This is a genomic window from Vibrio ouci, assembly GCF_004551525.1.
In the GTDB taxonomy this organism is placed as follows: Bacteria; Pseudomonadota; Gammaproteobacteria; order Enterobacterales; family Vibrionaceae; genus Vibrio; species Vibrio ouci.
Genome location: NZ_SATR01000004.1, coordinates 173,015 through 213,391 on the forward strand (window position 1 = coordinate 173,015; position 40,377 = coordinate 213,391).

Annotated in this window: 40 protein-coding genes; 13 read left to right on the forward strand and 27 right to left on the reverse strand. The window is 45.2% G+C overall.

The genetic code is table 11. The features are described from left to right. Positions 1 to 171: 171 nt before the first annotated feature. The 4 genes from ELS82_RS04825 to ELS82_RS04840 all read left to right on the forward strand — a co-directional run bounded on the left by ELS82_RS04825 (position 172) and on the right by ELS82_RS04840 (position 4,094). Positions 172 to 840, forward strand: coding sequence for a helix-turn-helix transcriptional regulator (locus ELS82_RS04825; RefSeq protein ID WP_134834450.1), 669 nt, complete (start codon positions 172 to 174; stop codon positions 838 to 840). A 24-nt stretch (positions 841 to 864) separates the two neighbouring features. After that, entirely contained in the window at positions 865 to 1,248 is a 384-nt protein-coding gene (locus tag ELS82_RS04830) for a RidA family protein (protein ID WP_134834451.1), read from the forward strand. Positions 1,249 to 1,288: 40 nt separating this feature from the next. Then, positions 1,289 to 2,695, forward strand: coding sequence for a cation:dicarboxylate symporter family transporter (locus tag ELS82_RS04835; protein ID WP_134834452.1), 1,407 nt, complete (start codon positions 1,289 to 1,291; stop codon positions 2,693 to 2,695). Positions 2,696 to 2,771: 76 nt separating this feature from the next. Continuing rightward, positions 2,772 to 4,094: a CoA-disulfide reductase gene (locus ELS82_RS04840; protein WP_134834453.1), complete on the forward strand. Its 1,323-nt coding sequence runs from the start codon at positions 2,772 to 2,774 to the stop codon at positions 4,092 to 4,094. Positions 4,095 to 4,141: 47 nt separating this feature from the next. On the opposite strand, the gene ELS82_RS04845 is transcribed toward ELS82_RS04840, so the two are convergent. The 17 genes from ELS82_RS04845 to ELS82_RS04925 all read right to left on the reverse strand — a co-directional run bounded on the left by ELS82_RS04845 (position 4,142) and on the right by ELS82_RS04925 (position 19,685). Continuing rightward, positions 4,142 to 5,185 carry a potassium channel family protein gene (locus ELS82_RS04845; RefSeq protein ID WP_134834454.1) on the reverse strand — a complete coding sequence of 348 codons (1,044 nt, stop codon included), beginning with the start codon at positions 5,183 to 5,185 and terminating at the stop codon, positions 4,142 to 4,144. Positions 5,186 to 5,286: 101 nt separating this feature from the next. After that, positions 5,287 to 6,348 carry a quinolinate synthase NadA gene (nadA, locus tag ELS82_RS04850; RefSeq protein WP_053438524.1) on the reverse strand — a complete coding sequence of 354 codons (1,062 nt, stop codon included), beginning with the start codon at positions 6,346 to 6,348 and terminating at the stop codon, positions 5,287 to 5,289. A 139-nt stretch (positions 6,349 to 6,487) separates the two neighbouring features. Further along, positions 6,488 to 7,258 carry a tol-pal system protein YbgF gene (gene ybgF / locus ELS82_RS04855; RefSeq protein WP_134834455.1) on the reverse strand — a complete coding sequence of 257 codons (771 nt, stop codon included), beginning with the start codon at positions 7,256 to 7,258 and terminating at the stop codon, positions 6,488 to 6,490. Positions 7,259 to 7,273: 15 nt separating this feature from the next. After that, entirely contained in the window at positions 7,274 to 7,804 is a 531-nt protein-coding gene (gene pal, locus ELS82_RS04860; RefSeq protein ID WP_134834456.1) for a peptidoglycan-associated lipoprotein Pal, read from the reverse strand. A gap of 34 nt (positions 7,805 to 7,838) precedes the next feature. Then, entirely contained in the window at positions 7,839 to 9,152 is a 1,314-nt protein-coding gene (gene tolB, locus ELS82_RS04865; protein WP_370447442.1) for a Tol-Pal system beta propeller repeat protein TolB, read from the reverse strand. Positions 9,153 to 9,201: 49 nt separating this feature from the next. Further along, a complete protein-coding gene (tolA, locus tag ELS82_RS04870) occupies positions 9,202 to 10,272 on the reverse strand; it encodes a cell envelope integrity protein TolA (protein WP_134834458.1) in 1,071 nt (356 codons plus the stop codon). A 12-nt stretch (positions 10,273 to 10,284) separates the two neighbouring features. Next, positions 10,285 to 10,728 (reverse strand): ExbD/TolR family protein, encoded by a 444-nt coding sequence (locus ELS82_RS04875; protein ID WP_134834459.1) that lies wholly within the window; start codon positions 10,726 to 10,728, stop codon positions 10,285 to 10,287. A gap of 5 nt (positions 10,729 to 10,733) precedes the next feature. Further along, positions 10,734 to 11,432 carry a protein TolQ gene (gene tolQ, locus ELS82_RS04880; protein WP_134834460.1) on the reverse strand — a complete coding sequence of 233 codons (699 nt, stop codon included), beginning with the start codon at positions 11,430 to 11,432 and terminating at the stop codon, positions 10,734 to 10,736. Beyond that, positions 11,422 to 11,841: a tol-pal system-associated acyl-CoA thioesterase gene (gene ybgC / locus ELS82_RS04885; protein WP_134834461.1), complete on the reverse strand. Its 420-nt coding sequence runs from the start codon at positions 11,839 to 11,841 to the stop codon at positions 11,422 to 11,424. Before ybgC ends, tolQ begins: the two co-directional genes overlap by 11 nt. Positions 11,842 to 12,004: 163 nt before the next feature. Continuing rightward, positions 12,005 to 12,307, reverse strand: coding sequence for a cyd operon protein YbgE (gene ybgE, locus ELS82_RS04890; RefSeq protein WP_134834462.1), 303 nt, complete (start codon positions 12,305 to 12,307; stop codon positions 12,005 to 12,007). Next, positions 12,300 to 12,407, reverse strand: a complete 108-nt coding sequence (cydX, locus tag ELS82_RS04895; protein ID WP_000270284.1) for a cytochrome bd-I oxidase subunit CydX — start codon at positions 12,405 to 12,407, stop codon at positions 12,300 to 12,302. The genes ybgE and cydX overlap by 8 nt, the downstream gene beginning before the upstream one ends. A 12-nt stretch (positions 12,408 to 12,419) precedes the next feature. Then, on the reverse strand, positions 12,420 to 13,556 hold the full coding sequence (gene cydB, locus ELS82_RS04900) for a cytochrome d ubiquinol oxidase subunit II (RefSeq protein ID WP_134834463.1): 1,137 nt from the start codon (positions 13,554 to 13,556) through the stop codon (positions 12,420 to 12,422). A 13-nt stretch (positions 13,557 to 13,569) separates the two neighbouring features. Next, positions 13,570 to 15,156, reverse strand: a complete 1,587-nt coding sequence (gene cydA, locus ELS82_RS04905) for a cytochrome ubiquinol oxidase subunit I (RefSeq protein ID WP_134834464.1) — start codon at positions 15,154 to 15,156, stop codon at positions 13,570 to 13,572. A gap of 460 nt (positions 15,157 to 15,616) precedes the next feature. Then, positions 15,617 to 16,621 carry a Holliday junction branch migration DNA helicase RuvB gene (gene ruvB, locus ELS82_RS04910; protein ID WP_053438515.1) on the reverse strand — a complete coding sequence of 335 codons (1,005 nt, stop codon included), beginning with the start codon at positions 16,619 to 16,621 and terminating at the stop codon, positions 15,617 to 15,619. 12 nt (positions 16,622 to 16,633) lie between these two features. Then, a complete protein-coding gene (gene ruvA, locus ELS82_RS04915) occupies positions 16,634 to 17,251 on the reverse strand; it encodes a Holliday junction branch migration protein RuvA (RefSeq protein ID WP_134834485.1) in 618 nt (205 codons plus the stop codon). A gap of 119 nt (positions 17,252 to 17,370) precedes the next feature. Continuing rightward, a complete protein-coding gene (gene ruvC / locus ELS82_RS04920; protein WP_004413431.1) occupies positions 17,371 to 17,892 on the reverse strand; it encodes a crossover junction endodeoxyribonuclease RuvC in 522 nt (173 codons plus the stop codon). A 53-nt stretch (positions 17,893 to 17,945) separates the two neighbouring features. Further along, on the reverse strand, positions 17,946 to 19,685 hold the full coding sequence (locus ELS82_RS04925; protein ID WP_134834486.1) for a glycoside hydrolase family 36 protein: 1,740 nt from the start codon (positions 19,683 to 19,685) through the stop codon (positions 17,946 to 17,948). A 222-nt stretch (positions 19,686 to 19,907) separates the two neighbouring features. Here ELS82_RS04925 and ELS82_RS04930 point away from each other — a divergent pair, with 222 nt between their 5' ends. Continuing rightward, positions 19,908 to 20,798 (forward strand): sulfotransferase, encoded by an 891-nt coding sequence (locus tag ELS82_RS04930; RefSeq protein WP_134834465.1) that lies wholly within the window; start codon positions 19,908 to 19,910, stop codon positions 20,796 to 20,798. 120 nt (positions 20,799 to 20,918) lie between these two features. Here the strand turns inward: ELS82_RS04930 and ELS82_RS04935 are convergent, their stop codons facing one another. Beyond that, positions 20,919 to 21,911: a porin gene (locus tag ELS82_RS04935; RefSeq protein WP_134834466.1), complete on the reverse strand. Its 993-nt coding sequence runs from the start codon at positions 21,909 to 21,911 to the stop codon at positions 20,919 to 20,921. A 403-nt stretch (positions 21,912 to 22,314) separates the two neighbouring features. On the opposite strand from ELS82_RS04935, the gene ELS82_RS04940 reads away from it, so the two are divergent. Continuing rightward, positions 22,315 to 23,028 carry a substrate-binding periplasmic protein gene (locus tag ELS82_RS04940; protein ID WP_279630702.1) on the forward strand — a complete coding sequence of 238 codons (714 nt, stop codon included), beginning with the start codon at positions 22,315 to 22,317 and terminating at the stop codon, positions 23,026 to 23,028. A gap of 51 nt (positions 23,029 to 23,079) precedes the next feature. On the opposite strand, the gene torA is transcribed toward ELS82_RS04940, so the two are convergent. From torA to torE, 3 genes are read right to left on the reverse strand one after another with little or no spacing between them, the layout of a single operon-like run. Further along, positions 23,080 to 25,542, reverse strand: coding sequence for a trimethylamine-N-oxide reductase TorA (gene torA, locus ELS82_RS04945; RefSeq protein ID WP_134834468.1), 2,463 nt, complete (start codon positions 25,540 to 25,542; stop codon positions 23,080 to 23,082). A gap of 25 nt (positions 25,543 to 25,567) precedes the next feature. Continuing rightward, positions 25,568 to 26,752, reverse strand: coding sequence for a pentaheme c-type cytochrome TorC (torC, locus tag ELS82_RS04950; protein WP_004413424.1), 1,185 nt, complete (start codon positions 26,750 to 26,752; stop codon positions 25,568 to 25,570). A 49-nt stretch (positions 26,753 to 26,801) separates the two neighbouring features. Then, positions 26,802 to 26,981: a trimethylamine N-oxide reductase system protein TorE gene (torE, locus tag ELS82_RS04955; RefSeq protein ID WP_004413423.1), complete on the reverse strand. Its 180-nt coding sequence runs from the start codon at positions 26,979 to 26,981 to the stop codon at positions 26,802 to 26,804. Positions 26,982 to 27,421: 440 nt separating this feature from the next. On the opposite strand from torE, the gene ELS82_RS04960 reads away from it, so the two are divergent. Beyond that, on the forward strand, positions 27,422 to 28,207 hold the full coding sequence (locus ELS82_RS04960; RefSeq protein WP_134834469.1) for an ABC transporter permease: 786 nt from the start codon (positions 27,422 to 27,424) through the stop codon (positions 28,205 to 28,207). Between the two features lie 407 nt (positions 28,208 to 28,614). Here ELS82_RS04960 and focA read toward each other — a convergent pair whose 3' ends face one another. Beyond that, positions 28,615 to 29,457, reverse strand: coding sequence for a formate transporter FocA (gene focA, locus ELS82_RS04970; protein WP_134834487.1), 843 nt, complete (start codon positions 29,455 to 29,457; stop codon positions 28,615 to 28,617). 499 nt (positions 29,458 to 29,956) lie between these two features. Between focA and ELS82_RS04975 the strand changes: the two genes are divergently transcribed. Continuing rightward, positions 29,957 to 30,190: a TIGR02647 family protein gene (locus tag ELS82_RS04975; RefSeq protein ID WP_053438508.1), complete on the forward strand. Its 234-nt coding sequence runs from the start codon at positions 29,957 to 29,959 to the stop codon at positions 30,188 to 30,190. Between the two features lie 83 nt (positions 30,191 to 30,273). Here ELS82_RS04975 and ELS82_RS04980 read toward each other — a convergent pair whose 3' ends face one another. Continuing rightward, positions 30,274 to 30,702 carry a PACE efflux transporter gene (locus ELS82_RS04980; protein ID WP_134834471.1) on the reverse strand — a complete coding sequence of 143 codons (429 nt, stop codon included), beginning with the start codon at positions 30,700 to 30,702 and terminating at the stop codon, positions 30,274 to 30,276. Between the two features lie 90 nt (positions 30,703 to 30,792). Between ELS82_RS04980 and ELS82_RS04985 the strand changes: the two genes are divergently transcribed. The 3 genes from ELS82_RS04985 to ELS82_RS04995 are packed head-to-tail and all read left to right on the forward strand — an operon-like array spanning position 30,793 to position 33,147. Next, positions 30,793 to 31,680, forward strand: a complete 888-nt coding sequence (locus ELS82_RS04985; protein ID WP_134834472.1) for a LysR family transcriptional regulator — start codon at positions 30,793 to 30,795, stop codon at positions 31,678 to 31,680. Beyond that, positions 31,677 to 32,498, forward strand: a complete 822-nt coding sequence (locus ELS82_RS04990) for an NAD(P)H-binding protein (protein ID WP_134834473.1) — start codon at positions 31,677 to 31,679, stop codon at positions 32,496 to 32,498. The genes ELS82_RS04985 and ELS82_RS04990 overlap by 4 nt, the downstream gene beginning before the upstream one ends. Before the next feature lie 13 nt (positions 32,499 to 32,511). Continuing rightward, the gene (locus tag ELS82_RS04995) at positions 32,512 to 33,147 is read left to right on the forward strand and encodes a YdcF family protein (protein ID WP_134834474.1); all 636 of its coding nucleotides are present in this window, start codon (positions 32,512 to 32,514) and stop codon (positions 33,145 to 33,147) included. Between the two features lie 60 nt (positions 33,148 to 33,207). On the opposite strand, the gene clpA is transcribed toward ELS82_RS04995, so the two are convergent. Both clpA and clpS read right to left on the reverse strand, forming a co-directional pair. Then, complete coding sequence (clpA, locus tag ELS82_RS05000; RefSeq protein WP_134834475.1) at positions 33,208 to 35,478, reverse strand: ATP-dependent Clp protease ATP-binding subunit ClpA; 2,271 nt, start codon at positions 35,476 to 35,478, stop codon at positions 33,208 to 33,210. A 41-nt stretch (positions 35,479 to 35,519) separates the two neighbouring features. Next, entirely contained in the window at positions 35,520 to 35,840 is a 321-nt protein-coding gene (gene clpS / locus ELS82_RS05005; protein ID WP_006879492.1) for an ATP-dependent Clp protease adapter ClpS, read from the reverse strand. 462 nt (positions 35,841 to 36,302) lie between these two features. Between clpS and cspD the strand changes: the two genes are divergently transcribed. Further along, positions 36,303 to 36,524, forward strand: a complete 222-nt coding sequence (gene cspD / locus ELS82_RS05010; protein ID WP_134834476.1) for a cold shock domain-containing protein CspD — start codon at positions 36,303 to 36,305, stop codon at positions 36,522 to 36,524. A gap of 163 nt (positions 36,525 to 36,687) precedes the next feature. Here the strand turns inward: cspD and ELS82_RS05015 are convergent, their stop codons facing one another. Then, positions 36,688 to 38,913: an NADP-dependent isocitrate dehydrogenase gene (locus ELS82_RS05015; RefSeq protein ID WP_134834477.1), complete on the reverse strand. Its 2,226-nt coding sequence runs from the start codon at positions 38,911 to 38,913 to the stop codon at positions 36,688 to 36,690. A 289-nt stretch (positions 38,914 to 39,202) separates the two neighbouring features. Between ELS82_RS05015 and ELS82_RS05020 the strand changes: the two genes are divergently transcribed. Further along, complete coding sequence (locus tag ELS82_RS05020) at positions 39,203 to 39,895, forward strand: pseudouridine synthase (RefSeq protein WP_134834478.1); 693 nt, start codon at positions 39,203 to 39,205, stop codon at positions 39,893 to 39,895. A 292-nt stretch (positions 39,896 to 40,187) separates the two neighbouring features. On the opposite strand, the gene ELS82_RS26695 is transcribed toward ELS82_RS05020, so the two are convergent. Then, a partial coding sequence (locus tag ELS82_RS26695; RefSeq protein ID WP_208733140.1) for a hypothetical protein occupies positions 40,188 to 40,377 on the reverse strand: 190 nt, incomplete at its 5' end.

Consider the following 40,377-nt stretch of genomic DNA (forward strand, 5'->3'; position numbering starts at 1 on the left):
TGATATGTTTTTAGTGATCCTGTTCAAAATTCATTCGCAAATCAGATTCAAAATTCGATATTTGTTGGTGTTTCAAACACTTTTTTACGGTTTACAGAAGTTTACTGCGTATTGCTCAAATACCCCTAAAGGAGTAGCTTGCAATCATTGAGTTCAAAAATGTAAACCGAAATGATGAATGTAAAGCAAGTTCGATTCACCGACGAAGACAGAAAATGTTTAAGCAACTACTTTCGCTTAGCAGACACTATCGCTGATCTGATTGGCCCGTACTGCGAAGTCGTTATTCATTCATTTGAAAGCTTAGAAAATTCAGTCGTGAAGATCGTCAACGGCCATCATACAGGCCGCGAAATTGGTTCGCCGATTACTGATCTTGGTTTACGTATGTGGCGTACATTTGAGAAAACTGGCGAAGTGTCGCCAAAGAGTTACTTCACCAATGCTGCAGATGGTTCACTACTGAAATCGACCACGTGCATTTTGGCAGGCCCAGAGCAAAAGCCAATTGGCATGCTGTGCATCAACATGAACTTATCTTTCCCATTCCCTGAAATCGTCAAGACCTTGATGCCGCACTGTAATGTCTCACAAACCTTAGTCAGTGAGACCTTCAGCAACAACGCCAATGATGTGATTCAACAAGCGTTGAATGCAGCCATCCAAGAAGTCGATCAAGACGAAACGATTTCATCCAAAGGTCGCAACAAAGCCATCATTCGCTGCCTATTTGATAACGGCGTATTCGAGCTAAAAGAGACGACCACACAAGTATCCGAGCAACTTGGGATCAGCCGTCAGGCGGTTTACAAGTTTATCCGTGAATTTAAATCAGAATAAAATTAATAACTTAGGAGTTATATTGTGAAACAGATCATTGCTACTGAGCAAGCCCCAGCCGCTATCGGCCCTTACTCTCAAGGTACGAGTTACGGCGACATGGTTTACACGTCAGGTCAACTTCCATTGGTTCCAGAAACCATGCAGTTTGTTGAAGGCGGCATCCAAGAGCAAGCTCGTCAGTCTCTAGAGAATTTGAAAGCGGTTCTAGAAGCAAGCGGTGCTGGCCTAGACACCGTATTGAAGACAACATGCTTCCTATCGGATATGGAAAACTTCGTCGCATTTAACGAAGTGTACACAGAGGTATTTGGTACCGAAAACGCACCAGCTCGCTCTTGTGTTGAAGCTGCAAGACTACCAAAAGACGCACTGGTTGAAGTTGAAGCCATTGCATTCAAAAAATAACCGACTTTCGGACATAAATGGGTATCAATAGGAGATTCTCATGAGCGTTTCATTTATTGGATTGAGCATCCTGTTCTTTGGGTTCTACGCGTTACTCGCGAACTTCAAAAAACAAAAGAAGAGCTTTAACTTCCGCGTACTAAGCGCGCTGGCTGCTGGTTTGTTATTCGGTGGCGCAATTCAGCTGGTATTCGGCGTAGGCAACGTTGCAACGTCAGGCTTTGCTGAACTGATTTCTGTGTTCGGTAAAGGCTACATCAAGCTTCTACAAATGATCGTAATCCCACTCGTCTTTGTGGCGATGATCTCTTCGATCATGAACGTAGAAGGTGGCGGCGCGCTATCACGCATCGCACCAAAAATCATCGGTATTCTACTTTTCACTTGTGCTATCTCTGCAGCTGTGGGCATCGCAAGTATTTACCTATTCGGTATCGATGCAAACGCGCTAGTAAGCACAATTGGTACTAACAGTGCTATCGAAGCACGTGGTGACTCTCTGATTGCAACACAAGATGCGATGGCGAGCAGCGGTCTATCAGGCATGGCGCTGTCTATCATCCCAACTAACATCTTCGACATGCTAACGGGTTCTCAACGTACATCAACACTATCAACCGTATTGTTCGGTATGTTCCTTGGCTACTGTATCCTACAAGTGAAAAACCGTAAGCCTGAGAAAGTGCAAAACTTCGTTGATTTCATCAACTCTGCTAAAGAAGTTGTACTGTCTATGGTTCGTGAGATCCTCAAGCTGACGCCTTACGGTGTATTTGCTCTGATGACGACGTTCATGATGACTAACGATTTGTTCGCACTAGCAGAAATGGGGCGCTTCCTACTAGCAAGCTACGTGGCAATCGGTGTAATGTTCGCTATCCACTTCGTGATGGTGTCTATGTTCGGTCTGTCTCCTGCTCGATTCATGAAGAAAATCTGGCCAGTGCTCGTGTTCGGCTTCGGTTCTCGCTCAAGTATGGCGGCAATCCCACTCAACGTTGAAACTCAAACTCAACGTCTAGGTGTGGACGAAGAAACGGCAAACATGTCAGCGACATTCGGTACCAGTATCGGTCAGAACGGTTGTGCAGGTATCTACCCAGCAATGCTCGCTATCATGGCGGCGCAAGTGATGGGTATGCCAGTTGACTTAGGTTTCATCGTACAACTGATTGCGGTTATCGCGATTGCTTCATTCGGTATCGCAGGTGTTGGTGGCGGTGCAACGTTTGCAGCAGTAGCGGTACTGACCATCATGGGTCTAGACATTACCGTGGTAGCGATTCTGGTTTCTATCGAAGCTCTTATCGATATGGCACGTACCGCGCTTAACATCTCTGGCTCTATGTTGTCAGGCGTGCTAACCGCGAAGAAGAATGGCTCATTGAACACTGAGCAATACAACGCTGATGTGACTGCAACAGTAACAAAAGAAGCAGCAGTGTAATTTCCAAACTTAATAAAGAGCACCCAACGCGGGTGCTCTCCGTTTTTCCTGAGTTCAGGTTATTTAGGTAATAAATATGAAAGTTGTTGTCGTAGGCGGTAGCGCTGCAGGTATGAGTTTCGCAGCGAAATACAAACGTAATCAGCCATCAGATGAAGTGATTGTGCTGGATAAGCGCGATTACATCTCGTTCGGTGCGTGTGGTTTACCTTACTTTGCTGGTGGCATGTTTGATGACACCGAGCGCATGATTTCTCGCACGCCAGAACAAGCGATTAAGTCGGGCTTAGACGTTCGCATTGAAACGGAAATGGTCGCTCTAGACCGCGCTGAAAAGCAGATCACGGTTCGCCAGCAAAACGAAGAAAGCACGATTGATTACGATATGTTGGTTATTGCCACCGGTGCACGCCCAATCGTTCCTTCATTTGGCGAGTTCAACCCAGAGCACGTATACACGCTAACCAGCATGGAAGATGGCTTGGCAGTAAAAAAAGCGCTTAAGGACAGCAACAAACAACGCGTGTGCGTGATTGGCGGTGGCTTTATCGGACTTGAAGTGTTTGATGCCGCACATCTACTAGGTAAACACGTCACCATCATCGAGCGTGAACAACACGTGATGAGCCGTCAGTTCAGCCCAGAGATGATCGAGGTGGTAGAAGGCGCGATTCGTGAATCGGGTGCGGAGCTTCAAACCGGTTGTAGCGTAGCAGCGATTCGCGACGCAGAGCATGGCGGTTATATCGTAGAAACCGACAACGGCAATGTAGAAGCAGACGTGGTGATCATGTCACTTGGCTTTAAACCAAACACGGAATCATTCGAACTACCAAAGGCAGCTAACGGCGCATTGCTCGTAGACGAGTTTGGCGCAACAGAAGACGCTAATATTTACGCTGTTGGCGACTGTACGGTAGTTCACCATATGGCGCTTGGCAAATCTGTGTATGTTCCACTTGCAACTACCGCCAACAAACAAGCGCGTATGATGGCGGATAAGCTTGCAGGTAAAGACACGTACATGAGTGGCTTCTTGGGTTCGTCTTGTTTAAAAGTGCTGGACTACGAATTGGCATGTACTGGCGTATCGGAATTGCTCGCCAAAGAGCATGGGTTGGATGTGAAGGTTTCAACCATTTCTGATAAAAACCAAACCGATTACTACCCAGGCCAAGAAGACATTAAAGTGAAGCTGGTGTACCACCCAGAAACCAAGGTTCTACTTGGCGGTGAAATCGTCGGTAAGAAAGGTGCAGTCGGCCGAATCAACGCTCTCGCTGTTGCTATCACCGCGAAAATGACGACGCAGCAGCTAGGCTATATGGATTTTTGCTACGCACCACCATTTGCACGTACATGGGATGCACTCAACGTTGCAGGTAACGTGGCAAAATAGCGTTATTGACCAATATTCAAAGGGGGCTTACGAGCCCCCTATTGGTTTTAGTTGTCCTTGTTTAATACCGTCCAATCAAACGATTCAATTCGCTCATCGGCAATATAAAACAGTTTACTACCCGCTATCACTTCTCGTTCTAGCTCCGGGTTAAGTTCAATTCCATTACCAATATCAAGCGCAATCAATGTGGCTTGATACTCTTTCTTCATATAATGAAATGCGGCTTCAACCGTGATTCTATTTAAGCTTTCTGGATATATCGTCGAATACTGAGTCATACCGCGAGTCGATGCCAATAGCTCTTGGTGCAGCGCGCTTGAACCTGGGTCCACGGCTGCTTTAGCTAACATTTCAGCCCCTACCGCAGGAATACACTCGGCATTTGGGCAATGCTGGTTAAGCAGGTTACTCAGCGCTTCGTCTTTGAAATAAGCCAGCAAGTGCGCCTTAGGGTTAATGTTGGCACTGTATAACGCAGCAGAGAGCGTAATGTCATCTTCGAGGTTATCCACCACTATGCAGCTCGCTTTATCAATCGCCGCTTTTTCCATCTCTTGGGCATCGGTGTAGCTGTTGACCTTTACGAAGCCTATTTGACCAGGTAGCGGGTTTTCAATATCTGAGCGGCTACATAACACGATCGGGCGTTTGCCCTCTTCTTCGTGTTGCAGCATGCGAATCAAATGCATTGTACGTTGACCGTTCCAACCTAATAGCAATATGTGATTTTCCACACCAACTCTCCGTTTACCTAATATTCCTGCGCGCCAGTACTCGACCGCGCCTGTTGCTAAGCGACCAATTAATGCCGCAAAAAGGGTCAAACCACCCGGGATAATAAATAAGATCACCACCCACTTACCTGCCGCAGTCTCTGGAGAGTGATCCCCATAGCCAACCGTTGAGGCTGTTACCATCAAGAAGTAAACAAAAGTAGATAGGTCATGGGTAAGTGAATGCTCACCACTTAGGGTTAATAACCCCCAAGAGAGCGCAATATAGGCAAGAACCAAAAAGGCCAGATTGCGATTGCTGAGGTTAAATAAATGGGAGTTCAGCCACTTTTTAAATGATAGCCAAAGAGTCATAACACTCCTTAATGAAACACTGTGGTTGTATTTAAGCCTAACCACAAACATAAAAAACCAGCCAAGTGCGGCTGGTTTTAAGAACTGTGATAACTCTCTATTTATGCATTGCCTTTGACTTGCATATTTAGCTGTTCTGCGAAATCTAACATTCGGTTCAGCGGGATAAGAGACTTAACGCGTAATGCTTCATCAACGAAGATTTCGTGCTCTGCACCACCTTCACGAAGCGCTGCTTCAATCGCTTTCAGGCCATTCATCGCCATCCACGGACAGTGTGCACAGCTACGACAGGTTGCACCTGCACCGGCTGTCGGCGCTTCGATAAGCTCTTTCTCTGGCACTAATTGCTGCATCTTAAAGAAGATACCTTTGTCAGTCGCGACAATCATCTGCTGATGCGGTAGCTCTTTAGCAGCTTTAATTAACTGGCTTGTTGAACCCACTGCGTCTGCAAGTTCTACAACACTTGCTGGTGACTCTGGGTGAACAAGGATAGCCGCGTCTGGGTAGACAGACTTCATCTTGCGTAGAGCGTCAGCTGAGAACTCATCGTGAACGATACACTCGCCTTGCCACAGCAGCATGTCTGCGCCAGTTTTATTTGAGATGTATGAACCTAGGTGGCGGTCAGGACCCCAAATAATGGGTTTATCTTCAGCGTCTAGGTGCTCAACAATTTCAAGAGCGATACTTGATGTTACCACCCAGTCAGCACGTGCTTTAACAGCTGCTGAAGTATTGGCGTACACAACAACGGTATGGTCAGGGTGCGCGTCACAGAACTCAGAGAACTTGTCAGCTGGGCAACCTAGATCAAGCGAACACTCTGCTTCAAGCGTTGGCATTAAGATGCGTTTCTCAGGCGTTAGGATCTTGGCTGATTCACCCATAAAACGTACACCACCGATGATCAGTGTGCTTGCTGGGTGACGGTTACCAAACTTGGCCATTTCAAGAGAATCGCCAACAAAACCGCCTGTCTCTTCAGCCAGTGCTTGAATTTCAGGATCGGTATAGTAATGGGCGATCAAAACCGCGTCTTTCTCTTTCAGAAGCTTTTTAATATTGGCGGTATACGCTTGTTTTTCTTCTTCTGATAGTGGGACTGGTTTTGGTGGGAATGGGTAAACTGTCTCGATTGTATCTAATATGTGGCTCATTGCTCTTGCGCTACGCTACTTCCAGTAATCCGAGTATTGTAACCTCAACGACTGAGTAGATTCCAGTTTCGAGTCAAATTAGATATAGAACAAAAAGGAGCATCAAATGCTCCTTTTAGATTTTGCCAAAGTATCTTGGCTATAAACGCTCTTGGGCCAGTTTGGCCGATGCGCTATTTGGATACTCATCAACCACTTGTTGATAGTACTTCTTCGCTTGCTGTGCGTTGTTGTTACGCTGAGCGATGTCGCCAAGCTTAACTAGCGCATCAGCACGCTTGTTTGAATCTTTGTAAGACACTACAGCAGCGAAGCTCTTCACCGCATCTTTATCTTGCTTCTTAGCGAAATAAAGCTGACCTAACCAGTAATGAGAGTTAGGCGTGAAGGTCGAATCTGGGTAGTCCTTTTGGAACTGTTGGAATGAAGCAATCGCACCAGTGTAATCACGCTTTTTCAGAATCAAATCAACAGAATTTTGGTAAGCGGTTTGCTCATCAACATTAGAGCTGAATGTGCCACCGGTTTGCTTCTCTGGTGTTTTGGTTTCTGTTTGAGCTGCAGGCGTTGATGCTTGGCTACGTACTTTGTCCAGTTCAATGAACAATTCACGTTGGCGCTTCAACATTTGCTGCATGTCGTAAGTGCTTTTCTCTAGTTGTCCGCGTAGGTCGCTGATCTCTAGAGCCATATCGTCTAACTGCTGCTGCATTTGCAACTGTACACGATTACGGTTTTCCAATAGGCGCTCTAAGCGCTGGACATCAGACTCGTTACCACGAACTGACGATGAAGAAGTGGCAGTGTTGCTACCGCTTAGATCGGATACTGGAGCTGGTGCAGCGAGCACATTGCCCGCTGCACTTGCCAGTAACGTAAGCGTAACAACGCGCTTAAGGTTACTGAACATAGGCTAATCCCTTGATTAGTATACTAGAACTGCGCGGCGGTTCTTAGCGTATACATCTTCAGATTGACCTAGAAGAAGTGGTTTCTCTTCACCGTAGCTAACGATAGAGATTTGATCAGCTTGAACACCTAGCGCTTGTAGGTACTTAGCAACTGCGTTAGCACGACGCTCACCTAGTGCGATGTTGTACTCAGGAGTACCACGCTCGTCCGCGTGACCTTCGATAGTCACTTCAAGAGCTGGGTTTTTGCTTAGGTATGCAGCGTGTGCAGCTAGCATTGCTTCGTAGTCACCCGCGATAGTCGCGTTGTCGAAAGCGAAGTAGATAGTTTGAGTTTCGCGTAGTGCTTGCTCTTTTAGCTCTTGCTCAGTTAGTTGACCGTTTGCATCAATTGGAGATACAGCCGTGTTGTTGTCAACTACTTGAGTTTGGTTAGTTTCAGTTGAACCAGACGCGTTTGCTGCATCGTCGCTTGAACTACATGCTGTAACTGCTAGAACTGGCAGCGCAATTAGAAGCCCTTTAAGAACCTTGTTAAGTTGCATTGTTGTCTTTTCCTTTATTGTAATTGTTTACTCGTTACAAGAACGGTGACCATGCTGGTGCACGAACACGTCCATTAGTGACGGGTAATCTTGCTTTAAAGCGCCCATCAATGGACACCATTGAAAGCACGTTAGATTTATTATAAGTAGAGCTATAAATAACCATTCCGCCGTTTGGCGCAATGCTTGGTGATTCATCAAGCAGTGTCTTGGTAAGTGTCTGCATTGCACCCGTTTCGAGATCAAGCTTCGCGAGATTGAAACCAGAATTGCTGCGATTAACCATGACTAAGAAACGGCCGTCAGGTGTGATTTGACCACCTAAGTTCTGGCTACCTTGCCAAGTAAGACGGTTAGTCGCGCCATTCGCCAAATCTACTTGATAAATTTGCGGTTTTCCACCCCGATCCGACGTAAAGACTAGAGATTTGCCATCGGGATGCCAAAACGGTTCAGTATTGTTCGATCGTCCACGGGTAATTTGCGTCAGCTTACGAGTATTTAGGTCCAGAGTATAAACCTGCAGGCTACCTGTTTTAGACAGAACCAATGCAAGCTTACTGCCATCAGGCGAGAATCTTGGCGCACCATTATGACGCGGGTATGACGATATCTTTTCACGCTCACCAGTGTAGATGTTCATGATAAAGATTTCCGCCTGACCGTTTTGGAAGCTGACATAAGCCAGCTTCTTGCCGTCAGGAGACCACGCAGGTGACATCAGTGGCTGCTTAGAACGCAGCACTAGGCGCTCATTGTAACCATCGTAATCAGACACACGTAGCTGGTACGGGAACTGATCTTTGTCACTTACGACCACATAAGCGATACGAGTTAGGAATGCGCCCTTCTCGCCTGTTAACGCTTCATAAACCAAATCAGAGATACGGTGTGCGTACTCTCTTAAACGCTTGCCCGGTACGGTCGCACGCTTATTGAAGATAACGTGATCTTTCGACAGCACAAGCTGACCATCGTCGCTCAGTGCTTTACTTTGACCTTGAGTTAATTGGCCGCGAACCACATCAACCAGTTGGTAGTTGATAACATAGTCGCCTTCGGCGTTTTGACTGATAGAGCCAGTCACTAACGCATCAACACCTAAACCAGTCCAAGCACCAAAATCGACTTCTGATTCATTGTATGGCGTTTGCGGCATTTTGCTGGTTGCAACAGGGCTGAATTTACCACTGCGCTGAAGGTCTGAGGCAATCACCTTAGAGACGTCTTCAGGAAGTTTAGTGTTGCCTTCCCACTTAAATGGGACGATAGCGATCGGGCGGGCCGAATCGATACCATCTGTAATCACCAGTTCCAACGCCGCATTCGCGGTTTGGAATACACTCATCACAGTGAGCACATATCCTATTATTAGTCGCTTTAACACAAGCAATTCCTTATAAATCAGGTACTACAGTTAGGTTAATATTCTTAATCTTGCTGACCACATCTGGGTCTTTAGGCAATGGAAAGCTGTTTACTTGCGCGACGGCACGCTTAGTCGCAGCGCACAATCGGCTATCACCATCTAATACCGAAAGATTGCCGACAATCGCGTCTGCTCCGGTTGGAATAAGACGCAAGTTAACTCGGCATGACTTTCCCCTAAAGCTGTCCTCCAACAATAAGTTCTGTTGGATGAGCTGGGTATAGATCGCGCCATATCTATCTGCTTCACTGCTCACATGACTTGAGCGCGCTGATGTGTTCGCCTCAGATTCCGACTCAAGACCGGTAAAGATGTCGTTCAATGCCGCTTCTTGCTCTTTGCGTTCACGTTCAAGACGCTCTAAACGTTCTTTCTCTTTACGAGCTTTTTCAGCCGCTTCTTTGGCCGCTTTTTCTTTCGCTATGCGTTCTTTCTCGGCTTTTTCTGCCGCTTCACGTTCACGCTTGGCTTTTTCTTCCGCGGCTTTAGCAGCCTTTTCACGTTCAATGCGCTGTTGCTCAGCTTTAGCAATCGCCGCTTCTTTGGCTAGACGCTCCTGCTCCGCTTTCTTGACCGCTTGTTCTTTGGCTTTACGTTCGGCTTCTAATTTCGCTGCTCGCTCTTTTTCTTTCTTAGCGCGCTGCTCTTCAGCCTTGCGTTCTTTCTCTTTCGCTACTCGTTGCTTCTCTGCTTCACGAGCGGCTTTCGCCTCTTTCACTTGCTGTTCTTTCAGCTTGCGAATACGTTCTTCTTCCGCCTTACGATTTTTTTCTAGCTGCTCGCTTTCACGACGCAGTTTATCGAGCCTTTCTTGCTCTTTCTTGGCGGCTTGTTCGCGCTGGCTACGAATTTGCTGCGCTTGTTCGCGAACCATTGCTGGATCAATCACTACCGCTTGCACCATACGCCCGACGGGTTCAGGTTTCGACATGGTAAAGTCGGTTCCCCAAATCAAGGTGACGATCAAGAGCGCATGCAAAGAAGCAGATATCACTATCGGCTTCTTATAATCGCTTTTTCTGCTTTTTTTCTCTTTCATGAACGACGAACGCTATTCCTTTATGTCTGTCAGTAGCCCTACTTTAGGAATACCCGCACGACTAAGTTCATCCAATACCAACACCACTTCCGCATACGGAGTTGCGGCATCACCGCCCACGGCGACTGGTGAATCAGGCTTGAGCGAGAGCTCAGCTTTTACTCGAACTATGATGTCTTGGAGCGAAACGCCACGCATCATGTCTTCATCATTGACACTCAGACCTAGATTTCCATCTCTGTCGATTTCAACAATAATAAAGCTTGCGTCACTGTCACCCGCCATATCTTGTGCTGAGACTGCCGTTTCCGTAGCAGGCAACTCGACTTCAACCCCTTGCGTGACAAACGGGGATGTCACCATAAAAATGATCAACAGAACCAACATAACGTCGATATAAGGAACCACGTTGATTTCTGCAGTCATTTTGCGTTTTTTAGGTTGGTAACCTGCCATGAAAACTATTCCTTACCCGTCGCGTCACGACCGGCCATAGCTTGGCGGTGCAAAATACTATGAAACTCTTCAGAGAAAGTCGCATAGTTGTGTTCTAGTTTACCGACTTTATTACTTAGACGGTTGTAAGCCATTACAGCCGGGATTGCTGCGAAAAGGCCCATTGCCGTCGCGACAAGTGCTTCTGCGATACCAGGCGCAACCATAGCCAGTGTAGCTTGCTTAACTTCACCAAGAGCAATAAAGGCATGCATGATGCCCCAAACCGTACCAAATAGGCCGATATACGGGCTGATAGAACCAACAGTTGCTAGGAATGGAAGATTCGTTTCAAGTTCATCGACTTCACGCGCAACGGAAACACGCATCGCTCGGCCAGTGCCTTCCATAATAAAGTCAGGTGAATCAGCGTTCGACTTACGAAGACGGGCAAACTCAGTAAAGCCTGAGTAGAAAATCTCTTCTGTGCCAGCCAGGTCGTCTTTACGTTTTTTTGCATTTTGGTACAAGATAGATAGATCCGTTCCTGACCAGAATTTGTCTTCAAACGCTTCTGCATCTTTCGATGCTTGGGAAAGCACTTTGCTGCGCTTGATGATCATCGCCCAAGATACGATAGACATACCCAAAAGAATCAGCATAACCATTTTTACCAGCAGGCTTGCTTGTAAGAATAGGTCTAGCATCGAAATATCAGCGTTCACTGTTTGTAAGCTCCATAACGATTGATTGAGGCATAGCTTTTGGCCTCATTTTTATATTATCGATACATGCTACCTTAACCTTTGCCTTACACAATATCGCCCCGTCAGGATTAACGATCTCCTGACAGAATGTGAGAGAAGCTTTCTTTAGGTCAGAGATAGATGTTTTTACTACAAGATGATCGTCAAGACGCGCACCCTGCAAAAAATCAATATCCATGTGTCGGACTACAAAACCGATGTTTTGTTCCAATAGAGTTTGTTGCGAAACACCAATGGTGCGAAGTAGCTCGGTACGCGCTCGCTCAAAAAATTTAAGATAGTTTGAGTGATAGACAACGCCACCAGCATCGGTATCTTCATAATAGACAGTGACTGGCCACTCAAAAATTGCTGCTTGTTCCTGCACTTGGATATCCGAATTATTGGTTTAGGCGAATACTATAACGCAACTCCTTGCTATTTGTGCAACGCTCATTTGGATGTTTTCAAAGCTTGAAACAAAAAAAAGCGCGACTCGTGTAAGAGTCGCGCTTTTTTTATACGAAATGAGCAGAGTTTGCCCTAGCATTCTAGAAAAGGCGAAGTACCGTTAGGTAGATTAGAATCGCCAATGAGAAGTAAGGACTGAAAAGAACCTGCCAATACCAATTGCGCGGCTTAAAGCCAATGCCAAACACCATGCTTGAGCAAATTGCCCAAATCAGCAGTGGTGAAATAACCGCATTGAAGCCACCAATAGAATTAGAATAGAGCTCAGGATCCCACATCACCATAGCAACATGGTAGAAACCAAGCACTAGCGATAAGACTCTAAACAGAGCCTTATCAACAGGCACGTGTAGCTTAGCTACCTGCTCAGCGAGATTACTCACTGTCTTTGTCCATCATTTCTGAATGCTCTAACCAAAGAGCGTTGATGATGCCGAATGCACAAGCTAGCAATACACCCAGAATCCATGCGAAATACCACATATCTATTGCTCCTTAGTAAGCTGAAACGTCGTTGTCTTCGATGTGTTTCTTATCTAGACGACCGAACATTTTGTAGTATGTCCACGTCGTGTAACCAAGAATCACAGGAACCATTACCGCTGCAACTGCAGTCATTAGACCCAGTGTTAGCTCACTTGCCGTTGAATCCCACATTGTTAGGCTGTGGTTTGGCATTAGGCTAGAAGGCATAATGAATGGGAACATTGCAAAACCTGCTGTCAAGATAACACCCGCGTTAGCAAGACTTGAGAATAGGAATGCAAAGCCACCACGCTCAATGCGAGAAGCGAACGCTGCTAGAAGTGGCATTACCACACCTAATGCAGGCGCTGCCCATAGCGCTGGGTACGTTTCGAAGTTTGTCATCCAAGCGCCTGCTTGAACGGCCACTTCTTTGTTCAGTGGGTTTGAATCAGCGAATGTGTCGATTGTGCTAGTGATAACATAACCATCAATTGACTGAACCCAGAAACCACCTACTACAAACAATGCCACTGCGATCAAACCAGTGATTTGTGCAACACCGCGAGCACGAACATGTAGCGCTTCAGTTGTCTTCATTTGTAGCCAAGTTGCGCCCTGAAGAACGAACAACATTAGGCTTAGCACACCACATAGCAGAGCAAATGGGTTAAGCAGAGCGAAGAAGGTACCTTTGTACTGAGACATTAGCAGATCGTTTAGCTCAAATGGTACACCTTGAAGTAGGTTACCAAACGCCACACCAAAGATGATTGGTGGTACTGTGCCGCTAAAGCAAAGTGCGTAGTCCCAAGCTTTACGCCATTTTGGATCTTCGATCTTTGAACGGTAATCAAGAGCAAGTGGACGTAGCCAAAGTGCAGCTAGAGTCACGTACATTGCTAGGTAGAAACCAGAGAACGACGTTGCGTAGACCAATGGCCACGCCGCAAATAGCGCACCACCAGCTGTGATTAGCCAAACTTGGTTGCCATCCCAGTGAGGGGCAATCGTGTTTAGCATAATACGACGTTCAGTGTCGCTTTTACCGATAACCGGTGAAAGAGACGCGACACCCATGTCAAAACCATCTGTTACAGCGAAGCCTACCAGCAGTACACCGATTAGGACCCACCAAATAAGTCGTAAGATTTCGTAATCAAACATAATATTCCCTCACTTATACTTCGACTGAACGGCCGACTTTGTCTTCAACAGAGTTAGCTTCTTGTTCGAAGTGGTAGCGACCTGTTTTCAGGCTACTTGGACCTTTACGTGCAAACTTCAGCATTAGGTAAACTTCAGCAATTAAGAACACTGTGTACAGTGCGATAATTGCAAATAGTGAAGTCCATAACTGACCGACCGTCAGCGCAGAAGCGGCTACGTGCGTCGGTAGGATCTCACCTACTGCCCATGGTTGACGCCCGAACTCGGCTACAAACCAACCTGCTTCGATCGCAATCCAAGGTAATGGGATACTGAACAGCGCAGCTTTAAGAATCCAAGGTTTCTGTTCGATCTTCTGACGACATGTTTGAACAAATGCCGCGCCGAATACGAATAGCATGATGAAGCCACACACAACCATGATACGGAATGAGAAGAATAGCGGCCAAACTGTTGGGATTGAATCATCCGCAGCGGCTTGGATTTGCTCTTCTGTTGCATCAACAACATTCTCTGTGTAGCGCTTAAGAAGAAGGCCGTAACCTAGGTCACCTTTCACTTCATCGAAAGCAGCTTTGTTTTCTTCAGACTTGTCGCCTGCGCGAAGCTTTTCAAGTAGCTCGTACGCGTACATACCAGTACGAACACGCTCAACGTGGTCCTCACGAAGATCACGTAGACCTGTCACCTGCTCATCAAATGAACGCGTCGCAATAATACCCATTACATAAGGGATCTTAATTGCGTAGTCAGTGTTCATTGTTTCTTGGTTTGGTAGACCGAACAGGGTAAATGCAGCTGGTGCTGGTTCTGTGTGCCATTCTGCTTCAATTGCAGCAAGCTTCACTTTCTGTACTTCACCTAACTCGTAACCAGATTCATCACCTAGCACGATTACAGAAAGAATCGCAGCCATACCGAAAGAAGCAGCAATTGCGAATGAACGACGAGCGAATGCGATGTCACGACCTTTTAGTAGGTAGTATGAACTGATGCCTAGAACGAACATTGCGCCTGTCGTGTAGCCTGATGCTACGGTATGGACGAATTTAACCTGAGCTACTGGGTTTAGTACCACTTCAGCAAAGCTCACCATTTCCATACGCATGGTTTCGAAGTTAAATTCTGCGCCAACTGGGTTTTGCATCCAGCCGTTTGCAACAAGAATCCATAGTGCTGAGAAGTTAGAGCCAAGAGCAACCAACCATGTCACCACTAGGTGCTGACGTTTCGATAGACGATCCCAGCCAAAGAAGAATAGACCTACGAAGGTAGACTCTAAGAAGAAGGCAACAAGGGCTTCAATCGCCAAAGGCGCACCGAAAATATCACCTACGTAATGCGAATAGTATGACCAGTTAGTACCAAACTGGAATTCCATGGTTAGGCCGGTCGCCACACCAAGTGCAAAGTTAATACCGAAAAGCTTACCCCAGAACTTGGTCATGTCCTTATAGATTTGCTTGTCCGTCATTACGTACAAAGATTCCATAATGGCAAGTAGGAATGCCATACCTAGAGTCAAAGGTACGAAGAGGAAGTGATACATCGCAGTCAGTGCAAACTGCAACCGCGATAGATCAACAACATCGATCATGATTACTCCTATGTGTCGGCTGAAGACACTTTCTTACATCTATGCCAGCATAAATAGTCGTTATTCAATATTTAGATTTGTTATTAAATAACGTCATACTGTTGCAAAAATGTACCGTAACGGTTAGTTAATTGTTAAGCATCAGCTAATATAGCTGGCGCTAATATTACTGGTAAAAACAGGTTGTTTCAAAAGGTTTATAGGCAGAGTTCGCTTTGATTTGTATCAACTTTTGTGCGGCATTCCTGTTTAGAATTTCATCAACTTGATCTGTATCAACCAAAATAAGCCCCTTTTGTTACGTACGAGTTATACAGCAGCCCCCGATCACTATTTATGCAAAACAACAACTTAACAAGTCACTCAACCCCGTTACCTATTAAGTAGTAAATAATTATTATCACTGTGAACTTGATCACTAAACAAAAAAGCCTGCTATTTTTAGCAGGCTTCTGAAAACTTATTTTTCAATTCCGAAATGAAGGTAGGCTCGGTCGGTTGCAATCCGCCCTCTCGGCGTACGTTGCAAATAGCCTTGTTGGATAAGATAGGGTTCAAGGACATCTTCAATGGTGTCTTTTTCCTCACCGATGGCTGCAGCCATATTATCAAGGCCAACCGGTCCACCGCCAAACTTCTCCATAATCGCCAGAAGCAGCTTTCTGTCCATGTAGTCGAAACCTTGTGCATCGACATCAAGCATGTTGAGCGCTTTATCGGCAACATCGGCACAAATATGGCCATTGCCCTTCACTTCTGCGTAATCACGAACGCGGCGCAGCAATCGGTTAGCGATACGCGGCGTACCACGTGCTCGTCTTGCCACTTCTAACGCCCCTTCTGACTCCATCGATAAACCTAGGCAGTCGGCACTACGTTGTACAATGTTTTGTAGGTCGGGGATCTTGTAGTACTCCAGCCGTTGAGTAATACCAAATCGGTCACGCAGTGGTGAGGTCAATGAACCCGCACGTGTGGTTGCACCAATTAACGTAAATGGCGGTAAATCGATTTTGATTGAACGGGCAGCCGGACCTTCACCAATCATGATATCAAGCTGGTAGTCTTCCATTGCTGGATACAGCACCTCTTCAACCATTGGACTAAGACGGTGAATTTCGTCGATGAAGAGCACGTCGTTTTCTTCAAGGTTAGTCAGCAATGCAGCAAGGTCACCTGCTTTTTCAAGCACTGGGCCCGACGTAGTGCGGATGTTCACGTCCATTTCATTGGCAACAATATTGGCCAACGTCGTTTTACCCAGACCAGGTGGACCGAATATCAGCAAATGATCGAGTGCTTCATTACGCAACTGAGCCGCTTTGATGAAGATCTCCATCTGACCACGCACATGATCTTGGCCTTTATAGTCTTCAAGCTTTTTCGGACGAATCGCGCGATCGATAACATCTTCTTCTTTATATACTGTATTGTCTGGCGCAATTAAGCGATCCGCTTCAATCATGACTTATGCCTTTTATACCATCGACTTTAATGCTTCACGGATAAGCTGCTCGCTACTCATATCCGCTTTCTTAACTTGTGAAACGACTTTAGATGCTTGTGTTGGCTTGTAACCAAGGGCAAGCAGTGCACTGATCGCTTCTTCTTCGGCACTTTCTTGTGTCGCCTGCGGCGCTGAGTCTACCGGTGCTGCGTCAGTAAACGGAGTAAATAGATCGCCTGCGCCCCACCCTTTCAGTCTGTCTTTCATTTCAACCACAAGGCGCTCGGCAGTCTTCTTACCTACGCCCGGCAACTTGACTAGCGTCGAAACATCTTCACGTTCAACACTTGCAACAAATTGGCTCGCCGTCATTCCAGAAAGAATACCTAAGCCTAGTTTAGGCCCAACACCATTGGCTTTGATTACTTCTCTAAATAGCGCGCGCTCTTTCACAGTATTGAAACCGTATAACAGCTGCGCATCTTCGCGAACCACGAAATGAGTATAGATAATCGCTTCTTCACCGATGTTTGGTAGCTCATAAAAACAGCTCATTGGCATCTGTACTTCATAGCCAATACCGTTAACTTCGATAAGCAGTTCAGGTGGTTGTTTCTCAATTAGAATGCCGCGTAGACGTCCAATCACGGTTAATACTCTTTTGAAATGAATTTGCGACAGGATAATAAAGAACTGGATAGACATCCAGTCCTTTGTAATTTGAAAAGGGATTTTTGAGCGGAATAATCCAAAGAGTGAAACGCGGTTTAGCGGTAGCGGCCTCTTCGCGCGCCTGTTGCTTTACCTGCAAGCGCAACTAAGGTTTTATTGGTATTGGCATGACATATCGCGACACCTAGAGCATCAGCGGCATCCGCTTGCGGCCTAGCCGGCAACTTGAGCATTTGCTGCACCATGTGCTGTACCTGCTCTTTGTCTGCCCCGCCCGTCCCAGTCACGGCTTGCTTAATTAATCTTGCCGCGTATTCAGAAACGGGTAAGTCTGCATTCACCGCAGCAACAATCGCACTGCCCCTCGCCTGCCCTAGCTTTAACGCAGAGTCGGCATTGCGCGCCATAAAGACTTGTTCAATCGCAAACACATCTGGCTGAAACTGAGTAATGATCTCTGAAACGCCGGCATAAATCTGCTTTAAACGGCCCGGCAGTTCCTTTTCAGAGGTTCGAATACACCCACTGCCTAGATATTGTAAATGACGACCCGTTTGGCGAATCACTCCATAGCCTGTAATCCGAGAGCCCGGATCGATCCCAAGTATAATTGTCATCAGGTTCTTTATTGTCGCTAGTTTCTGAGCGCCATTTTAGTCCACGCTGTGCGCTATGGCGAGGTAATTATCGCTCTGCTGGCTAAACCTGACTCCAATGCCACTTCATAAACCTGCGTTGGCTCCGGTGTCAGCTTTTCCCCGCTCCAGTAATCATACCAATAAACAGGGTAATCAGCGGTAAGCGTTACCTCGCGGGCCGATTGGTGATAATTAAACAAACAATGTAGGTCATTACGCTCGGTCAGCGGTAAGAATGCATGGTGAAGATTCAACGCAGTAAAGCGCGCCGATTCTTGGTTGTGTTTCTGCCTTAGCGCCAATTTTTTGAGCGACTTTTTCGCAAATGGCGTCAACTCTAGCAGCGGGTCTCCGGATAACAGCATTCCCCCACAGGCAAGTAGCACGTCACGGTGAAACTCATAATGGTGACGATCGGTTGCTTGGTTGGCTAAAGAAACAAAAGTGGCGCAATCAGGGTCAATTTGCCAAAGCTTGCGATGTTGCCAGCTACGGTAAAAGGTTTCTTTGGCAATCTGTTCAAAGCGGCTACCACAGCGCTCTACATCATCAGACACGCGCATAGCGTCAACCAAACCAAGGGACGGCCACATCGGCGCATTACAGCCTAAGATCAACGCATCACCTGCACCTTTGGCGATAGCCTGCATACCAATTCGGTACGCTTCTACGCCTGTCACGCCAGATACGCTTCGAACACCTTTTAAAGCGCCCCAGTAATTGGCATCGAGCTTAAACAGTTCAACTCCCCACTCTTCACGCATGGTCTTAACCACGTGAGTCAGGTGTTCTTGAACGTCGATATTGGTGGTATCTAAAATGTACCAAGGCGTGCAGCGCCAGCCCGCGTAGGTGATGTCTTCTGCTTTGAGCAAACTGCCATCAGCGTGGCGCACAAACCAATCAGGGTGCTGCTTAAATATTTCAGACTCAGGTTGAGCAATGAAAGGCGCCATCCATATCGCCGGCTTTTTGCCTCGGGATTTAATTTCAGTCACCACCGACTTAATCCCTGAAGGAAACTTATCAGAAGGCGTCAGCCAATCGCCCATAAAGGCTTGGTAACCATCATCGAGCAAGGCGTAATCAAACTGCTTTAAGTTTGCTGCCATATACTCAACATTATCTTCAATGTTGCGCTCAGTAACCTCTGCGTAGTAAGCGTACCAAGAGCACCAACCTAATGGCGCTGACTGTTTAACGCCTAGGCGAACTGAGTGCTGAGCATGAATATAGCCACTAAATTCACTGTAGAGTTCGGATAACGACTCACCGCGCAATACCACCACTGATTCTAACTGGCTCGTTGCCCAATCTTGTGGATGAGTATTTTCTCCATCGATATAGGCATTTACCTGTAACTTGCCATCTTTGTCACTAATGGTGAAATAGCCAGCGAAACGATGACAAGAGGTAAAGCCGAACAACGCGTAGCCAAGGGAATCTTCAACCACTAGATAGTTGTAATATCGCTTAGGGTCTTGAGATGAGTAGATGCGATAACTTGAGTTGTTATCTGGGCAGCGACCAATATCAATTGGTAAATCACAGGTACCTGTTGTTTGAGCCAACATTTGGAAACCATCGCCTAATAATGTTGCTTGCCTTTCAAAATCAAACTCAGTCTGAAACAGTAAGTAATGATCATTGATGGACGGATTCGATAACCCTCGGTAAGAAAACGTTGCCTCATTCTTAAAAACAGCCACTCCTAGATCACTATTGGTAACCAGCAATCTGCGTTCATTCTCTAACTCAATACTTCTCACAATAAAGCACTCAACCACTTGATGATTACTCAATTAGAGCACTGCGCATGGTTATTGTCTATTTGCTCAGCACCGCACTTTTTTACCAAGCTCACGTTTTTAAAATCAATATGAGAAGCAAAATGAGAATAATCTAAGGGTGTCCAGTAAGTTGATGAAAACTGGGGACTTAAATTTGGTACGTACATTGCTGATTCAATACAAATACCTTTGCAAGGAAGTGCGATGAAACGTTTAGAGAAACCCATTATCGTGATAGGTCCAGGACGAACTGGCTCAACCATTATATCGGAAATTGTGTTTGCTCATCACGAGCTCGGTGGTCCTACGAACTACTCAGAATGGCAGCCAAAACTTCCTTGGCTTTCCGCCTTAACACGGCTCAGCAACAATGATTTGTGGTGGATTTCGGGAGAAAAAGCTCAACAACAGAAAACAAGATTTCTAAATAACTATGTACCTAGACCTGCTGAAGCGTGGAGTTTATGGCAAAACATGACACGCAGCGATATCGATTTTAGTCGCGATTTTTTGCTCTACAAACGCGCTTCTGAAACAGAAAAACAGACAATCCGCCATACGTTCGATGCCATGCTCAAGCTGCAAGGAAAACAACGCCTCGCCTTGAAACTGACAGGACCCGCTCGGCTTGAATATCTACACAGTATTTTCCCAGATGCTTATTTCATTAATATTGTCCGAGAGCCGACAGCAACCGTGACTTCTTTATTAAATACTCCATTTTGGCAACAGCAAGGCGCAAAGCAGTTATGGTGGCATGGTGCCTATTCAAAGAAAGAGCTCAATACTTATAACGCTATCGCTCGAAACCCTGTCGCGGGAACGGCATTCCAGCTAAATAAGATTTTGACGACGACAAAAGAAGAACAGGCACGAGTCAAAGCGAACATGCTGACCATTCATTATGAACAGTTTCTCAGCAACCCTAAATATGCCATTCATTCGATCATGTCGTTTTGTCATTTAAGTAATGATCAACGAATAGACCAGAAACTAGAACAAACGGGGTTCTCCAACCGCCAATTAACCAATCAACTCGAATCGACGTCCAGAGAGACCATTGAGCGCTGGTGCCCGGCAAAACTCGCCTGCTAGAAACGAAAAAGCCCTCCATCTCCGGAGGGCAAAAAAGGCAGTGGATTATTGCGCAAAGCATCCTGCTTTAAAAATATACGGCCCGCTATGCAGGCCGTTATTTACAGAGCCAAAAGGCTATTAGAAGTCGTAAGCTAGCTTGAAGAATGCTGCTAGATCATCGCTGCCGTTGTCGTCAGTTAGATCAACTTTGAAGTCTACAAGTGCTGATGTCTTTTTAGTGAACTGGTAAGTTGCACCGAAGTTAACCCACTCAGTATCTGCTTCAGAAGAAACGTATGCTTCTTGGTTCGCGTAACCCGCTGCTAGGTATAGTTTGTCCATTGTGTAGCCAACAGATGTGCTAACAAGTAGAGAGTCTTGACCAGCGAAGTTTTCGTGTTGAGCAACGTTAGCACCTACAGCGAAATCACCGAAGTAAGCCACACCGTTTACTAGCATGATTTGCTCGATGCCGTCTTTGCTGTTGTCTTCGTCGTTGTTTTCGTAACCAGCGTTAACTTGGAAGCTGTCGTTTTGGAAGCCAACGTAACCGTTGAAGCCTTTTTGGCCTTCAGAGTTTGCTTCACGGTCGCCGTAGTAAGATACACCGTATTTGAAGCCTTCTTTGATACCTTCAAACTTAACCACTTGGTTAACGTCAGAAGCATCAGATGCTGATGCACCGTATTCAACTGTTAGGTCAGCTGCGCCGTCTACTGCGTCTAGAGCAGAGTCCGCTGCGTAACCGATAGAAGCGACACCGAAAGCTGTTTTGTAACCAACCCATGCGTCGATTACAGAGAAAGATGCATCCATTGAAGAGTAGTTGTCAGCTAGATCGAATTCACCTGCGAATTGGCCTAGTACGTTACCTTTTTGGTAGTTAAGGAAAAGGTCAAAGCCTGTAACGTCATAGTTGTGGAATTCACGGTCTTCGCCTTTGTCGTTTTTACGACCTTCTAGGTACTCACCACCAACAGCCACTTGACCACCAACAGAGAACTCTTCACCAGAAAGGATCAGGTCAATGATTGATTCACGAGCACGTTCTGAAACGTCTTGGTTTACGTCTGCTGCAATTGCAGAACCAGCAACAAGTGAAAGAGCTACTGCTAATACTGTCTTTTTCATTTTTATTTGTTCCTATAAATTTTTATTTATGAGCGCCAGTTCCACCGGCTTACCCTGGCTGCAGAAATTATTCTCACAACCAATAATTGACAAATAAAACGATCAAAAAATAGATAAGAAGCAAACCAAGAAAGAGCGGCAAATTTCTAAAAAGCACGCACAAGCGAACAAATAACAACCAAAAACCATCAAATAAAGTGAATGAAATCACACCGTTTCCGTTAAATTCATAAAAACACCTAAAACCACTTAGTGTTTACAGATAGCAAAAAAAGTTCATTCATTTTCTTAATAAATGAGATTTAACTAAAAATCTTTGACTTTATTACTCTCGTCTACACTTTCTAATAGTGTCTTTATTTAGGAGGATCAGGTGTCTATTCGCGGGTATATCCTCTTTTGTGTGCTGTTTTTTTATGCTTTTTCCATATCCAGTTTCGCTTCAGTACTTCGAGTCGCGCAAACGGCTTGGCCTCCCTTTATCATGAACTCTCCGCAAGGGAGAGGCATTGCACATGACCTCGTCATGGAAGGATTAATAAATGCAGGGTCTCAGGTTGAGTTTGTTGAAAAACCGTGGGCAAGAATTCTTAAAGAAACATTAAAAGGAAAGAGCGATGTCATTGTCGCTATCTGGAAGACGCCCAAAAGAGAGCAAGAGTACCTATTTACTGAGCCATACATGTATAACCAGATGGCGGTTGTCTCTCCTGTTGAGGTCGGTTTTGAGTATCACGCCATTGAAGACTTAAAAGAAAAGCGCGTTGCCATGATAAATGGCTATGCCTACGCAGCAGAGCTGAGTAATTACCAGCATATGTACCGAGTAAGCTCGATAGATCTACCAAACAGTATTCGCTTGCTGCTTTCTTCACGTGCTGATGTACTGGTGACCGATGAGATAGTTGGCCGATGGACAATAAAGGAGATGGGTATAGAAGCCGAGCTGCTCCATTTCAGCCAGAAGTTTTTAGACTCATCACCGGTACATGTGGCAGTGAGAAGAACTCACCCCCAAGCACAAGAGATCGTCAATGCGTTAAACCTATACTTTAAACAGCATGGAGCAGCTCAAATGAAATTGCTCAGGGAGAAATATGGGGTCGCATTTCCTTAAGATAAAAAAATACCAGCCAATAGGCTGGTATTTTCATTCAACTGCGTTGAATTACGCGACTTCGATTGGACCACCGAATGAAGTAACTGGCGGAACTTTACCAGTGAACTTCTCGAAATCTACGATACATGTGTTCGCAGACGTCGCCTGAGCAAGCTCAGAAGAACCGATGTCTTGAGTCAGCGTATTTGGATCGCCGTAAGTACAGATAGCGCCTTCTTTCTCATTCAGAGGGCCATACCAAGCGCCTTCTTCAATACGGATAACGCCACGTGGGTAGCTATCAGTCACAACTGCGCCCGCTAGAAGCTGACCACGGTCGTTGAATACGCGTACTAGGTCACCATCTTTAATGCCTTTCGCTTTCGCATCAACTGGGTTGATGTATACAGGCTCACGGCCTTGAACAGCGTAAGTAGCACGGAACTCTTCTGATTCACACATCTGAGAGTGCAGACGCTTGTCTGGGTGACAAGATTGCAGCCAGTATGGGTGTTTGTCAGAACCAGGACCACCGTGTGAACGTTCAGATTTCTCGAACCACATTGGGTGCTCTTGACAGTGTTCGTAACCGTAACGACCGATCTTACGAGAAGTGATCTCGATGAAACCAGAAGGTGTACCCAGTGGGTTGATTTCTGGATCTTGACGGAAGTCAGCGTGACGAACCCAAGGCTTACCTTGACCAAAGTCTAGTACGCTCGTCTCCCAGAACTCATTGAAGTCTGGCATCTCGAACTTACCTTTGTTCGAAGCACGACAGTCATTGTATAGACTTTCGATCCACTCCATTTCGCTCATGCCACGTGTGTATTCATCACGACGGCCAAAGCGTTGAGTCAGTTCACTCATGATCTGGAAGTCAGGCTTAGATTGGAACAGAGGATCCACTAAGCGATGCATTGCGATCAGACCTTTGCTTGAGTATGAACCGTAAACGTCGATGTCGTTACGTTCCCACTGAGTACATGCAGGAAGTACGATATCGGAGAAACGACATGTAGCAGTCCAAGCAAACTCAATCGTCACAACCGTTTGAAGCTTCTTGAATGCTTTCTTCATGCGGTTACGATCTTGGTGGTGGTGCCACGGGTTGTTGCCCGAGATAACCATCATCTTAAAGTCAGGCAGTTTAACTTTGCCGCCGTTGTAACGGATCTCTTTACCTGGTTCAAGTAGACAGTCGATCCAACGCGCAACAGGAATTGTGCGGCTGTAACCGTTAAAGTCGTTGTTGTCCCATTTCGGCTTCATACCTTGGTCAAGGTTACGCGGGAAACCGCCAGGGCCAGCAAAACCAGTAGAAGGAACACCGATACTTGAGTAGTGGTGACCGTAAGAGATACCACCGCCAGGCAGACCAATTTGACCAACCATTGCTGCAACAACCGCTGCTGCCCAGTAAGGCTGCTCACCGTGTTCTTGACGCTGAATACACCAACCCATCAGGATCTGTGTACGGCCGTTTACAAGCATACGAGCAAATTCGCGGATCTTGTCAGCTTTAACGCCACAGATCTCAGCAGCCCATTCAGGCGTTTTAACAACTTTGTCTTTTGTCTCACCCTGAACGTACTGGATGAACTCGTTGAAGCCTAGACAGTAAGTTTCAATGAACTTCTTGTCGTATAGGTCTTCGTTGTACAGCACGTGCGCAACAGCAAGCATGAATGCTACGTCTGTTAGCGGGTTGATGTACAGGTGATCATTCTCTAGGTAACGCTGAGTCTTGTTCTTAACTGGGTCAACAGAAAGAACGTTGATCTCGCCTTTTGCTACTTTCTCTTTTAGTTGAGCTAGGTAGTCAAAAGATTCGTGCGTTTCACAGTTCCAACCTACTTGCAGGTTCTTCACTGGGTCGTTTGCCCAAAGAACGATGTTGTCTGCGTTTTCTAGGATTTCAGACCATGAAGTACCTTGTGCGTATACTTCTGTTGAACCTAGAACGTAAGGCAGGATTGTTTGACCAGCACCTGTTGAGTAATCACCCACTTTAGTGATGAAGTTACCATGCATACCAACAGCACGTTGCATGTGAGCTGTACAGTTGTTGAATGCACCAGTCTGGTTCCAACCTGTTTGACCAGCGTGTAGAGCCCATGGACCGTAATCTTTCTGTACACGTTCTAGTTCACGGTAGAACAGGTCAAGCGCTTCATCCCAAGTTACACGAATAAAACGGTTGTCACCGCGCGTATCTGCACTGTACTTGTGCTTTTTCAGCCAATCTAGACGTACCATTGGGTAACGAACACGTGATGGGCTGTAGATAATGCCTTTAATACCGTTCAACATCTCAGTTGGGTTCTTATCAAGCTCAAGTGCTTTAATCTCTTGAACTTTACCCGCGTAGATGTGGGCGCGGAACGCGCCCCAGTGTGAACCTGAAACCTTCCAAGTACCTGTAGACTCAGCTGCACTTGCAGATGCTGATGCCAATAAGCTTGGACCGATTACTGATGCTGCACTTGTCGTCGCAACACCTTTAAGAAAACTTCTTCGTGAAATAGCCATTTAATTTACTCCAATCCGACGCTTATTAGTGGTGGCCTTCAGCATAATCTGAAGAGTGCTTCTGTAGGTACTTCAAGATCAGTGCTTCACTGTCTGTGTCTAGGTTAACGAATGCAAGCATACCGTCAAACATACCAGGCCATGTGTTCGCATCGAAGTGCGCTTCGTCAGGCTGCGTGTGACATACTGAACAGTTAGTTTTGTATGCTTCAGCTGATTTTTCCCATACAGGCGTAATGTCGTTCAGCATAGATTCTTTCTTGATCCATACTTTCGCCGCCACTTTTTCCCATGGAAGACCTGTTAGCTCATCCACTTTTTTCTCGCCAGTTGTAACAACGTTGCTGTCAGTTGACGCTTCTTTAAGTAGAGAAGCAACCGCAATGTTCTTACCAAAGTCTTCTTGGATTACACGACCAAAGCCTTTCGCTTTACGCCAACCGTCAATTTCGATCTCAGCGTAATCACCTTTGTCAGCAATCACTGTTACTGAAGACGCAGGGTTTAGTAGGCCTGCTTCAGTTTTACCTTCAGCATCGAAGTAAATAGGTAGGTGGCGCACGCTCACTAGCGTTTGACCAACATCGTATTTGGTGTTCGAAGCTAGACCTTCAAGATCGCCAACGATACCGCCGATGCTGTCCATGCCAGCTGGAAGTTTGTGTGCAATACCTTTATGACAGTCAACACAGCTTTGATCTTTCTCAGCCGCTTGCTTCATTTGGATGCGAGCAGTTGGAGACATTTGCTCAAAATCCATAGATTCGTAGTTGTGACAGTTTTTACACTCTAAAGATTTGTTTGCAGAGAAACGATCCCATTCGTGTTTAGCAAGTTCGATACGGCGCTCTTCAAACACACCTGGTTCATCGTAGTTACCAAATACTTGAGCGAATACTTCTTTAGATGCCTGCATTTTACGTGCAATTTTGTCAGTCCAGTTATGTGGTACGTGACAGTCAGGACATGTCGCACGAACACCAGAGTGGTTTTTCCAGTGAACGGTTTCTTGTAGCTCTACATAAACGTTATCACGCATTGTGTGACAGCTGATACAGAACTCTTCTGTGTTGGTCGCTTCAAGTGCTGTGTTAAAGCCACCCCAGAAAATAACACCAGCAATAAAGCCGCCCATAGTCAGCACACCAAGGCTGATATGAACTGCAGGACGCGTCATTGTACGCCACAGCTTGATGATAAATGATTTCATAGTTTGCTCTCTTAAAATCTGTTCAAAAATGTGGAAATGAGCTCACAGCTTACATGCCGTGTGCACCTGGAGGTCCAAAGAAGAACACTTGCATTGCCCATACAAGGAATCCGTAACCACCAACAAATGCCACACTCAACACAGGGAAGAGAACGACCGCGATGAAGAGGAATGACTTCCACTCCAAAGAGCGTTTTTCACCACTCTCGATTTTATTAACATCACTCATACATTTGCCTATTTTGTATCTAGTGTTATTTGGTTAGCTCTTATGATTGAGCTAAATTTTCTTCTATCTCTAGACGGAAATGTTAGACCATACTATAAGTAGGGTTCAATCAATTCCGACCCATCAATCGTTGTTATTCAACACTTTTTTGAGCTCATCCAGAGTTGTGTTTAATTACATTTTTATGTGTAAATAAACCAAATCTTATGAACAATTGTTAACAGACAAATAGCAGCAAAAATCCACCATTCATCACAACACTGACTTAACAAATGTAACATCTACCACTTTAGAGGCACAGATATTACGTGCTAATTTTAGCCTATTTGTAACCAAGTTGTTTCAAGGCTAGGTAATAAATCGTCATTTTTTCAAAACTAAGGCATGGTGACTCGACGTCAATAATCAGTACAATACACTGATTGTTGTTGGGAGGATTTATGGAAAGTGTGGTCGATATACCTTGGCTAACATTAGCTTTATTTTTCAGTTTATTAGCGATTCCTCTCGCCATTAGTCGGCTCTACCAACTAAAAATCAGTAAAGAAATCTTGCTGAGTGTTGGTCGAATGACACTGCAATTGTTGTTGGTGGGGGTCTACCTTGAGTACCTGTTTACCCTTAACAGTCTGATGATCAATATCGTCTGGATTGCCCTGATGATGTTGATTGGCGCTAGTGCGATCATTTCCAAGGCAAAACTGCCAAGAAAGCCTATGATCATGCCTGTAGTCATCGGTCTACTGTTAGGCCTTTTACCTGTTTTATCTATTATTACCCTCGTCATCATACAACCTACGCCACTCTATAATGCGCAATATTTAGTCCCATTAGCTGGTATGTTGCTTGGTAACTCAATGAGTGGAAATATCGTCTCATTACAAAGCTTTTTTAGCGCTCTAGAAGAGAGACAAGGAGAGTATCAAGCGGCGATTTCATTAGGAGCATCTAAAGAGTACGCCACTTTACCTTTTGTCAGAGAAGCCATTCAGCGCTCTCTCGCCCCGACGCTAGCCACAATGACCACCAGCGGACTTGTCACGCTACCAGGGATGATGACAGGCCAAATTCTTGGGGGGGCGAGCCCAATTGTCGCCATTAAATATCAGATCATGATCATGGTGGCGATCTTCGTCATGATGTCCATTTCTATCACACTTTCACTACGACTGACGGTACGAAATTGCATCAATAATCAGGGAAAGATCTTGGTTAGATCACAGTAATCTGCTAGATCTTTTGTTCCATGAACAAAGGATTAAAGATCTTATCCACAGATTCTGTGGATAACCGTGGTGATACTTCGCAAACAATCTGGCGTACTGATTTAGCGACTAAGGTCAACAAAAATTTCTTTTGCATTCAGGCGCATATCGATTAATTCGTGAGACGTAATAATTTTGTCATTCCCCTCTTCTATTGTGTTCACAATGCGAACAAAGAGAGGCAATGACCATGTCTAATAGTGTCGACAGCAATGAATTCGGAGTGGTGAAGACAAATTCACCCGATCTTCATGATTGGTTGATCACCACACCTGCCCCACTGGCTTCATTCGATGGGTTCGAACTTTCCCCACAAACAAAAAAGACCCACCTAAGTGAGTCTTTTGAATCATCTCTGTACGTCTAAATTAGTCGCGAAGGTAGATTAGCCAATACCACATGCCGACAAACACGCCACCGCCAATGATATTACCAAGCGTCACTGGAATTAGGTTATGGGTGATGAAATCGATCATGTTCAGATCCGCGTAGTCTGCGATATTCGCGCCTGTCATTTGCCAAAATTCAGCAGGGGCAAAGTTCTTAATACCAATCGCCATCGGAACTTGGAACATATTTGCAATACAGTGCTCGAAGCCAGCAGAAACAAACATTGCCACGGGTAAAATCATAACTGCAATCTTGTCTGTCAATGTACGGCCACTGAATGTCATCCACACCGCAACACAAACCAGTACATTACACATTACACCAAGTGCCACTGCAGATAAGAAAGTGTGATGCATTTTATGCTGAGAAATGGCCATCGCATTTAAGCCGACTTGGCCGTGATCAAACATGTATTGTTTGGTCAGCAGCATACAAACGACAAGCAACAGTGCACCGATTAAGTTACCGCCGTAAACCACTGCCCAGTTCTTAAATAAACATTTCCACGTAATCTTGCCACTCGCTCGGGCAACCAGTGTCAGTACTGAACTGGTAAAAAGCTCACCACCAGTTACAACCACTAAGATCAAACCTAAACTAAACGCTAAGCCGCCAAGTAAGCGTGTGATGCCCCACGGCAAGTCACCTGCGCCGGTCGTTACTATGGTGTAGAACACGAAAGCAATACCGATATGAATACCAGCAGATATTGCCAATAAGAAAGACTTCATTGGGTCTTTGGTTGCTTTGCCTACGCCAATTTCCGCCGCACGCTCTGCCATTTGAGGAGGAAGTAAAGAATCAAACTGGTTTAGATTTATCATTACGAAACATTTTGCAACATGTGGGTTATTGGCCGCGGATAATTACGTGATTTGTGATCAAATTCAAGCGCTAATTGGTTGCGTTGAACAAAATGTTTTTAATCTTAAGGAAACTTTCGCTAATTGAATCAAAACACGCTGCTAAAATTAGATAAACAGACCTCTTAGATTTAAACATTACCCTTTAAAATTCATGAGCTTATAGATATACAGGTGTAAATTTCTGTATCTCACAGTCACTTTAGGCTGATTATTCATAATAACCTGATTTAATATGCAGTTTCGCTATTAAAAGTGAATAACCATCCCCCAACAGCGTAGTTCTGATTAATCTTTGATTTGGGTCTAATCTGTTGGCATTCGGTTATTCAGACACCAAATCGCCTGATTCTTTTCTAGAAAGTAAGGGATGGCTAACATTTCTCAATGGATAAAGTTGCTGATTTCCAACATCCTGATTAAGTTGAGATAAGTACTTTCTATGAAGGAATTAAATATGAAACTTACGCCTGAATATATGTCTGAACTTAACCTTCTGCTTCAATTTGATATCAGCAGCGCTGCAACGGGTATTAAAGTTCATCATGATGCGTCCGAAGAAATGCAGGCGGCAGTCCAGCGTCTTTATGAGAAGGGCCTATGCACGTTACCAGATGGTGGTTACCTGACTGATGAAGGTATCGAAATCGCAGAACACGCAGATAAAATTCTAAGAGTACTGTCTAGCTAAGCGACTCCGATTACAGCTAAATCAGAGCTTGGTGTCCTACCAAGCTCTTATCCCCTTTGTCGTACTTCCCCTATTCCATTCAATTACGACACTCTTTGATTCTGAATCCAACGCTGATATGGCTGAATACGATCATAGCCCCAGTTAAATGCGGTCGCATAAAAGAAGAAAAACACCAAAAAACCAGCTTCTAGCAATAAAGCTTGGCCAATTGTGATTTGCAAAAACCATGCAATGGAAGGAACGGTGATAAAGATAAGCCCTCCTTCAAACCCGGCAGTATGCCCAATACGCATTTTCAATGAACGGTTTTCTCTGTCTTGGCCAAACACGCGATCAAACATCAGGTTGTAGTAGTAGTTCCAAACCACAGTAAACAGGCTGAGTCCAATACCGACAAACGCTAAGTCACTGGTGCCTTTGCCTGTGATTAACGCTGAAACTGGCACGATCATCGCTAACGCCAACGCTTCAAATACTACTGCGTGAAATATTCTCTCTTGCTTGTTCATTTCAATTTTCCAATCAATGTCATAGTCGATGCAGCCATTATCATCTATATTAAAGATGCAATATAATTAGATACCATCAGTAAAAGTGATATGTTTAGTATTGAACAGCTAGAAGCGTTTGTTGCCACGGTCGAACAAGGGTCCTTTTCGGCGGCGGCAAGGTCGCTAAACAAGGTGCAATCGGCAATTAGCCAACACATTATGAACCTTGAGATCGACAGCGGACTGGAACTATTTGATCGTTCATCCCGTTATCCAAAGCTCACTACCAACGGGGAGAAGCTGTTACCTCATGCGCACGCTTTACTACAGCAGCATTACCGATTGCGCCAAAGCATCACCCAGATAGCCAACGATGAGTCGACACAATTAAGCTTAGCGGTGGACGAAGGCATTCCTATGGATAACCTTTCTAGCGTCATCGAACATGTCGCAGAGAAATTTCCTGGCGTAACATTCGAATTTCTTTCCGCCTCCAGCGTAGATGTGATCGAACTGGTTGAGTCGAAAAGAGCAACGACAGGAGTAATGTTCTCCGAGGTATCCTTACCTGCGGGCTTAGACTTTGAGTCTGTCGGAAGTATTGAGTTTGATGTTTATGTCGGCGCTAATCACCCTCTTACCAAACACAAGGTCAGTAATATTGACCAACTGATATTGCACCGCCAGCTGTTGGTCAGGTCAAAAAATAGCAAGACCAGTAGCTTTCAAAAAGCCTATAGCCCTGACATTTGGTATGCTGATAATTACTACATGTTAAGAGAGTTGGTACAGAAAGGATTTGGTTGGGGCGTACTACCAAAACATATTGCCAATTATGGGCTCAAAGAGAGTGGCATCGTACGTCTACCTGCAGAGTTTGAAAATTTAAGCTGGCATGCAAACGTCGATATTATTCAGCACCCAGCGTTTAGCTCTCACCCCATCCATGCGTATCTACGCTCTGAATTAAGACAACTATTAGGGAAATCGTCGTGAAACAGATAACCATTATCGGTGGCGGTTGGTTAGGACAACCACTCGCACAATGTCTCGAAAACCTTGGCCATAAAGTCTCCGTAAGTCGCACTACTGTACTGGGTGTCAAAGAGCTCACTGAAAAACACTTGAATGGATTTGAGTTCGATCTGAATCAAGATATCTCCGTACTGACACAGTCACTCAAAGCGCTTAGTCCAGATATCGTCATTGGTTGTTTCCCACCCGGCTTTAGGAAGGGCAAAGGCGACGAGTATGCTCATCACTGGAACAAGCTGACCCAGATATGCCAACAAGTTGGCGTGGCGCGCTTGGTTATGGTCAGCTCAACCACGGTTTATCCAAATATCGCCCAAGAGATGAGAGAGGACCAAGCAACGTTAGCTTTGGCTCAATCTAGTGTCGACTTTACCGACAACGCCAAAGTGATGCTCCAAGCAGAGCAATATCTGATTGATTCCGGTTTAGGCTACGGCGTTGTTCGCTGCAGTGGTCTTATCGGCCCTGACAGAAACCCGGCCCGGTTTGTCTCCAAACTAAAACAAGTTAGTAATCAGGCCCCAGCCAATATGCTCCATTTGCACGATGCTATCGGTGCAACATGCTTCGTCGCCTTAAACACAGCCAACGTAGTCGTGAATGCCACCACACCCAATACCGTCAGCAAGGCGGAGTTTTATCAGGCGGCTCTCGAACAATCTGGCAGCAATGACCCGCTTCCTCCTATCACAGCAACACCTGACAAACGCATCGTAGCCGATCGATTGATACAGTTGGGATACCATTTTCATTTCCAACATACGTTAGAAATGCTTTAAGAAGGAACACTGGATGAGTAACAAGAAGCTCTACCAGCATATCGAACACCTTTGGGACTATATGCAGCTCGATCATCAATTAGAAAAATCAGACTGTATTTTTGTACTGGGCAGCAATGACATACGAGTAGCAGAGCACGCTGCGAATTTATACTTACAAGGCTGGGCAGATTGGCTGATCTTTTCCGGTGGCGTCGGTCGATTAACGCAAGGAACATTTGAACGTAGCGAAGCAGAAACCTTTGCCGCTATCGCTCAAACAATGGGGGTGCCTCATCACGCGATCATCATTGAAAACCAAGCGACCAATACTGGTGAGAACGTTCGATTCACGCACCAACTGCTTATAGAGCGAAGCATCGACGTCAATTCATTTATCTTGGTGCAAAAGCCTTATATGGAAAGACGCACTTTAGCCACGTTTGAAAAGCAATGGCCAAGTCCATATCAACTTGCCTGTGTCACCTCCCCTAAGCTTTCATTCTGCGACTATTTCAATGATGAGATTGATATTGAAACAACGATCAGCGCAATGCTCGGTGATTTTCAACGAATTAAAGAGTACCCGCAGCTTGGATTTCAAACCGAACAAGTGATCCCTCAATCGGTTGAGGATTCCTATCAAGCCGTTAAGCCCTACTTTGAATAGCTTTAGTAACTAATAAAAAAAGCCAGAGCAGTTGCTCTGGCTTTCTCATATCGTTACATCTTAATGAATCGCAGCTTCTTTCTCACTGAGATACTCGAATTTCAGTTCATCATCTTTCAGATTCACTTTCACCGTACCCCCATCAACTAACGAACCAAACAACAGTTCATTCGCCAGCGGCTTCTTAAGCTGCTCTTGAATCGCTCGTCCCATTGGACGGGCACCCATTGCTTTATCGTAGCCTTTCAGAGCTAACCAATGGCGAGCATCATCTGAGACTTCAAGTGAGACGCCACGCGCATCAAGTTGAGCTTGTAGTTCAACAATGAACTTATCAACCACTTGATGAATAACATGCTCATCTAAGCTGTTGAACCAAATGATATTATCAAGACGGTTACGGAACTCCGGTGTGAACACTTTCTTGATCACTGACATCGCGTCATGGCTGTGATCTTGCTGGATCAGGCCGATCGATTTCTTCTCCGTTTCCTGAACACCCGCGTTGGTGGTCATCACAAGGATCACATTGCGGAAGTCCGCTTTACGACCATTGTTGTCTGTTAGCGTACCGTTATCCATCACCTGAAGAAGCAGGTTGAAGATATCTGGGTGCGCTTTCTCAATCTCATCGAGTAGAACAACAGAGTGAGGATGCTTGATAACCGCATCTGTCAGTAGACCACCTTGATCGTAGCCAACGTAACCCGGAGGCGCACCAATCAATCGGCTTACAGAGTGACGTTCGCCATACTCAGACATATCAAAACGAAGCAACTCAATACCCAGCAACTTAGAAAGCTGAACGGTCACTTCTGTTTTACCAACCCCGGTAGGGCCAGCAAATAGGAATGAACCAACTGGCTTGTGGTCAGCGCCTAGGCCCGCACGAGTTAGCTTGATCGCTTCACTTAGTACATCAATCGCATCATCTTGACCAAATACCAGCATCTTCATCTTCTCATCAAGATTCTGCAGAATCTCTTTGTCTGAAGAAGAAACGGATTTCTCAGGAATACGCGCCATTTTAGCGACCATAGCTTCAATGTCTGCAACACCGACAGTCTTCTTACGACGACTCGCTGGTGCTAAACGGCTGCGAGCACCCGCTTCATCAATCACGTCGATCGCCTTATCCGGCAAGTGACGCTCGTTGATGTATTTCGCTGACAGCTCTACCGCAGCACGTAGTGCTTTATTGGTGTAACGAACCTCGTGGTGCGCTTCGTATTTCGGCTTCAGACCAATCAAGATTTTAGTGGTGTCATCAAGTGATGGTTCAACCACATCAATTTTTTGGAAACGACGAGACAATGCGCGTTCTTTCTCAAAAATCGTGCTGTATTCTTGGTAGGTCGTTGAACCAATACAACGCAGCTTACCGCTACTTAACAGTGGCTTAATTAGGTTAGCAGCATCAACCTGACCGCCCGACGCAGCACCCGCACCGATGATGGTATGAATTTCATCAATGAACAGGATTGCATCGTCTTCTTTCTCTAGCTGTTTCAAGATCGCTTTAAAGCGCTTCTCGAAATCACCACGGTACTTAGTACCTGCCAGCAAAGAACCGATGTCGAGTGAATAAATCACGCTATCAGCGATAATGTCAGGCACTTGCCCTTCAACAATACGCCAAGCCAGACCTTCAGCAATTGCCGTTTTACCGACACCTGCTTCACCGACAAGCAGTGGGTTGTTTTTACGACGGCGACATAGAACTTGAATCGTACGTTCGAGCTCTTTATCACGGCCAATAAGTGGATCGATCTGCCCTTGCTTTGCAATTTGATTCAAATTGGTGGCAAAGCTCTCTAGGCGATCTTCGGAGCTGTTTTCTCCCACAGCTTCACTACCAAATGAACCTGAGGAACCCGCGTCTTCATCGGAACTAGACGCTTTAGTTATGCCATGAGAGATAAAGTTCACAATATCTAAACGGCTTATATCGTTTTTCTTTAGCAGGTAAGCAGCATGAGATTCTTGCTCACTGAATATCGCGACTAATACGTTAGCACCGGTCACTTCGCTACGCCCAGAAGACTGAACATGAAAAACGGCGCGTTGAAGTACACGTTGGAAGCTCAAGGTTGGTTGAGTTTCACGTGTTTCGTCATTTTCTGGAATAAGTGGGGTTGTTTGATCGATGAATATGTCTAGTTCACTGCGCAAGGCGTCAATATCCGCTTGGCAGGCTTGCAGGGCTTCTCTCGCGGCATCGTTTTCCAACAATGCTAACAGGAGGTGCTCGACAGTCATAAACTCATGTCGTTTGTCTCTTGCGCGAGCAAATGCGCCATTCAGACTCGACTCTAATTCTTTATTCAGCATAAGTACCTCCTTTAAGAACAACTAAGTTGCTCAAACAAGCGTTAGGCTTGTTCCATTGTACAAAGCAAAGGATGCTCATTCTCTTTAGAATACATGGTAACTTGCGCTACCTTAGTCTCAGCAACTTCTGCAGTATACGTGCCACAAATTGCCTTGCCTTCATAATGCACCTGGAGCATCACTTGCGTCGCTTTGTCGATATCCATAGAAAAAAAACGTTCTAGGATTTCAATCACAAAGTCCATTGGGGTGTAGTCATCGTTGTTAAGTACAACGTTATACATGGACGGTGGCTTTACTTTGGTTTTCTCTAACTCCAGTAGATCAGAATCTGGAGTAACCCATTCAAAATGTTTGCTCATGGCTTTTCGATGTTGATGTTGAACTTTTTTAATTTTACCACTTCATGAAGCGAAAGTTTTGAATTTAGCTCTTACTATTACGAACAAAATGCGACAAAAAAATTTTGTTCTTACTTAGAGACTAATGCAGCATTTGAGTCGCTGCAAATAAAAGATTTCTATCAAACGACTACATCTATCTAATTGATAAAAAAGAAACCAAAAACCATTCGTCAAATCAATTAATGCCTAGGAAGTGACCATTCATTAGTAACAAAAATGTAAATCTCAAAAGTGAATTGTTTGTAAATATGTAGACCTTAATACCTTTTTCCTATTGACTGCGCCTCATCATTAGCTACATTGGTCAAATAGTGACTGAAAATTTGGCAGCGGCTGAATGGAAATTCACTTTCTGTTTACAAGGAAACAACGTAAACACCTAAACAACGTCAGTAACAAAATGCATGAGGGATGTATAGCATGGCTACAGGTACAGTAAAATGGTTTAACAACGCCAAAGGATTTGGTTTTATCTGTTCAGAAGGAGAAGATGGAGATGTGTTCGCGCACTATTCGACAATCAAAATGGATGGATACCGTACTCTGAAAGCGGGTCAACAAGTTAACTTTGAAGTGGAAGAAGGACCTAAAGGCTATCACGCCAGCTCTGTGGTACCTGTAGAAGCTCAACCCGCAAAATAATCGCTGCCATAATAGATACCAACCTCAATACGTAAATGATCCTTCATTCGTAAAAATCACTTACTTATCCAGATTGGTATAACAAACTCTTTTATATCAGTTGTAAAGATCATAAAAAAACCCGCCTTTCGGCGGGTTTGTTTTATCTATCAATCAAGCATGATTACGCATTGATGATGTCGTTTAGCGTAGCGCTTGGACGCATCAATGGTGCCGCTTTTTCAAATACTGGCGCATAGTAACCGCCCAGTTCACCCGCAACACCTTGCGCATCATTTAACTCAGCAACAATCTTCTCTTCGTTTGAAGCAAGTGCTTCAGCAATTGGAGCAAACTCAGCGGCTAGTTCAGCATCTGCTGTTTGCGCTGCAAGAGCTTGCGCCCAGTAAGTCGCTAGGTAGTAGTGGCTACCACGGTTGTCTAGCTCACCAACACGACGCGATGGCGACTTGTTGTTGTCTAGGAAATCACCCGTTGCTTTATCTAGTGCATCAGCAAGTACTTGCGCTTTAGCATTACCCGCGACTGTGCTTAGATGCTCTAGTGATGCCGCTAGTGCAAGGAACTCACCAAGAGAATCCCAACGTAAGTGGTTTTCTTTTTCTACTTGTTGAACGTGCTTAGGAGCAGAACCACCAGCACCCGTTTCAAATAGACCACCACCGTTCATTAGCGGAACGATAGAAAGCATCTTCGCCGATGTACCTAGTTCTAGGATTGGGAACAAGTCAGTTAGGTAGTCACGTAGTACATTACCTGTTACTGAGATAGTGTCTTGACCTTCTTTAATGCGAACTAGCGAGAACTGACACGCTTCAAGTGGAGCAAGGATCTTGATTTCTAGGCCAGAAGTATCGTGCTGTGGAAGGTATGCGTTTACTTTCTTGATTAGCTGAGCATCGTGTGCACGGTTTTCATCTAGCCAGAATACTGCTGGAACACCTGTTGCACGAGCGCGTGTTACTGCAAGCTTAACCCAATCTTGGATTGGCGCATCTTTCACCTGACACATACGGAAGATGTCGCCTTCCTCTACTGATTGCTCAAGTAGTACTGCACCTGACGCATCAACAACACGTACTGTGCCAGACGCATCTAGCATGAATGTCTTGTCGTGTGAGCCGTACTCTTCTGCTTTTTGAGCCATTAGGCCTACGTTTGGCACACTACCCATAGTTGTTGGGTTGAACGCACCGTTCTCTTTACAGAAGTCGATAACTGCTTGGTAGATACCTGCGTAGCTACGATCAGGGATCATCGCTTTAGTATCTTTTTGCTTGCCATCTGGGCCCCACATTTGACCAGATGAACGCAGCATCGCTGGCATAGACGCGTCAACGATGATGTCACTTGGTACGTGTAGGTTAGTAATACCACGATCTGAATCAACCATCGCTAGCGGTGGCTGAGTTTCGTAAACCGCTAGAAGCGCCGCTTCAATTTCTTCTTTTTGCGCTGCTGGTAGTGATTGAATCTTCGCGTAAACGTCACCAATACCGTTGTTTACGTCAACACCTAGCTTGTCAAACAGCTCGCCGTATTTCGCAAATACATCTTTGTAGTAAACCTTAACCGCGTGACCAAAGATCACTGGATCAGAGACTTTCATCATGGTCGCTTTCATATGAAGTGACAGAAGAACGTCTTGCTCTTTCGCTTCAGCGATTTGCGCTTCAAAGAACTCAACTAGTGCTTTCTTGTTCATTACTGAACAGTCGATGATTTCTTTGTCTTGTAGAGGGAAAGCAGCTTTTAGCTCTTTCACTGCGCCGTCAGCAGCAACGAATTCAATCTTAACGTCAGTTGCGCCTGCAACCGTGTGCGATTTTTCACTACCGAAGAAGTCGTTACCAGTCATGCTAGAAACGTGTGATTTAGAGTCTGCAGACCATGCGCCCATTGAGTGCGGGTTCTTCTTCGCATAGTTCTTAACAGATAGAGGCGCACGACGGTCAGAGTTACCTTCACGTAGCACTGGGTTTACCGCACTACCTTTAATTTTGTCGTACGTTGCTTTGATCGCTTCTTCTTCGTACGTGCTTGGCTCTTCAGGGTAGTTTGGTAGGTTGAAGCCTTTATCTTGAAGCTCTTTAATTGCTGCTTTTAGCTGAGGGACAGACGCCGAGATGTTTGGCAGTTTGATGATGTTTGCTTCTGGAGTTTTTGCTAGTTCACCTAGTTCTGCAAGTGCATCACCAATGCGTTGCTCGTCAGTTAGGTGCTCTGGGAAGTTAGCAATAATGCGCCCAGCTAGAGAGATATCACGAGTGTCAACATTGATGCCTGAAGAAGCAGTAAACGACTGAATAATCGGTAGTAGTGAATATGTCGCTAGCGCAGGTGCTTCATCAGTAATAGTGTAAATAATTGTAGGTTTTTCTGTAGGCATGAAATTTCCCTATTGTTCTAACCGGACCGCTTGGTATGTGGCCCTGTGTGTGTGAACGCTAACAAGTTATGAATAATCCCCTCACTTGTTGCGATTTATCCGTCTCTTTTGTTTTCGTCGTTTAAGTACGACATCCTTGAGAGCGATTAGTTATAATTAAACAAAAACACGATAATAGTCTATTATCTTGTTCAACAATCCTGTTTTTGGGCGCGCAAATGATAGCTCAAATCGCATTCTTTAGATACTTTCACCCACACTTTATTTACATTTTTGCAAGGTAGTTAACATGTCACCACGCTCACGCCGTGACTCATCCTCATCGCCATCCAAAAAGCATCAATCGGGTTTTAAACGTAAAAATAATCAAAATAACGTCAATAGCTCTTCATCCCGACAACGACGTAAGCCTATAAAAAATAAACCTAAAATCGCTCCAGAAGATCGTAAGGTGGTGGTGTTTAACAAGCCATTTGACACCTTAAGCCAATTTACGGATGGTGAGGGTAGAAAAACACTTGCTGACTATATTCCAGTCAAAGATATCTATGCTGCAGGCAGATTAGACCGAGACAGTGAAGGTTTAATGGTGCTAACTAACGATGGCATCTTGCAGGCACGTTTAACTCAGCCGAGCTCTAAATCGCCAAAAACCTATTGGGTACAAGTGGATGGTGCGCCAAGCGAAGAAGATCTCAACAAGTTACGTAACGGCGTCGAGCTTAAAGATGGCATGACTCTGCCTGCAAAAGTTGAAGTAATGGATGAACCTTCTGTGTGGGAACGTAACCCACCGGTACGTTTTCGCGCGAACATTCCAACCACATGGTTAGCGATTACGATTGTTGAAGGACGTAACCGTCAAGTACGTCGTATGACGGCCAATATAGGCTTCCCTACCCTGCGTTTGATTCGCTTTTCGATGGGTGATGTGACGTTAGGTGACTTGCAGCCTGGTGAATGGAAAGAGGTTGAGTTTTAGATAGTCGAACATCTATAGAGATTCCTTACTCCCTCATTCTTCGGTCTAAGGAATGACAGAAATAATTAGCTGTCATCCCCRAGAACGAGGGACGAGTGAGTTGGGGATCTCTTGCAGTAAGTCGAAAACCTTTGGAGATTCCCTACTCGCTCCTGCGTCACTCTATGGAATGACAGAAATAATTAGCTGTCATCCCCGAGAACGAGGGACGAGTGAGTTGGGGATCTCTTRCAGYAAGTCGAAAAYCTTTGGAGATTCCCTACTCGCTCCTTCGTCACTCTATGGAATGACGCTACACAGTGTGGACTTCCAGACACAAAAAAGCCGCTTCATTTGAAGTAATGCCATTCGGATAAGCGCTAACGCTTATACCTAAACGGATATTTGGCCGGAACAAAGAGGACTGAACGTGGAAACGTTCGGTCCTTTCTTTTGTCTGGTAAAATGAAATGGCTGACGCTTTCTCGCATTTGCTTGAGCTT

What these genes read in the sequence shown, in the direction of transcription:
- ELS82_RS04995 (WP_134834474.1), top strand. Translation starts at nt 32,512, where the DNA reads ATGAGTAACAAGAAGCTCTACCAGCATATCGAACACCTTTGGGACTAT.
- ELS82_RS04935 (WP_134834466.1), bottom strand. Translation starts at nt 21,911, where the DNA reads ATGAAAAAGACAGTATTAGCAGTAGCTCTTTCACTTGTTGCTGGTTCT.
- clpA (WP_134834475.1), bottom strand. Translation starts at nt 35,478, where the DNA reads ATGCTGAATAAAGAATTAGAGTCGAGTCTGAATGGCGCATTTGCTCGC.
- torC (WP_004413424.1), bottom strand. Translation starts at nt 26,752, where the DNA reads ATGAAATCATTTATCATCAAGCTGTGGCGTACAATGACGCGTCCTGCA.
- tolA (WP_134834458.1), bottom strand. Translation starts at nt 10,272, where the DNA reads ATGAAAGAGAAAAAAAGCAGAAAAAGCGATTATAAGAAGCCGATAGTG.
- ELS82_RS04825 (WP_134834450.1), top strand. Translation starts at nt 172, where the DNA reads ATGATGAATGTAAAGCAAGTTCGATTCACCGACGAAGACAGAAAATGT.
- ELS82_RS04980 (WP_134834471.1), bottom strand. Translation starts at nt 30,702, where the DNA reads ATGAACAAGCAAGAGAGAATATTTCACGCAGTAGTATTTGAAGCGTTG.
- ELS82_RS05015 (WP_134834477.1), bottom strand. Translation starts at nt 38,913, where the DNA reads ATGCCTACAGAAAAACCTACAATTATTTACACTATTACTGATGAAGCA.
- torA (WP_134834468.1), bottom strand. Translation starts at nt 25,542, where the DNA reads ATGGCTATTTCACGAAGAAGTTTTCTTAAAGGTGTTGCGACGACAAGT.
- pal (WP_134834456.1), bottom strand. Translation starts at nt 7,804, where the DNA reads ATGCAACTTAACAAGGTTCTTAAAGGGCTTCTAATTGCGCTGCCAGTT.
- ELS82_RS04930 (WP_134834465.1), top strand. Translation starts at nt 19,908, where the DNA reads ATGAAACGTTTAGAGAAACCCATTATCGTGATAGGTCCAGGACGAACT.
- ruvC (WP_004413431.1), bottom strand. Translation starts at nt 17,892, where the DNA reads ATGACAATTATACTTGGGATCGATCCGGGCTCTCGGATTACAGGCTAT.
- cspD (WP_134834476.1), top strand. Translation starts at nt 36,303, where the DNA reads ATGGCTACAGGTACAGTAAAATGGTTTAACAACGCCAAAGGATTTGGT.
- tolB (WP_370447442.1), bottom strand. Translation starts at nt 9,152, where the DNA reads ATGAGTGTATTCCAAACCGCGAATGCGGCGTTGGAACTGGTGATTACA.
- nadA (WP_053438524.1), bottom strand. Translation starts at nt 6,348, where the DNA reads ATGAGCCACATATTAGATACAATCGAGACAGTTTACCCATTCCCACCA.
- ELS82_RS04845 (WP_134834454.1), bottom strand. Translation starts at nt 5,185, where the DNA reads ATGACTCTTTGGCTATCATTTAAAAAGTGGCTGAACTCCCATTTATTT.
- torE (WP_004413423.1), bottom strand. Translation starts at nt 26,981, where the DNA reads ATGAGTGATGTTAATAAAATCGAGAGTGGTGAAAAACGCTCTTTGGAG.
- ELS82_RS04835 (WP_134834452.1), top strand. Translation starts at nt 1,289, where the DNA reads ATGAGCGTTTCATTTATTGGATTGAGCATCCTGTTCTTTGGGTTCTAC.
- clpS (WP_006879492.1), bottom strand. Translation starts at nt 35,840, where the DNA reads ATGAGCAAACATTTTGAATGGGTTACTCCAGATTCTGATCTACTGGAG.
- ruvB (WP_053438515.1), bottom strand. Translation starts at nt 16,621, where the DNA reads ATGATTGAAGCGGATCGCTTAATTGCGCCAGACAATACAGTATATAAA.
- ELS82_RS04985 (WP_134834472.1), top strand. Translation starts at nt 30,793, where the DNA reads ATGTTTAGTATTGAACAGCTAGAAGCGTTTGTTGCCACGGTCGAACAA.
- cydA (WP_134834464.1), bottom strand. Translation starts at nt 15,156, where the DNA reads ATGATCGATGTTGTTGATCTATCGCGGTTGCAGTTTGCACTGACTGCG.
- cydX (WP_000270284.1), bottom strand. Translation starts at nt 12,407, where the DNA reads ATGTGGTATTTCGCATGGATTCTGGGTGTATTGCTAGCTTGTGCATTC.
- ELS82_RS05020 (WP_134834478.1), top strand. Translation starts at nt 39,203, where the DNA reads ATGTCACCACGCTCACGCCGTGACTCATCCTCATCGCCATCCAAAAAG.
- cydB (WP_134834463.1), bottom strand. Translation starts at nt 13,556, where the DNA reads ATGTTTGATTACGAAATCTTACGACTTATTTGGTGGGTCCTAATCGGT.
- ELS82_RS04840 (WP_134834453.1), top strand. Translation starts at nt 2,772, where the DNA reads ATGAAAGTTGTTGTCGTAGGCGGTAGCGCTGCAGGTATGAGTTTCGCA.
- ELS82_RS04875 (WP_134834459.1), bottom strand. Translation starts at nt 10,728, where the DNA reads ATGGCAGGTTACCAACCTAAAAAACGCAAAATGACTGCAGAAATCAAC.
- ELS82_RS04960 (WP_134834469.1), top strand. Translation starts at nt 27,422, where the DNA reads ATGGAAAGTGTGGTCGATATACCTTGGCTAACATTAGCTTTATTTTTC.
- ybgF (WP_134834455.1), bottom strand. Translation starts at nt 7,258, where the DNA reads ATGTTCAGTAACCTTAAGCGCGTTGTTACGCTTACGTTACTGGCAAGT.
- ELS82_RS04975 (WP_053438508.1), top strand. Translation starts at nt 29,957, where the DNA reads ATGAAACTTACGCCTGAATATATGTCTGAACTTAACCTTCTGCTTCAA.